General features: G+C 44.5%; 36 protein-coding genes, 1 tRNA gene, 1 other RNA gene and 1 pseudogene. 7 read left to right on the plus strand and 32 right to left on the minus strand.

Annotation, left to right across the window (positions count from 1 at the left end; all coding sequences use genetic code 11):
• Window positions 1-192: 192 nt before the first annotated feature.
• The 13 genes and pseudogenes from L0M85_RS08105 to L0M85_RS08165 form a co-directional block, all read right to left on the minus strand.
• Window positions 193-996, minus strand: coding sequence for a hypothetical protein (locus L0M85_RS08105; RefSeq protein WP_061564456.1), 804 nt, complete (start codon window positions 994-996; stop codon window positions 193-195).
• Window positions 997-1,017: 21 nt separating this feature from the next.
• Window positions 1,018-2,190, minus strand: coding sequence for a hypothetical protein (locus tag L0M85_RS08110; RefSeq protein WP_061564457.1), 1,173 nt, complete (start codon window positions 2,188-2,190; stop codon window positions 1,018-1,020).
• Window positions 2,191-2,373: 183 nt separating this feature from the next.
• A pseudogene (gene pgi / locus L0M85_RS08115) lies at window positions 2,374-2,850 on the minus strand (glucose-6-phosphate isomerase); the annotation flags it as partial.
• A 196-nt stretch (window positions 2,851-3,046) separates the two neighbouring features.
• Entirely contained in the window at window positions 3,047-3,418 is a 372-nt protein-coding gene (locus tag L0M85_RS08120; protein WP_008808177.1) for a PTS glucitol/sorbitol transporter subunit IIA, read from the minus strand.
• A 98-nt stretch (window positions 3,419-3,516) separates the two neighbouring features.
• Window positions 3,517-4,497, minus strand: coding sequence for a PTS glucitol/sorbitol transporter subunit IIB (locus L0M85_RS08125; protein WP_038804194.1), 981 nt, complete (start codon window positions 4,495-4,497; stop codon window positions 3,517-3,519).
• A gap of 13 nt (window positions 4,498-4,510) precedes the next feature.
• On the minus strand, window positions 4,511-5,056 hold the full coding sequence (locus tag L0M85_RS08130; RefSeq protein WP_001015684.1) for a PTS glucitol/sorbitol transporter subunit IIC: 546 nt from the start codon (window positions 5,054-5,056) through the stop codon (window positions 4,511-4,513).
• Window positions 5,053-5,550 (minus strand): transcriptional regulator GutM, encoded by a 498-nt coding sequence (locus L0M85_RS08135; protein WP_153225703.1) that lies wholly within the window; start codon window positions 5,548-5,550, stop codon window positions 5,053-5,055. The genes L0M85_RS08130 and L0M85_RS08135 overlap by 4 nt, the downstream gene beginning before the upstream one ends.
• Window positions 5,550-7,376 (minus strand): PRD domain-containing protein, encoded by a 1,827-nt coding sequence (locus L0M85_RS08140; protein ID WP_080639548.1) that lies wholly within the window; start codon window positions 7,374-7,376, stop codon window positions 5,550-5,552. The genes L0M85_RS08135 and L0M85_RS08140 overlap by 1 nt, the downstream gene beginning before the upstream one ends.
• A gap of 62 nt (window positions 7,377-7,438) precedes the next feature.
• Window positions 7,439-8,239, minus strand: coding sequence for an SDR family oxidoreductase (locus tag L0M85_RS08145; RefSeq protein WP_001000837.1), 801 nt, complete (start codon window positions 8,237-8,239; stop codon window positions 7,439-7,441).
• A gap of 186 nt (window positions 8,240-8,425) precedes the next feature.
• The gene (locus tag L0M85_RS08150; protein ID WP_195423765.1) at window positions 8,426-9,775 is read right to left on the minus strand and encodes a glucose-6-phosphate isomerase; all 1,350 of its coding nucleotides are present in this window, start codon (window positions 9,773-9,775) and stop codon (window positions 8,426-8,428) included.
• 327 nt (window positions 9,776-10,102) lie between these two features.
• Window positions 10,103-10,188: signal recognition particle sRNA small type (gene ffs, locus L0M85_RS08155), an RNA gene on the minus strand.
• A gap of 41 nt (window positions 10,189-10,229) precedes the next feature.
• Entirely contained in the window at window positions 10,230-10,742 is a 513-nt protein-coding gene (gene tadA / locus L0M85_RS08160) for a tRNA adenosine(34) deaminase TadA (protein ID WP_238656821.1), read from the minus strand.
• Between the two features lie 219 nt (window positions 10,743-10,961).
• Window positions 10,962-12,254, minus strand: a complete 1,293-nt coding sequence (locus tag L0M85_RS08165) for an adenylosuccinate synthase (RefSeq protein ID WP_061564460.1) — start codon at window positions 12,252-12,254, stop codon at window positions 10,962-10,964.
• 375 nt (window positions 12,255-12,629) lie between these two features.
• On the opposite strand from L0M85_RS08165, the gene hslO reads away from it, so the two are divergent.
• Both hslO and dusB read left to right on the plus strand, forming a co-directional pair.
• Window positions 12,630-13,502, plus strand: coding sequence for an Hsp33 family molecular chaperone HslO (gene hslO / locus L0M85_RS08170; protein ID WP_238656822.1), 873 nt, complete (start codon window positions 12,630-12,632; stop codon window positions 13,500-13,502).
• Window positions 13,489-14,469: a tRNA dihydrouridine synthase DusB gene (gene dusB / locus L0M85_RS08175; RefSeq protein ID WP_006595451.1), complete on the plus strand. Its 981-nt coding sequence runs from the start codon at window positions 13,489-13,491 to the stop codon at window positions 14,467-14,469. The genes hslO and dusB overlap by 14 nt, the downstream gene beginning before the upstream one ends.
• A 193-nt stretch (window positions 14,470-14,662) precedes the next feature.
• Here the strand turns inward: dusB and L0M85_RS08180 are convergent, their stop codons facing one another.
• The 10 genes from L0M85_RS08180 to L0M85_RS08225 all read right to left on the minus strand — a co-directional run bounded on the left by L0M85_RS08180 (window position 14,663) and on the right by L0M85_RS08225 (window position 33,002).
• On the minus strand, window positions 14,663-15,460 hold the full coding sequence (locus tag L0M85_RS08180; protein WP_125335053.1) for an NUDIX domain-containing protein: 798 nt from the start codon (window positions 15,458-15,460) through the stop codon (window positions 14,663-14,665).
• Window positions 15,461-16,243 carry a nicotinamide riboside transporter PnuC gene (gene pnuC / locus L0M85_RS08185; RefSeq protein WP_125335055.1) on the minus strand — a complete coding sequence of 261 codons (783 nt, stop codon included), beginning with the start codon at window positions 16,241-16,243 and terminating at the stop codon, window positions 15,461-15,463.
• A gap of 12 nt (window positions 16,244-16,255) precedes the next feature.
• On the minus strand, window positions 16,256-17,314 hold the full coding sequence (locus L0M85_RS08190; protein ID WP_238656823.1) for an AAA family ATPase: 1,059 nt from the start codon (window positions 17,312-17,314) through the stop codon (window positions 16,256-16,258).
• A 203-nt stretch (window positions 17,315-17,517) separates the two neighbouring features.
• Window positions 17,518-18,252 (minus strand): hypothetical protein, encoded by a 735-nt coding sequence (locus L0M85_RS08195; protein ID WP_238656824.1) that lies wholly within the window; start codon window positions 18,250-18,252, stop codon window positions 17,518-17,520.
• A 161-nt stretch (window positions 18,253-18,413) separates the two neighbouring features.
• Entirely contained in the window at window positions 18,414-18,818 is a 405-nt protein-coding gene (locus L0M85_RS08200; protein WP_048716674.1) for a DUF4430 domain-containing protein, read from the minus strand.
• On the minus strand, window positions 18,799-19,287 hold the full coding sequence (locus tag L0M85_RS08205; RefSeq protein WP_238656825.1) for an ECF transporter S component: 489 nt from the start codon (window positions 19,285-19,287) through the stop codon (window positions 18,799-18,801). The genes L0M85_RS08200 and L0M85_RS08205 overlap by 20 nt, the downstream gene beginning before the upstream one ends.
• An 11-nt stretch (window positions 19,288-19,298) precedes the next feature.
• Window positions 19,299-21,728: an ATP-dependent Clp protease ATP-binding subunit gene (locus L0M85_RS08210; protein WP_195347801.1), complete on the minus strand. Its 2,430-nt coding sequence runs from the start codon at window positions 21,726-21,728 to the stop codon at window positions 19,299-19,301.
• A 7-nt stretch (window positions 21,729-21,735) separates the two neighbouring features.
• Complete coding sequence (locus L0M85_RS08215; protein ID WP_125335067.1) at window positions 21,736-22,194, minus strand: CtsR family transcriptional regulator; 459 nt, start codon at window positions 22,192-22,194, stop codon at window positions 21,736-21,738.
• A 230-nt stretch (window positions 22,195-22,424) separates the two neighbouring features.
• Window positions 22,425-26,114 (minus strand): alpha-L-fucosidase, encoded by a 3,690-nt coding sequence (locus L0M85_RS08220; protein WP_125335069.1) that lies wholly within the window; start codon window positions 26,112-26,114, stop codon window positions 22,425-22,427.
• A gap of 105 nt (window positions 26,115-26,219) precedes the next feature.
• A complete protein-coding gene (locus L0M85_RS08225) occupies window positions 26,220-33,002 on the minus strand; it encodes an Ig-like domain-containing protein (protein WP_238656826.1) in 6,783 nt (2,260 codons plus the stop codon).
• 271 nt (window positions 33,003-33,273) lie between these two features.
• On the opposite strand from L0M85_RS08225, the gene L0M85_RS08230 reads away from it, so the two are divergent.
• The gene (locus L0M85_RS08230) at window positions 33,274-33,744 is read left to right on the plus strand and encodes a small multi-drug export protein (protein WP_125335073.1); all 471 of its coding nucleotides are present in this window, start codon (window positions 33,274-33,276) and stop codon (window positions 33,742-33,744) included.
• A gap of 129 nt (window positions 33,745-33,873) precedes the next feature.
• Here the strand turns inward: L0M85_RS08230 and tsf are convergent, their stop codons facing one another.
• Complete coding sequence (tsf, locus tag L0M85_RS08235; RefSeq protein WP_125335075.1) at window positions 33,874-34,914, minus strand: translation elongation factor Ts; 1,041 nt, start codon at window positions 34,912-34,914, stop codon at window positions 33,874-33,876.
• Window positions 34,915-34,990: 76 nt separating this feature from the next.
• Entirely contained in the window at window positions 34,991-35,773 is a 783-nt protein-coding gene (gene rpsB, locus L0M85_RS08240; protein ID WP_042507486.1) for a 30S ribosomal protein S2, read from the minus strand.
• Window positions 35,774-36,086: 313 nt separating this feature from the next.
• On the opposite strand from rpsB, the gene L0M85_RS08245 reads away from it, so the two are divergent.
• Window positions 36,087-36,157, plus strand: a tRNA-Cys gene (locus L0M85_RS08245).
• Window positions 36,158-36,278: 121 nt separating this feature from the next.
• Complete coding sequence (locus L0M85_RS08250; protein ID WP_238656827.1) at window positions 36,279-36,998, plus strand: hypothetical protein; 720 nt, start codon at window positions 36,279-36,281, stop codon at window positions 36,996-36,998.
• A 370-nt stretch (window positions 36,999-37,368) separates the two neighbouring features.
• Here the strand turns inward: L0M85_RS08250 and nusG are convergent, their stop codons facing one another.
• The 3 genes from nusG to rpmG form a co-directional block, all read right to left on the minus strand.
• Complete coding sequence (gene nusG / locus L0M85_RS08255) at window positions 37,369-37,905, minus strand: transcription termination/antitermination protein NusG (protein WP_006595435.1); 537 nt, start codon at window positions 37,903-37,905, stop codon at window positions 37,369-37,371.
• 185 nt (window positions 37,906-38,090) lie between these two features.
• Window positions 38,091-38,267 (minus strand): preprotein translocase subunit SecE, encoded by a 177-nt coding sequence (gene secE / locus L0M85_RS08260; RefSeq protein WP_023024653.1) that lies wholly within the window; start codon window positions 38,265-38,267, stop codon window positions 38,091-38,093.
• A 9-nt stretch (window positions 38,268-38,276) separates the two neighbouring features.
• Entirely contained in the window at window positions 38,277-38,429 is a 153-nt protein-coding gene (gene rpmG / locus L0M85_RS08265; protein WP_006595433.1) for a 50S ribosomal protein L33, read from the minus strand.
• A 126-nt stretch (window positions 38,430-38,555) separates the two neighbouring features.
• Here rpmG and L0M85_RS08270 point away from each other — a divergent pair, with 126 nt between their 5' ends.
• Window positions 38,556-39,476 (plus strand): neutral zinc metallopeptidase, encoded by a 921-nt coding sequence (locus tag L0M85_RS08270; RefSeq protein WP_023024655.1) that lies wholly within the window; start codon window positions 38,556-38,558, stop codon window positions 39,474-39,476.
• A 648-nt stretch (window positions 39,477-40,124) separates the two neighbouring features.
• Here L0M85_RS08270 and pbp2a read toward each other — a convergent pair.
• A complete protein-coding gene (pbp2a, locus tag L0M85_RS08275) occupies window positions 40,125-42,356 on the minus strand; it encodes a penicillin-binding protein PBP2A (RefSeq protein ID WP_238656828.1) in 2,232 nt (743 codons plus the stop codon).
• Window positions 42,357-42,539: 183 nt separating this feature from the next.
• Here pbp2a and L0M85_RS08280 point away from each other — a divergent pair, with 183 nt between their 5' ends.
• A complete protein-coding gene (locus L0M85_RS08280; protein ID WP_238656829.1) occupies window positions 42,540-43,463 on the plus strand; it encodes an RluA family pseudouridine synthase in 924 nt (307 codons plus the stop codon).
• Window positions 43,464-43,591: 128 nt separating this feature from the next.
• Here L0M85_RS08280 and L0M85_RS08285 read toward each other — a convergent pair whose 3' ends face one another.
• From L0M85_RS08285 to L0M85_RS08295, 3 genes are all read right to left on the minus strand, one after another.
• Complete coding sequence (locus tag L0M85_RS08285; RefSeq protein WP_238656830.1) at window positions 43,592-46,792, minus strand: pneumococcal-type histidine triad protein; 3,201 nt, start codon at window positions 46,790-46,792, stop codon at window positions 43,592-43,594.
• Window positions 46,793-46,801: 9 nt separating this feature from the next.
• Window positions 46,802-47,737, minus strand: coding sequence for a zinc ABC transporter substrate-binding protein (locus L0M85_RS08290; protein WP_195611531.1), 936 nt, complete (start codon window positions 47,735-47,737; stop codon window positions 46,802-46,804).
• A gap of 381 nt (window positions 47,738-48,118) precedes the next feature.
• Window positions 48,119-49,074, minus strand: a 956-nt coding sequence (locus tag L0M85_RS08295; protein ID WP_195611535.1) for a GBS Bsp-like repeat-containing protein, incomplete at its 5' end; no start/stop codon positions are given.

The raw sequence follows: 49,074 nt of genomic DNA on the forward strand, positions 1-49,074 counted from the left end.
CAGTTGAGTAGGGCTGTAAAAGCTGATGAAATCAGCGTAGTAGAGCCCATTCAACTACTGCGTCTTGCTCGACAATCCAAAAAAAATTGAGAGGCTAGGACTTTTGTCCCAGCCTCTTTTTTCTAGCTTTAGGAAAGTTGAGTTTCTTCCTTTCTTTTCCCTACCATTGTGAAGTGGGAAAGTGACCTAACCTTAGTCGTCACCTTTTTTAGCAAGAAGGAAATCTCCATCTGATTGTTTCACAAACGTCAACTTATATTGATCTGTCGTTGAGGATTTAAAACGGATCGTCATAGTAGTGACAATATCATGAGTTTTGTAGTCTTCATCTGCAGACAAAGAGAGAGAATAAATGGTATTATCTTTCAAAACTTCCTTGTAAGAAACGCCATCCTTACCAGTTTTGGAATCTCCGACTTTGAGGTTGTCATAGTAAGATGAGGTCATAAAATCGTCCTCAGCTTCGTTATAATTTCCTGAATAATAGAGATCCTGTAAATAATAGGTATCTCCCTCTTTCTTAAAGGTCAGTCTCATATCACGAACGGTATGGAATTGACTATAGGTATCATCCTGATCTTCTTTTAACTCGCCCCACTCTAAATCAATGAGATCTCTTCTAAACGAACCTTGCAAAGCTTTTCCGTGCTCATCCACAACATCTTCAATGGATGTTCCCAAATTTGAAGTTGAGTATGTGCCAAGCTCGAGGTTAGCCAAATCTGTAATGTTCCAAGAAAAATCAGTATCGTCTGGATCAATATATTTTCCAGCCTGATCACGTTTTGATTCCCCTGCATCAGCTTTCGGATGAAGGACAGGCGAGGAACTTTTAGCACTATTTGCCGCACCCATAGAATGGCCAAAGAATAGACCGATAATGACTCCTAAGACCGCAAAGCCACTAATACAAGCAATTAACAGACCTTTCCCTGGCTTCTTTTGATCACCAGTTTCTGGCACACCAAATGGTGCCTGTGATTGATTCGTATTCATCTTTCATATATCTCCTCTATATTAAAAACGTTCTGGACCAATGTATAAGAAGTCCCCATCTGGTTGTGCTAAGAAGCGTAATGTCTTATAATCGTCTCCCACTTTAAGGTTGATCTTTGCAACCACTCGAGTAGAGTCATACTCTTCTCCATCAGCAGTGATTTTTGTCTCTGTACCTATTTGAACATTTTGTTTATGTTTCTTCAAAACTTCCAATAAGGAGGTTCCACCTTTACCAGTTTTCTTATCTCCTTTTTTCAGATCTTTGAATTCTTTCGTGCTCATCTCACGATCTGTAGAAGTATCTTCATCTTCATCGTCTTCACTCGCATAGACTTCTTCCAAGTTAAAGGCTTCTACAGATTTCAAATAATAGTTGCCATCCACTTTTTCAAATTTGAAATAAATATTTTGGTGAGAGGCGTTCTTTGCACGATCCCAAGTAAGAATCATGCCTTTCTTTTCATATTCGACACTGGTAGCCAAGCCATAAGTTTCAACAATCTGATCAGCAGTCAAGCCATAACCGTCCTTGTTGCTATAACTTAATGCAGCAAGGTCTTTTAGGGTCCAAGTATAGATTACCTCATCCTTTTCTGTAATAAAGCCTGTCTTTGTTTTCTTAGCTTCTTCACTAGCACGGTCTAATCGTTTGGTACGTTTGGCATCTGCTTGAGGCTTAGATGAATGCCCCCAGAAATAGCCAGCTCCGCCACCGATCAAGCCACCAAGAAAGAGGGCAAGAATAGAAAAGACGATAAAGTTAGTCCATCCACTCTTCGGTTTTGGTTGAACATTCCATTGTGATTGAAAGGCTTGAGGGTTCCCTTGTTGGTAGAAAGGATTATTTTCTACCTGTGGCGCTTGATTTTGGAAAAATTGTTCCTGTCCTCCAGTTTGTGGTCCTTCTACTGGAGAAGACTGTTGGAAGCCTTGCGCTCCTGGTGCACCAAATGGCTCATAAGCTGTTTGGCCATTTTGTACTCCAAAAGTGTCTTGGAAGTTTTGGCCCATTGAATCTTCAAGAGGTTCTTGAGCAGCCTGCCCCCCTTGTGCTCCAAAAGGCTCTTGGACGGTTTGACCCGTTTGGGCTTCAAGAGGTGGTTGAACAGTTTGTTCGTTTTGTGCTCCAAAAGGTTCTTGAACAGTTTGTCCCTCTTGTGTTCCAAAAGGTGTCTTGTCTTCTGTTGTCATAATCTCTCCTTTACTAACAACCTTCGCTCATCGTTCTTTCTACTTTTTTGTGATCATAGTTTGACGTGCAAAGTATAAATATAGTAGTTCTACTATATCATAAAACAGTCTATTTTTCCACCTCATTCTGAGATATTGAAAGCGATTAAAAAACGACCTCTTGCGAGATCGTTTTGTTGTCTATTATAGACGAGCGTTGAGTTCTTTGCTCAATTCTTCAAATCCTGGTTTACCAAGAAGGGCAAACATGTTACGTTTGTAAGCTTCAACACCTGGTTGGTCAAATGGGTTGATCGCGTTCAAGTAACCTGAAAGGGCGATGGCCAATTCGAAGAAGTAGATGGCATAACCAAGAGTGAAGGCATCTTGCTCAGGAAGAGTTACGTACATGTTTGGCACGTCACCGTCAGTGTGGGCAAGAAGAACACCGTCAGTTGCTTTTTTGTTTACGAAGTCAACGTCTTTTCCTTGGAGGTAACCAAGTCCATCAAGGTCTTCTTCCAATGTAGGGATGATCACGTTCTTACGTGGTTTGTCCACACGGACAACTGTTTCAAACATGATACGAGTTCCTTCTTGGATAAACTGACCCAATGAGTGCAAGTCTGTTGAGAAGTTAGCTGAAGTTGGGTAGATCCCTTTTTGGTCTTTTCCTTCTGTTCAGGCACCCCTTGTGGATCCATCTGCTGGGAATTCCCTTGCACTGACTGGCTAGTTTGATTGACTTGCCAATCAACCACTGCGTCATCTATTTTTTCTAATTTAGACCCAGAAGCCTGGACTTTTTGTCCAAGCTCTGAATCAATTTTTTAGACTTTTATTTTTCTAAATTGCTTGATTTTAAATTTTGTTATGGTCAAGCAGTTTCGAAAATCTGAATGGTAGAGTCCTTTTCAATTACTACTGCTTGGTCTGCTGCAACATGGAGAGTCCCCGGCAGGCTGCCCTCTTTTGAACCATCAAAAGAAATCGTGATATGGCCCAGTCCAGTTAAATTTTTTTCTACTACATTTCCTACGGCAGTAATCGAATATTCCTGACTATCTACCACCAGCTTTCCACCTTCTAGTATTGCACCTAGAAGATTTTTGTTATCGATTTTAAAACAATACTCTGCTAAGTCTTCCGGAGCTTCTTCTCCAAACAAAATGAGCATATTGGCATCTTGAATCATATTCTGAGCTTCAGGCCCCACTTGAATTACTTTAGCTTCAAAAATTTTCTTCATCTAATTCCTATTCATCCTTTCTCAAATCTGTCATAAACTTATGCTTATAGATAAGTTTAACATAATAGTTGCTATGTTTACGTGCATCTATCAAAAGTTTACTGATAAAGGCCAATACTAGCTATCCAAGCTACTAGCACCCGCGGAACACCATTGAGAAAGCGTGAATAAAGCACAGAAGGGACACCAACCTCAACTGTTTCAGCCTTGGCTTCAGATAGACCGAGTGCTACAGGAATGAAATCACAACCGTTTTGAGTGTTGATAGCAAATATAGCTGGCAGAGCCATTTGGGGCGGAATAGTCCCTTTGCCGATTTCAACTCCAATTAAGGTTCCAATAATCTGACTGATAACAGCTCCGGGGCCTAACAAAGGAGATAGGAATGGCAAGGAACAGATAAAGCCAATCAAAATGAGTCCCCAGATGTTCCCAGCTAGGGGAACCATTAATTTTGCCAGCCAATTTCCAACACCTGAACCTTGAATAACCCCAATCAGCAAGGAAACAAAGGCCATGAAAGGAATGATCGTGTTGAGCATTGTTTGGATGGCTTCACGAGCAGCCTGGTTGAAAGTCGCAACGACCTTCCCAGCGCCCATCCCAATTCTTGCTACAATACTTGTTTCAGCTTTTTGCTCTGTAATTTTTTTACTAGTATCGTAAGTTGGCTTTTCTGTTACCACAGTTGTCGCTTTTTCGTCTTCATTAGCAGCAGAAATTTGATTAAGGCCAACTGCTGACACATAGATTTCCTCGGTTATATATTGAGCTAGAGGCCCACTTTTCCCTGTAGCGACAATATTTATTGTAGGGATCCCCTTTTTAGGATAAATACCACAGCGAAGAGTACCGCCACAATCCACGATTGCTAAAGCAATTTCCTCATCTGGGATAGAAGTTTTAAACCCATTAACAGCTTCCATACCGGTCAAATCAGCAATTTTATCTACAATATCTGGCTTTTCTCCTCCGCCAGTGATATAGATGAATTTATGCTTAGCTTCACTAGGTGTAATGACCAAAGGTCCTCCGAAACCGCCATTTCCTTTAACAACTTTTATACTCTTATATGACATAATTTCACTCTTTCTATAAATCAAATGTTTTACTCAAGGTAACACCTTGCTGTTTTGCTACATAAGCAGTTGTAAAATCGGTCACCCAACCGCCTACAAAGTTCATGACAAGCCCAACAAGCATGTAACGAATGGCTAAGTCCATTTGACTTAAACCTAAAGTTTGAATTCCTGTTGCAATTCCCATCCATACAAACAATTCCCCAGGATTGATATGCGGAAATACACCATTTGAAGTGTGGCAGAACTGCATCTGAGCTGCTACAAAACTAGGTTTATAATATTCTGGTAAGAAACGTCCCATACTGATTGCCATCGGATTCCCCAGCATAAAGGCTGAAATGAAAGGTAAAATCATATACCGGCTAACAGGATTTTTGGCAGAAATCTTAGCCAGGGAATTGACCTTCTCTTCTCCCAAGAAAGCGATAAGGGTATTCATTGCAATCAATAGCATTAAGACAAGCGGTACAATATTTGTCATCCAGCTAATAAAGGTTTCTCCACCTAATTGGAAGAGTTTCATAAAACTCTCTGCAAAATTTGTAATGTGATTCATAAGGAACTCCCTTTCTTATTTTTTTTAAATAACTGTTTAATAGATAATTGTAAGTAATTCGCATAAAAGCCGAATCCCAGAAAAGAATCAGATGAACTTGTCTCTTTCTCAATACCTGCCTCATGCCAAAGATAGACTTTTCTAGCATCTTCTATGGCTGATTGCATCAACTTATTTTCTTTTCTCACAAGAGGATTATACTTGTCAAAATAATGGATGTCTTCTCCAACATAATCGTCCATATTTTGAAAACGTGCTAAGATTGTGACTCCTTGCATTTTGCTAGCTTTAAGAACCCGACCGTTTTCATCAACCGCGAACATGACAATCGTACCGGATTTGATTCTTCCGGACTTCCTGCCAATCGCTACGCGCCCCAGTCTTCGGAGCATCGTATAGGTCTTATTGAAGTCTTTGAGTTGCTGCCAGCCGAGGAACATTTGAAATATATAAGCTGCCATGATAAATACAGCGAAAATTATTAGCGAATTCATTAAAATACTCCTTTGCTCTTAGAAAATGATAGAAACTCTGTCTCTGTTTCTACAGCCCTCAATGCTTCTTTTAGAGAAGGCTCTCCTGCAATTCGAAAAATGTCGTCATACAATTCCAGCAATTCACTCTCCATTTTGCTTTCAATTTCTGAGGGAATGGCGACTAGAAAGATAAATTCAATCCAATCATCTCCTTTTTGATAGGGCTCTTCTAGCTTTCCAAACATTAAAATAGTCTTTGCATAACCCTGGTTAATTGTATGGGGGAAGGCAATTCCTCCACCAAAAATGGTTGATTGTTTTTTATCCCTATCAATTATCCGATTTCTAAAACCTTCATCAATCATCTGAAGTTTCTCTAACTCTGCAACCATATTTAGCAAGTATTGCTGATAGGTTTTTTGGGGAGTCAAACGAAGAAAACGTAAGCTGACTGTTTCTAGATTTTTTTGATGAAAAGCATTGGCCCTCTGCCATTCTTCCTGCAGCCATTGATCATCAAAAAGATGATTAACTTGAATGACTGGAGATTTAGAATCTTTATATTTTAGAGGAACTGTCGTAAAAATCGCGAAATAGTCCTGATTCAAATCCAGATTAAAATCCTCTTCAGAATACTGAGTAATGTCTACATCATTTCCAAGAATTCGTCTGAGTTGCTGAATAATCATCGCAGCAGTTCCTCTTCCTGTTGTGCAAACTACAGCTATCTGCTTGCGAGAACCATTTACAACAGAGTTTTGCTTTCTTAAAATCATTTCAAAATACAAAGCCAGATATCCGATTTCAGATAATTCCAATTCAGAACCAAAAATTGCAGATAGTTCTTCTCCAGCAATTTTCGCCATTTCAAAAGCAAAAGGATATTGAGTTTGAACCTCGCCATGGAATATATCATTAGCTTGCACATGGAAAATCAGTCGATTGATTAAGGAGCCTAGATGAGACTTGATTTCTTCAAATAATTCTTCATCATCAAAGTTAACCAACATTGTTTCTTTGACTTTCTTGACAATCCCTTGAAAAATGTTTGCAAGCTGTTCAGATTGATAAGACGGCTTGCTTAAAGTGTCAATAAAACGGATATTAAACGGAAAACACAAAAAGTCTATCTCAAACTGACTGAGGGAAATCTTATAAGTCATCTCAATATGATAGATTAATTTTTCAACCAAAGGTGTCTCTGTTAAATCATTCCTATAGTAAGGAATAGGGCAACTCAACACCCTAGATGCATGAATACGCTCCACCATAATTGAAATTGTCTTTCGAAGGAGTTCCTTTGTTTCTTTCGGGATTTTATACTCCTGGAGTAGCGTCTCCAGAAAAGAAGATGTTGCCTCGGTGAGTGTCTTTCCTTCAAAGTAAGGGGCCACTTGGTGAATATAGAGCAAGCGCAAATTCAGCTCGGACCCCAAGACCTCCAGCCCACGGTTGGGCTTTCCTGAAATAGTGATAGAGTAACTCTCTGCCAAAGATTTTACTTGTTTTAAATCCTTATTAAGGGTACTTCTACTAACACCTGCTTCCTCAGCCAAGTCGTCAATAAGAAGAGGGGAGGTTGACTCAATTAAACGTTTTAGTAAATAGGCAATTCTTTTACTGGAAGAATTGAAGTCACTCTCCCGTTTTAAACTACCAGATAAAATCCTTTCCAACTCAGTATAGTCATACACCTCTAACATTAACTGATCATCTTGTGAGATAATCTGGATACTCGGAGCCAAAACATCATTTAATTGTTGGATACTCTTTTGCAAGGTTTGCATACTAATATCCAGCTCTGAGCGCATATCTACCAAGGAATAAGTTGGCTGTGAGACCATTTTTTCTAAAATATTATACCATCGATTTACTATGGTCAACTCTCTTCCTCACCTTCATTTTTTTAACCGCGAGTTTTCCCTCCGGCAATATTTGTAGTGACTCCAGTTATATAGCTAGAACGGTCTGAAATATAGAATGCTACAAGGTCAGCTACTTCCCGTAGTTTACCACTTCGTCCCAAAGGAGTTGTTGAAGTTGAAGCATAACCAGCTCGAATATCTTCTACCGTCTTTCCACGGGTATAAGCAAGAGCTTCCTCATAAGAAAGAGTTCGAAGTCCCGTAGCTTCCATAATTCCTGGAGCAATTCCAACCACACGTACACCATGCTTACCCAGCTCTTTTGCCCATGAACGAGTGTAACTATAGACTGCTGCTTTTGTGGCAGCATAGGCACTTTGTCCTTCAGAACCTTCCAAGCCTGCTTCTGAAGCCATGTTCACAATTACACCTTTTCCATTTTTCACTAAAATACGTCCCACTGCCTGACTAACCAGATACAAACCTTTTTGATTAATCATCGTTACTTTTTCGAACGTCTCATCGTCCAATTCGTAAGGACCTTTAGGATTTTCTGCATCGATTAATAATCTAGGGATATTAATCCCTGCATTATTGACCACTGCATCAATATTGCCAAATCTTTCAACTATTTTGGCAACACCCTCTTCTACTTCAGAGCGAGAAGTTACATCAACTTTTACAAATAATAGATTTGGATGACGCAAATCGTTGTCGCTAAGATCGAAATTCGCTACGTTGACACCTAATTCCAGCAATTCTTCAACGATTGCCTTACCGATCCCAGATGACGCGCCAGTCACAAGAACTGTTTTGCCTTTTATGTTTAACCAATCATTCATTTTGATACCTCTCAAATTTTATTTACAAGGTAATTATACAGCGCTTTCATAAATGAATTAAGACACTCTTTTTTACACAGTTCAAAAAAATAATAAACTAATTAAGAGGCTTGTACTAAAAAATCCACAAGAAATGAACTTGTGGATCTCTTTTTATACTCTAAATGAACTCAAGGCATATAAGAATCAAAGGCGTGCATTCAACTCAGCACCCAGCTCTTCAAAGCCTGGTTTTCCAAGAAGGGCAAACATGTTTTTCTTATAAGCCTCAACTCCAGGCTGGTCAAATGGATTGATACCATTCAGGTAGCCAGAAAGAGCAATAGCCAACTCAAAGAAGTAAATAGTGTAGCCCAAAGTGAACTCATCTTGCTCAGGCAGTGTCACAAACATATTTGGAACTCCACCATCAGTGTGTGCTAACAGCACTCCATCTGTAGCTTTTTTATTGACAAAGTCAACATCTTTTCCTTGCAAGTAGCCAAGACCGTCCAAGTCTTCTGCCAATTCAGGAATCAGCACATTTTTGCGAGGTTTATCTACACGTACAACTGTTTCAAAGAGGATACGGGTACCTTCCTGGATAAATTGTCCCAGAGAGTGCAAGTCTGTTGAGAAGTTGGCTGAAGTTGGGTAAATCCCTTTTTGGTCTTTCCCTTCTGACTCACCAGCCAGTTGCTTCCACCACTCAGAGAAGTATTGTAGAGATGGTTCATAGTTAGCTAAAACTTCTGTCAGATAACCTTTACGGTACAAGATATTGCGTACAACTGCATATTGATATGCTTCATTTTCAGCCAACTTATCAGAAGCATAAGCCTTGCGAGCAGCATTTGCTCCTTCCATTAACTTGCTGATATCAGTCCCTGCAGCTGCGATTGGCAAGAGTCCCACTGCTGTCAATACTGTAAAACGACCACCTACACTATCAGGCACTACAAAAGTATCCCAGCCATTAGCATCTGCTTCAACCTTAACTGCACCTTTAGCGCGGTCTGTAGTTGCATAAATCCGTTTATTTGCTTCTTCCTGACCATACTTCTTAACCAAGAGTTCTTTGAAGACACGGAAAGCAATAGCAGGCTCTGTAGTCGTTCCTGACTTAGAAATAACGTTGACAGAGAAATCTTTGTCTGATACATAGTCTACCAAATCAGCCAAATAGCTTGAAGAAATAGAATTTCCAGCATAGAGGATTTGAGGTGCCTTGCGTTCTTCCTTGCTTTGTAGATTTACAAAAGAATTATTCAAGAAATCAATAGCTGCACGAGCTCCTAAATAGGAACCACCAATACCGATTACGATCAATACCTCACTATCAGATTGGATTTTAGCAGCAGCCTTTTGAATACGAGCAAATTCATCTTTGTCATATTCTTCAGGCAAGTTCAACCAGCCAGTCATTTCTGCCCCAGGACCTGTACCATTTCGCAGAGCAGAATCTGCAGCAGTCACTTGAGGCTGCATATAATCTAGTTCATGTGGTGCTACAAATTTATCTAACACCTTTGAGTAGTCAAATTTAATATGTGACATGTTTATCCTCCAATTGTTCTTTTCTTTTATGATAACGCTTTAAGAAAAAATAAGCAAGTGCTTTCGCTATTTTAAAACGTTTACATTTGTATTCTATACTATTTTTCTAAATAAGCTAACCTTAGGACATAACCGAGAGCAATCGTTTGCGTAAGTCAACAAATTTTAGGCCTATTTAGGCCTATTGAGAAGAACAATTTTGATTGACAAGAAAACAAATATGCTTCTTAAGATTGGATGTCAGCTGAATTCATTTCAGGTCCGTTCAAACTAGATTCGCTGCTCCAATATTCATCTGCACCTTTTAGGCTTGACTCATCAAGAGCAATAGAAAAAGAGCACACAGCTCACTTCGCTTAGGGCTGCTGGATTCCTCCCCTGACCCGCTTCACGCAGAACTGTTGCTCCGATAGGTATTATATCATAAATTGTGGATTTTGCAAAGGTCTGGTTTTTATTCTTGTGTTTCGGCCTTAGCTGCGAGCTTGGCTTGTTTTTTTCGTTCTCGACCTTGGCGGAAGAAGGTCTGCATGATGGCTGCACATTCTGCTTCCAAGATTCCTGTTTCCACTTCCACCCGGTGATTGAGGCGCTCATCTGTCAAAATGTCGTAGAGACTTCCTGCTCCGCCAAACTTCTGATTGGTCGCCCCGTAAATCACCTGGGGAATCCGAGCTAGACCAATGGCACCACTACACATGACACAGGGTTCAATGGTCACAAACAGAGTCGTATCCAGCAAACGCCAGCTCTCTTCATGCTGATTGGCTTCCTCGATCGCCATGATTTCCGCATGCATGACCGCCCGCTGCAGCTCCTCACGCGCATTATGTCCACGCCCGATAATCTGACCATCCTTGACCAAGACACAGCCAATCGGTATTTCATCATGGGCCAAGGCAATCTCCGCCTCTTTTAAAGCCTCTCGCATAAAAGCTTCTTTCTCTTCTAGGGTATAGTCTCTCACTTGTACACTCTCTTACTTTTTATGTTCTTGTTCTATTATATGATGAAGCTACAAAAAAAGCCACCAATGGGTGACTTCTTATAGGGAGATATTATGAAAAAAAGTTTGGATTCTAAACAAAGTTGGGAGGTCTTTGTTTATGGTCTTAGTATAAACCACGTGTCTTAAAGTAAGCTTAAGACTCAAAAAAGTTGAGAGAGTCTCCCAACTTTTATTGAATTATTTACTTGACCAGACACTTTCAAGGATATTGGTTTGGTCACGATCTGGTCCGACTGAGAAGGTTGAAATGCGCACACCAACCAACTCACCGATCCGGCGGACATAGTTGCGGGCATTTTCTGGAAGCTCATCCAAGTGACGCACACCGGTGATGTCTTCTGACCAACCTGGTAATTCTTCATAGATTGGTTTGCAACGTTTGAGTTGCTCCAAGCTTGCTGGATAGTGATCAATGCGTTCTCCATCCAAGTCGTAAGCCACACAGATTTTCACTATATCCAAGCCTGACAGAACGTCGATCGAGTTCAAGCTAAGGTTGGTGATCCCTGAAACGCGACGGCTATGGCGCATAACAACTGAGTCAAACCAACCGACACGACGAGGACGACCGGTTGTTGTCCCATACTCATGGCCAACTTCACGGATCCGGTCACCCACTTCATCAAAGAGTTCTGTAGGGAATGGGCCATCTCCAACACGGCTGGTATAGGCTTTACATACACCGACAACCTTATCAATCTTGCTTGGGCCAACACCTGATCCGATGGTCACCCCACCTGCGACTGGGTTTGAAGAGGTTACAAATGGATAGGTTCCTTGGTCGATATCCAACATAACCCCTTGGGCTCCTTCAAAGAGCACGCGCTTGCCATTGTCCAAAGCATCGTTCAAGATGACAGAAGTATCGGTTACATATTGCTTGATTTGTTGACCATATTCATAGTATTCTTCGAAGATATCGTCAAATGAAAGAGCCTCTGCATCATAGAGTTTGGTAAATTGACGGTTCTTTTCTTCCAAATTGATGCGAAGGCGTTCCGCAAAGACGTCACGGTCCAAAAGATCCGCGATCCGGATTCCCACACGCGCAGCCTTGTCCATGTAGGCTGGTCCAATCCCTTTGATGGTCGTTCCGATTTTGTTTTCGCCTTTAGACTCTTCTTGGAGACGGTCCAATTCGATGTGGTAAGGAAGGATGACATGGGCACGGTCAGAGATGCGAAGGCTGTCCGTTGATACCCCTTCTTCATGGAGATAAGCCAACTCCTTGACTAATGACTTAGGATTGACTACCACGCCGTTTCCGATGACAGAGATCTTTTCAGGGAAGAAGATACCAGAAGGAATCAAGTGCAACTTGAACTTTTTGCCGTCGATCACGATGGTGTGACCAGCATTGTCCCCACCTTGGTAGCGAGCAATGACTTCTGCATTGGCTGATAGGAAGTCTGTAATCTTTCCTTTTCCTTCATCACCCCATTGGGTTCCTACTACAACAACTGATGTCATAATTCTTTTTCATATACCATAGATAGTTCCCTATCTATGCCTTTCTTCAAACTAGGGGCAGGAGTCTCACCTGCAAGTTTGTCTTACACCTTATTATAAGAAATTTCCTTATTTTTTTCAAGGTCAGCTATTTCTTTACATGGTTTTTTGCCCTTAAAATCTGCTTCTCATTTTCCGAACATCCATCTTTTGACCTGCATTTCCAACGTTAAAAAATGATCGTTCGGCTTTTACCCTCTTTTCTCCCTGAAACAGATCCCATTCTATTCAATTTCTAAGCGAAGCTCTCCTCAGAAAGATTTTCTTCCTTCACCGTCTAAATAAATCAAGTTACTCCCTTCACCTCTTTTCTTTTTTTATGCTAAAATAGAAGCTATGGACAAAATTATCAAAACTATCTCAGAAAGTGGCTCTTTCCGTGCCTTTGTACTAGACAGTACAGAGACCGTGCGAGCAGCCCAAGAATACCATCAGACACAAGCAAGCTCAACTGTGGCCCTCGGTCGGACCCTGATCGCAAGTCAAATTCTCGCAGCCAATGAAAAGGGAAACACCAAGATAACAGTGAAAATCCTGGGCACTAGCTCACTTGGTGCTATCATCACTGTGGCAGATACTCAAGGAAACGTCAAAGGCTACGTGCAAAATCCTGGTGTGGATATCAAGAAAACAGCGACCGGTGAAGTCGTGGTCGGACCATTTGTCGGAAACGGGGAATTCCTAGTGATTACCGACTACGGCACAGGCAATCCTTATCATTCCATGACACCTCTCGTCACTGGAGAAATCGGTGAAGACCTAGCTTATTACTTGACTGAAAGCCAACAAACGCCATCTGCGGTTGGGCTCAATGTCCTCCTTGATGAAGAAGACAAGGTCAAGATTGCCGGTGGTTTCTTGGTGCAGGTCTTGCCAAATGCCAAGGAAGAAGAAATTGCCAGCTTTGAAAAACGGATCCAAGAAATGCCGGCCATTTCTACCCTTTTAGCCTCTGACGACCATATTGAAGCCCTTCTTACTGCCATCTATGGTGACGAACCATACAAGCGTCTCTCAGAAGAAGAGATCCGCTTCCAGTGTGACTGTAGCAAGGAACGCTTCATGAATGCCTTGGCAAGCTTACCAGCCAAAGACCTTCAAGAAATGAAGGACGAAGACCATGGCGCGGAAATCGCTTGCCAATTCTGTCAGACAACTTACCACTTTGATGAAAACGACTTGGAGGAACTCATTCGTGACAAATCTTAATACACCTTTTATGATTGGGAACGTCGAGATCCCAAACCGGACGGTCCTAGCCCCCATGGCCGGTGTGACCAACTCAGCTTTCCGGACCATTGCGAAAGAACTCGGAGCTGGCCTTGTGGTCATGGAAATGGTCTCTGATAAAGGGATCCAATACAACAACGAAAAGACCCTGCATATGCTCCATATCGATGAGGGAGAAAATCCAGTATCAATCCAGCTCTTTGGGAGCGACGAAGATAGCCTCGCACGCGCGGCAGAATTCATCCAAGAAAACACCAAGACTGATATCGTGGATATCAACATGGGCTGCCCCGTCAATAAAATCGTGAAAAACGAAGCGGGTGCGATGTGGCTCAAGGACCCAGACAAGATCTACTCTATTATCAACAAGGTCCAATCTGTCCTTGATATCCCCCTCACTGTCAAAATGCGGACAGGTTGGTCGGACCCTTCTCTAGCAGTTGAGAATGCCCTTGCTGCAGAAGCTGCAGGTGTTTCTGCCCTTGCTATGCACGGACGGACCCGGGAGCAAATGTACACTGGTCATGCAGACCTTGAGACCCTTCATAAGGTTGCACAAGCTCTGACCAAGATCCCATTCATCGCCAACGGAGATATCCGGACGGTGCAAGACGCCAAACAACGGATCGAAGAAGTTGGTGCAGATGCAGTCATGATCGGCCGTGCTGCTATGGGGAATCCTTACCTCTTCAATCAAATCAATCACTACTTTGAAACAGGAGAAATTCTGCCTGATTTGACCTTCGAAGACAAGATGAAGATTGCTTATGAGCACTTGAAGCGCTTGATCAATCTCAAGGGTGAGCACATTGCCGTTCGCGAATTCCGCGGCTTAGCCCCTCACTACCTTCGTGGAACATCTGGCGCAGCCAAACTCCGCGGAGCCATCTCGCAAGCTAGCACTCTAGCTGAGATTGAAGAACTTTTACAATTAGAAAAAGCTTAATGACAAAAAGAGAGTGGGACAGAAATCGGTCATTCGTTAGAATTCGATTTCGTCGTCCCACCTCCGCACAGTTGAGTAGGGCTGTAAAAGCTGATGAAATCAGCGTAGTAGAGCCCACTCAACCACTGCGTCTTGCTCGACAATCCAAAAACAATTGAGAGGCTAGGACTTTTGTCCCAGCCTCTTTTGTATCTTATTGATCCGCTTGAGATTCACTTTCTTTCCAGCGATAGGTCTTGCGCGGTTTTTTCTTAGGCACCCGCTTAACCCCTACTTCTTCAACGTAAGAGCCATAGGTCACGAGGAAGTTGTTGGTCAAAATTTCCTTATCTGGATGGATTAGGTTCACCAATTCGGTTGCTTCGTATACAGTAAAAGGCTCTTCTAAGAGATGGAGGAAAGTCGGATTCCAAGTTAAGCGCCCTTGGATCCGCTTGATGGATTCTTGCACAATCTCATAGTGGTCAAAGGCAAAATCTTCAGCTGCCAAGACACGACCATCTAGGGAACATTCCCCTTGTTTGAAGTCCACATCGAGGAAGAGAACTTCTTTGGCATCATCTCCAGCTCGGACCAGATTGACGGCCTCCGCAGGCAAATAGACCAGGTGGGCGATGGTGATGACCCAGCCCCGTGGGTCCCGACCAGGAGTCGAAACTGTCATTAACTGCTCGACCTTTTGATGGGTCAACTCTAGTCCAACTTCTTCTTGAACTTCGCGGATACAAGCCTGGATAGCATCCTCGTGCTTTTGCAAGAATCCTCCAACCAAGGCAACCCGATGCTGACAAGGGTGGGTTTTTCGGCGAATCACCAAGAGCTTCAAACGCCCCTCCACAAAGCAGTAGGCCACCATATCGGTAGTTACACTTGGATTTTCATAGGTGGGATGATCTTGCTCCTTATACCAACGGAGGAATTCTTCCTCGCTGACGACCGTCTCGTAGTATTCCTTTTCGTTCATCCCTTCCGGAATGCTGCTTGTTGCCATCTAAATAGCCTCCTTTTTCACAGCTTTGCTCCATTGGTACCAACCAACCAAGCTATTGAGGGTGTAGACCCAATACATTCCCTGAATATGGATGCTTTCTCCCCACCAGAGGTAGATACTGAAGAGGTTGGTCGCAATCCAGAAAATCCACTGTTCGCGATAAAGACCAGTCATGAGAAGTTGACCGACTCCATTGGTCGCATCTGTCACACTATCACGGAAAGGCCGAGCACTGTGGATGCTTTTATAGGCGTAGCCCATCCCGATCCAAATCAGAGCTGTTAGGACCAAATACTTGATCCATTCCATTAGCGTTAATTTCTTGGCCTCAAAGTGAGATTCTTCTGCATCCCCCTGATCATTGATCCGATTCGACAACCAGACATAGAGACCAATTGGTTGCATCACGAAGAAGTACAGGGTCGTCAAAACTTCTCCATAAAAGTTTTTGTTCAAGGCTAGGATGAGGTAAATTGCTGAGTTTACTGCTCCAAAGAGATAGTTACTAGCCCGACCTTCTGCTACTAGTATCACACAAACGATTCCTGTCCAGGAGGCAAAGAGCCCTAACCAATCGTGACTTGCTTCCTGATTGGTAAACTCTAGGACAAAGGGCACGCTAGATAAAGCAAGCAAATAGAGCCATTGTGTCAAAGTGCGACCAGCGAATAGGTCTTTCCAAAGGAGTTTCATAATCCCTACGAAGCCAAGTTTGCCAGCTTCTCGATGGACATTTTTTAAATGCTCCCCAAATGTTTGAATTTTTTCTTGTAGTCGTTTCATGCTGCTTCTCCTTTAATCAGCTTGATAAATCGTATCGATGACACGCTTCGCTTCTTCGTAATTCCCCAAGTAGTCTTGCCCGAGATAAGCTGTAGGGATATCCGAGAGGTATTGGTGGCGGAGGTGATCCAGGTGATTTGAAAAACTGTTGCGAATTTCATCATCTGCCATGGTCATATCACGGAAGCCATCATTGACATAGGATCCAATGGGTTGAACAAATAAAATCAGATCCCATTTTTCCTTAGCTAGGATACTGACGAAGAGGTTGTCAAAAGTATCCGTCATACTGGTCTCTGGGCCTTCTACTTCCATATAGTAGTCGTAATAGCCCTTCGTCACCAGAGAATTCGTATCCGCAATCACTAGCCCTCGATTGGCACTACTATCGATTAATTTTGAGGTTTGATCGTATTGTCCGAGTAGGAGATAATAATAGTCCTTGGGGGTCAACTCATCATCCCGTACATTGTTTCTAATCTGGTACTCGCGAGCATATTCTAAGCTCACTGGTGCATCATAGAAGCGGGCCAAATCTTTTGCCAAGGTCGTCTTCCCGTTGCTAGCACTCCCCATAATGAGGACTTTCTTGGTGAACTGACGGCGGAAGGGTTGGGCAATGTATTTCCAATACTTGCTCGGGTTCTCTCTGATGAGGGTCCCTGAAATGCCAAATTGACGTTCCTGCAGGCGAGCTTCAAAACCTCGCGCTTCAAGTTCTTCTTGGTAAGTCTTCTCTCCAACAAAGAAGACTAAATCTTCTCTCTTAGAATCATATTGAATCGTTTCTAAGGCGGTTTTCAACCAAGGTTCCCATCCCAAGGGATAGCGAGGAAGTTCTGTCTCATCGAGTTTATAAATCTGAGTGAGTTCATCATTTGAAAAACCTTCTCGAATATAGCGAAAACGTTTTTGCAAAGGAAGGCCAACTTCTTCTCCTCGGTCACCTTTGTAACCAGAGACAATCACACAAACGCGGTCGCATTGGCGTTTTGCCCGTTGAATTAAATCAATATGACCTTGATGAAGGGGGGCAAACGTTCCAAATACTACTGCCACTTTTTCTTTCATCTAACTGGCTCCTTTATCATAATGTCAAAACATGTTTTGCTTATGATTTTATTATAAACTATAATTTCAATCTGTCAATACTTTTTTATAAAAAAATATATTTTTATAAAACAAAAATTAAAAAAGATTCAACTCTGTATGTTATTATACAGAATTGAATCTCTGATTTCAATCATTTTTTTAATTTTCTCAGTGGCGAGCCATTATTCCCTAACCAAGGCATGCGCATGGCCATTTTCTGTCACTTGAACACTTGCCACTTGACCATCTTGACCGACAACTATATCCAGGCTAGCTGCAGATCCATCTTGGGTGGAAATCAAGCCAGCATGGTAATGGCCTTGATCCAAGTTGTATTCATAGCTTCCAATTGTATAGCCCACTGCATCGCCACCAGGAGTTTGAATGGTTACTTGTCCACCTTGTCCGATGCTTACGCCTGTATCGCGACCGTCGGTCCAACTACCTGCTACTCCTGAATAATCCCCTGAGGCATAGCTCAAGACACCTTTATAGCGTGGGTTCTCTGTCTTAGAGGCTTGTTCTTTGGCAGTCGTGCGACCTTCTTCCAAGCTAGGACGTTTTTGTTTTTCTGGTGCTGAGTTCACTGCTGGTTTTGTTTCTTTGGAAGGAGTTGGAACCAGGCCTTGACTGGCTTCTGGAACTCTTGGTGTCACTGGAGTTGATGGATTTTCTTGGCTCGCTTGTGTTTCGCTCGAAGCGATGGCAGGTGATTGTGCAACTTCTGTGCTTTGTGTGGTTTTGCTTGCGGTCTTTTTCTCTTCTTTTTTACTAGTAGAGCTTTGTTTCACTTGCGCAATTTTACTAGTTGAAGATGGACTGGTTTCCTTTTTCTTTTCTGATCCACATCCGCTTAAGAGAAGAGCAGCTGTTAGAGCAAGGGTAGATAGACTAAAGAAGGTTCCTTTCATTTTCATGGCAATACCTCTCTTTTGTAACATTTGTTACATTTTGTAATATAATTGTAACATTCATCTATAGGGAAGTCAAGAGGATTTGCAAGTCTTATAAAAAATAGAAACTAGTTTCAAAAAAGAGTGAACAAATGGAGCCCTACTCCAAGCATTCACTCTTTTTCTTATTGATAAACTTCTTGATAAAATTCGATGGTATCTCCATCTTGGACAGTCGTTTCTGCTGCCCCTTTTGGTGCCATCTCTCCATTGATCTTGTACATCCAATAAAGTCCCTTACTTTCGTCCTGGGCTACGCCATCGATCGAGGTTATGAGGCCACTCTTTTCCTCAATCTTGTAGTTAGCTTTCAGGACTTCCATCAGGTTGGCTTTTTCAGCAACCTTCAAGGTCTTGCTATGAGCTTCTTTCCCTTCAGGGGCGATACTGACCGTAATGGTAATTTGTTTTTCTTTCGCTACTTGTGAGCTAGAAGCTGAGCTTTCCGTAGTCGATGGTGTGCTTTGTCCGCAACTGACCAATACAAGAGCTGCTAGGACAGCAAAGAAACTATAAAGTGTTTTTTTCATGATACAATCTCCTAAATACTACATAAAGTAGAGGGTAAAAACAGGCGGTGGAAAGGGCGTGGGCCAGGTTAAAGCTAAAGCCATTCACCAGAGCATAGGTCCACCAGGGCATGTGGTAGAGGACCGCATAAAGACTGTCAATCACTATCCCGTAGAGAAAGGAAAAGATGCCGGCCACCAGGGTTTGAACTTGCAAAGACAAGTGGCGGTAAAGCCCCCGCCAAAGAGTCAAGAGGAGGCCAAAGGCCAGTATCTGAGCGAGCACCACTGGGCTCATCCCCAAGAGAAAAGCCGAGGTAAACATGGTGACCGCCATCACCAAACAGGCAAATTGCCAGTCTTCAAATAGCACCAGTAAAAAGAAAATGGCACTAATGGGTTGGACATTGGGCAAGAAGGCAAAGGCTTGTCTCAGTACCACACAGAGGGCTGCTAAGAGGGTGATTCGGGTCAAGCGTTTGAGAGGCACTGCATATCCTCCTAGTCAATCGTGAAGTTAAGCTGACCAGACTTAACACCTACCTTGAGGGTTTGCCCTTCAGCCACTTCTCCTCTCAAGAGGATCTCTGCCAAGTAGTCTTCCACCTGGGTCTGGATGGTCCGGCGCAAAGGACGTGCTCCCATCTCTGGATCATATCCGTGAGTCGCCAGCCATTTAAGAGCAGACGCTTGGAATTTCAGAGTAATGCCCTTCTCTGCTAGAGATTGAACCAGCGGTTTCACCATAATCTTGACAATCTCATGCATTTGGTCACTGGTCAAGCTATGGAAGACAACCTTCTCATCGATCCGATTGATAAACTCTGGTCGATAAGTCTTCTTCAACTCTTCAAAGATACGTTTCTCCATATTGGCTTGGTCAAAGCGAATATCCTTAGCTCCAAAGCCAACCGTCTTATCATCTCGTAAAGCGGTAGCTCCCAAGTTTGAGGTCATGATAATAATGGTATTGGAGAAATCTACCTTGCGTCCCTTGCTGTCGGTCAAGACACCGTCATCCAAGACTTGCAAGAGAACGTTAAAGATATCTGGATGGGCTTTTTCCACCTCATCAAACAAGAGGACTGAATAAGGTTTGTTGCGGACTTTTTCCGTCAACTCGCCCCCTTCTTCATAACCGACATAGCCTGGAGGGGCACCGTTGAGACGACTGGCCGCAAATTTCTCCATATATTCACTCATGTCAAAGCGGATCAAAGCAGACTCATCATCAAAGAGGACTTCAGCCAGCGCCTTCGCGAGCTCGGTTTTTCCGACCCCAGTCGGACCGAGGAAGAGGAAGGAGCCAATTGGCCGTTTGTGAGACCGAATTCCCGACTGATTGCGACGAATCGCTCGGCTGATACTTGAGACAGCCTGATCCTGACCGATCACGCGCTTATGAAGTTCTGCTTCTAATTCAAGGTATTTCTTAGCTGCTGTTTGGGTTAGTTTCTCCACAGGAATGCCTGACAATTGACTGAGCGTCTTCAGGATATCCTCTTCCTTAACTTCTAGCTGGTAGCCTTTTGGACTGGCATCTTCTTTTAGCAACTGAGCAACTTTTTTCCACTGCCCCTTGAGTAAGGCTTGATCAGCAGCTGTCAAGTCGGACTGAAGACCGGCTTGAGGCCCCTTGTTTTGCACGGTCGCTGCCGCCTCATCTAAGAGGTCAATGGCGGAGTCAGGCAAGAGGCGACTGGTCAAATAACGATTGGCATAGACAACAGCTGTCTCGATGGCCTCATCCGTAATATGGACACGGTGGTGACGTTCATAGGTCTTCTTGAGCCCTTGCAAAATCGCGATGCTATCTGCAACAGAGGGTTGCTCAATCAAGACCTTAGCAAAGCGGCGTGAAAGAGCGGCATCTTTTTCAATGTGTTTTTGGTATTCTTCTTGCGTAGTGGCTCCTACGGTCCGTAGGGTCCCGCGAGCCAAGGCTGGCTTCAAGATATTGGCCGCATCCAAGGTGGAGTCAATCCCAGAGCCAGAGCCCATAATGGTATGGAGCTCATCAATGAAGAGGATGACATGGCCGTCTTCTTCGATATCATTGATGATGTTGTTCATCCGCTCTTCAAAATCTCCACGGAACCGCGTCCCTGCGACAACATTCATCAAGTCCAATTCTAGGACCCGCATTTTAGCCAGTTCCGTCGGGACATCTCCGCTGGCAATCCGTTGAGCCAAGCCCAAGGCTAGAGCGGTCTTTCCGACACCGGCATCCCCGACCAGAACTGGGTTATTTTTTGTTTTACGGCTTAAAATCTGAATCATCCGCGAGATTTCTTGACCCCGACCAATCACCGGTTCCAAACTGCCATTGCGAGCCATTTCTGTCAAATCTCGGGTGTAGTCTTCCAAACCACCGCTGGTAGAGGCTGGCATGCCCATCATATTTCCCATGGTTTGACGATTGGGTTGCTGGGCTCGATAGAGCGAACGAATGGCCTTGACAGCTTCCTTGTCCCAACCTGCTCGTTGCTCCAAGCTCTTCCGAAGCTCGACGATTTTAATGCCCTCTTCCTGATCATCATAGCGGAAGCCGACATACTCCAATACTTGAGAAGCCAAGGTCCCCCTCTCTAATAGAAGCGCCAAGAGGACATGCTCTGTTCCAAGACTTTTGGCATGGACTGCCTGGGCAATCTCTTGGGAACGTTTCATGATTTCTTCGACACGGAAAGAAAAAGGAAACACCTCATAGCGGCCATCCCTCTGGTAGACTTGACCCGTAATGTGCTCCGCCGCATCTTGAAAATCATCAATCTGCATAGGATAGTCACTTAAGACAGAACCAGCTACACTATAAGGATTATTGGCTAAGGCTACTAGGATATGCCAGGTATCTAGCGTTTGGGACTCAAAATGACCCGCCAAGATTTGAGCGGCTTCAATCGTTTCTAATAGGGCTTTTGAATAGTTCATAAGGAGATTACATTCCCTTTCTATCGACTTGTTGGATAATTTTTCGTAGGATATTGGCTCGTAAGCGATGGGCTTCACTTCCCAGAACCTCGTCTGTCGTCGTCACTGACAAGAGCTCTGCCTCTCTCTTTGTAAGGAGTTTTTCTTCAAATAGCATTTGAAGGATATCGCCAAAAACAGTCTGACTGATTTGTTCCCCGATGCTTGCGCCAAGCTCTTCTAGCATCTGGTGTTGATCTGAAAATTGGACCTTGCCAATCCGGATGTAACCACCACCTCCACGCTTGCTCTCTACGATATAGCCTCGACTTTCGGTAAAGCGGGTCTTGATCACATAATTGATTTGACTAGGAACAACTTGGAAGACATCCGCTAATTCGCTTCTCTTGAGCTCTGCGATGCCTGCTTGGGCCAGTAGCGACTTGATATAGGCCTCAATGCTATCTGATGTATTTTTACTTGCCATGATGCTCCTTTCTGACGTTTTCATTCTAGATAAGCTCTCTGCTTTTCAGAGAATCAAAAATGGTCTCACCATCCATGATGTTATTCTTGACCTTATCTGACTATTATACAATTTTTACGCCTGTAAATAAAGCAAAGACTACGTCGAGATGGAATCGGAGGGCCCTTGTTGGTAGCCAGAAGGAGGCCAAAAAAGAGGCTAGCTATTGCTAACCTCTTGTAGAAGGGACTTTAGGATTTCCGACGAGCGTATTTCACTCTTCCGCCTAGGAAGCCTAAGCCGAGTAGTCCGATCCAAGCTAAGAAACTTGCCTTCTCTGATCCTGTCTGCGGCAGTTTTTCTTGGGACTGCACAGGGTCCGGAGTTACGGCTTCTACCACAGGAGAAAGAGGAGTCTCTTTCGAAGCCGTTGGTTTCAAAATTGGAGCAATTCCACTTTCTTTTTTGTCTTCTGGAGGAAGGAGCGGTTTCGTTTCTTGTGAGTCTTCACTTTGTTTTGTTGGTAGCGCCACATCCGGAATCATAGGAGCTTCTTCTACTTCCTTCGTCCCGACTTCCGTAATCTGGTCCTGGGCATCCACTTCGACAAAGGCATCGACTTCTGTCCGAGTTTCTTTGCCTTCTTCTTGTCGAACCTCGATCAATTTCAATCGGCGTCCGACCTTCCCAGATTGAAGGATCCGGCTTTCGCCCTTGGCCAAGTCCTTGTTCTCACGCGTTTGACTCTCAAATGGAATCTCCTCCGCTTCGATGAGTAGTTCTGGTTTTTCAAGAATCAAATCCCGAACACCTTCTTCTGGTCGTGTCTGCGTCAGCGGTTCATAATTGTGAACATCTCCTAAGATGGTTTCAAGGGCTTCGACTTGATTGGCTGCAGCAACCAAATCTGGTTGCTCTTGATCCAACAACTGAGTCAAGTCCGTCAATTGTCCTTGAACCGTCGGTTTGAGGTCTGCTTTCAAACGATCGAGAGAAGTAGCCTTGATCTTTTCTACTCCTTCTCTGATGATCTGTTGCAGCTCTTCTTGACTGAGCAACTGGCTATCTTTCCCTGATAGGATAAATCGGTCTACCTGGATGGCTCTGGATGATTGAGGGTCATTGAGAGACGGATCCAGATGCAGACGTAGCTGGTGATAACCTTTGGCTAGGCCTTGCAGATTGACCAAACTCTGGTCGAGCTTGCGTTGATCTCCGTAGCCACTGAAATAATGATCGCCTTCGATCTCATAATCATGGCCACGACCTTCTTCGAAGGCTATTTCTTTTCCGTCTAGAGTGACGCTGTAGAGACCATGGCTTGGATCGACCACTCCTCGGACCTCCACGCCGGTGCCCTTAAAGGTAATGGTCACTTCAATGTGTTTCTTGCCTTCCTCATCGGTCACTTGGTTAAAGCTCGACCAAGATTCTGTGCCATTTGAAAAGTCTTTGTTGTCCGTCTCATGGTGCCAACTCTCACTGTAATGCAGTTTTGGATCTTGGTCATCCACTTCTTTGCGATTTTCTGGAAGCAGATCCTCGTTCATCACTTGGACTGTCAGTTCCGGAATAAAGCCGACCAAGCTTCCTTGATCCGGATGGAGCAATTTGACCTTAAAGTCATAGACGTCGGTCGCTTTCCCTGCAAAATCAAGGGTTGGAACTTGGACTGTTTTTTCTGTCTCGCCATCTGCGAACTCAAGGGTGACGTTGGTATCTTTGTAGACCTTGCCATGAACCCCTGTTCCTGGTTCTGTGATTAATTTAAGACTGGCACTTCCTTTAGAGCCACCTTTTCTCTTGACGACGACTTGCGCTGGGTCGCCTTTCTTAACAGCTAGGGTTGGCTGAGCAAACTCAAAGAGCCCCTTTTCTTGGTTATTGAGGGCATAAATCCCTTCCGTTGCGATCGCATCTCCCTTGCTATTGACCAAGGTCAAGGTATGAGATCCTGCTGCCAAGTCCGGTGTTTCATAGACCTTTTGGCTCCGTTTGCGGCTTGGACTTTGGGTATTGACGGTCGCTAGCTTTTGGCCATCGACATAGACATCCATTTCCCCATGACCAGGGTCGACAGTTGCGACCACATAGGCCTTGGTGCCTTCAAATTGATAGGTCACCGAAGCTCCCTTTTCTTTGGTCCACATAGAGGTGCCTCGAACGCCTTCTCCCTCTTCATTCCACTGGCCATTGGCCCGCTCTGCTGTCCGGTCGGAATGATAAGTCAAACCAAGCGGATAGCCATCGGTTTCTTCAATGCTGGCTGGTGTCTTATAGACAGAGACACCGTTCAAGATTGGAGTGGCTTGGGCATCAGTGATGGACACCCGGATATAGCGACTATCAACTGGTTGCCCTTTGATTAATCGGCGGTATCCCACAGTTGAGCCAGCTCCATAAGGAACCCATTGCCCATTCACTGCCACATCAATGGTGAAGCCAGAAATCCGTTGGCCTTTCTCGATGGTTTCTTTGAGCTCGACTACATCAAAGTGTTGCTCTTTTCCAAGATCGAGAACAAAAGAGCCGGTTTTGGCATCATCTGCAGGAGCCCAACTGGTCTTTTCATCCCCATCTGTCAAATGGTTGGCTGAATAATGAGCATTGCGCCGTGTCGAGTCAGCTTCGACCAAAGCTCCTGCTGCATAGTCCACACTGTAGAGTTGGTCCAAAGTCTGGCGGAATTCTTTCAAGCGGGCTACATCGGCATCCGCAAATTTTCCATCTTGATTGGGTGGAATATTGAGCAAAAGCGGGGTTCCACGGCCGACCGATTTGAAGTAAATGTCCATCAATTCACGCAAGGACTTAGGCTCTTGGTTGTCATGGTAGAACCAGCCGGAGCGAATGGAAACATCCGCCTCTCCCACTGAGTATTGCTTCCCTTCTGGATCCCCGTGATTGAGGTAACTATTGGATGGATTGTTGCGGATCTTATCTGGATTGACCTTATGCCAAACTGGATCTCCAGCAATTCCCTTTTCATTTCCGATCCAACGAACATTGGTGGGCTCAGCTGAGAAGATGGCAATATCCCCTTGGGCCTTACGAATGGCATCAAACCACTTGTCGAAGGTATAGGTGACTTTTTGAGCCCCATCGCCACGCGCTCCATCCATCCAGACTTCTACGAACTTGCCCTTGTTTCCATATTTTGGATCTTCAAGGATTTCTTTGAGCTGGTTGAGATAGTATTCGTTGTATTGGTCCTCTGTATCCACATGGTAGAGCGGGCTGTGAGCATCCCAAGGCGAGAGGTAGACCCCCATATCCATGTCATACTTGCTAGCAGAAGCAGAAACCTCGGCTAGGATATCGCCTTTCCCTTCCTTCCAACCGCTTTTAGCAATGGTATGGTCCGTGTATTTGGATGGGTACAAGAGGAAGCCATCGTGGTGCTTGACGACCATGATGGTTCGTTTGAAGCCCGCGTCTTTCAGGGTTTTGATCCACTGATCGGTATCCAGATGCTCTGGATAGAAATAATAAGGGTCTTCTTGCCCATCTCCCCACTCACGATCGTAGTAAGTATTCATCCCAAAGTGGATGAAAGCTGCTAGTTCTTCGCGGTGGTATTGCATCTGAGCCTTGCTTGGAAGTGGTCCATAATCCGCAATCTCAGGCTCCTCATCTAGAGAAGGGGCTGGTTGGCTTGCTTCTGTCCCTTGGCTAACTGCATGATTTTCTTTCTCACTCGTTACGGGCGAGGAATGTTCTGATTCTTCTTGGTGCTCGTTCACAGTTTTCTCCTCCTTTCCTTGATCCCCTGCATTGCTCGTTTCAACCCGTTCTTCACGTGGTCCACTATTCTCAGCTTGTTCCTCTGCGTAACTGGTAGTCACTCCTAAAAAACAAGTCGCTACGACTACAGAGCAGACGCCTACTGAGAGCTTGCGAATGCCAAATCGATTTCTCTTATCAACTAATCTTTTTCCCATATTCCATTCCTTTATGTCATCAGGTAAAGAGGGTGGAGACTTTCCCCATCCTCTTCCTGTTACCTGTGAACTTTTCACCGTATAGTTGCTGGCTATCCAGCTATCTTACTTGGCCTTATCAGCTCTTTTTTTCTTATCATCCAGTACAGCACCGGCAAGGCCTGCCGCTAGGATTCCAGCAACGAGGCTTGTGACGCTTTCTTCCGTTCCTGTATTTGGTAATGTACCTTCGGAAACTGGAGCAACTGAAACTGCTGGTGTTTGAGCTGTTTTCTCGACTTCCTTCCCTGCTGCATCTGTCCCTTCCTGACGCACTGCTTTGACCTCAAGAGATGCTTGAGGAGTTGGGGTAGCTACTGGTCCTTCTGAGCCATGAGGACGTTCTGGGTTCGGAAGCGGTTCTGGCTGTGGCTCTGGTTGTGGAGTGTCTGGAAGCACTTCTTTCGTGCCCACCTCTGTGATTTCTGCCACTGGATCTAGCTCTACAAAGGCATCTAGTTGCTTCCGGCTTTCCACACCATTTTCTTGAGAGACTTCCACCAAGCTCAATTTGCGGCCTTTTTGACCTTCTTGAACCACACGTTTCTCACCTTTTGGAAGATCCGCATTTGGACGTTCTAAGCGTTCAAAGTCCATCTCTTCTGGCTCAATCACCAACTCTGGTTTGATATGGACCAAATTCTTCACACCATCTTCAGGAATAGCGGTTCCTGTAGGTGTTTTTGCGGATAGAGAAAGTTGATATACTTTTTCGAGCTTGCCATCTTCTGAGACAACCTTGACAAGAACCGGGGCATTGGCACTTTTAGCATCCACGACCGTAACGGCTGTTCCATTCTTGCCTTGTGCTGAAACGATTGGACGTTCTCCCTCATACTCTAGATGATAATCTGTCACATCTGGTTTAAAACCTTCTAGGTCTTTGCCATTCACTTGGATGGTGACGTCTGTTGTTGCCTGAGCATCTTCTGTTGGAGCATAGGCGCTCAATTCAATGATTCCGATTCCTTTAAGACTTTCATCACGGACCATTCTTAAACGGATGGCTTTGGTTCTGGTTTCGTTGAAGCTGAGGTTAGAGATATAACCAGGCTCAAAGGCATAATCCAAGCTATACGGGATTTCTTCCCAGTTTGAGGCTTGGTTAAATGGATGATCTGGAAGATTCTTCAGATTGCCATAATCATCCGGAACATCAAAGTCTGGACCAATATAGCGTTCAAGAACCGTTTTCGTTGGCAGACCTGTTTCCTGATCTGCAAAGAAGTCGACCGCTACTTTATTGACTAAGCGCTCTGTTACTTGACCATTTTTCTTGAAGATGAGACCAGCAAACACTTCGGTTTGATCCGGCTCTCTCTTCCAGTTGGTCCAACGGTAGTACTCGTTGTAGCCACCATCATTGATGTAATCGATATAGTCGATTTGATTTGGATCGAGATCGTTGGTTTCACTAGCAAATGCTCTGGTATCCTCTGCATTGTAGTCACGGTTCACAGACAGGATTTCTCCTGTCTTTTCGGACACCCGGACGGTCAGCTGAGCTGTCAGATCATAACCGAGGACCTTTCCTTCTAACGTAAAGATGCCTTCATGAGAAAGTGCATCAGCTGGGATAGCCTGCCAGTCCACCGTAAGTTCCTTGCGTTCGTAACCTGTGTCCCCTTTGAAGTAGACACCTACTGTAGATGCTAGAACCAGATCTTGACCGACTTTCACAAAACGTCTGCCTGCTTCTACTGCTACTGGAGCAGCTTGTTTCAGTTTTTCTGCATCACTTGTGAGATGGAGGCGGTATTCTTGTAAGATAGTACCATCTTCCGCTTTATGGACGACACGGATTGGCTCACCTTCATGGACGCTTGGCACAACCGTTGCAAGACCGTGATGGCTAGCTGTCGCTTCCACTTGTGGATAAGCCCGATCACGCGCATCGATGTAGTAATCGGTCACACTTGGATTAACTCCTGGTAAAACCTCACCGTTGACACGAATGGTCACCTGGCTCTTTTCTTCTGCCGCAACCTTATTGGCAAATACCTGAATCTCTGAAATAGAGCTTCCACGTTTGCCTTCTGGTGTCTTCATGCGGATACGAACAGCATAGGTGTCGACTTTATCAAAACTGAAATGATTCATCTTGCCAGCTGCTACCGGTTCTTCAACGGTTAGGTTGCTGACTTCTTTCCAGTTGGCTGGATTGTTAAATGGATGGTCTGTTTCGTCTTTGACGCGATTTGGATTGCTTGGAACTGTTGGGATTTGCTCCCCTGTATAGTACTCAATCACGTATTCACTTGGAGCCCCAACGCCGTGGTCTTCATGGAAACCAACATGGAGGTTGTCCACTGCACGCTTGGTCAAGATACCAGAGTCCCCAAACAAGATTCCAACCGAATCTTCCGCATTGTCACGGCCCCAGTTGGTCCAACGGTTAGCTGGAGCATCGGTAAAGGAGATGACCTTGTCATTGACCTTAGCAACTGGATCCGCATCGTTAGAGTCACTTGCAAAAGCGAGTGGCAAGACAGATCCTGTCCATTGCTCTGCTACATTGGCTCCCTTGACTGTGTTTGCGGAAACACGAATATGAAGACGGGTTGGAAGATCTGTTCCTTCTACACGACCGGAGAGGACAACTTCTCCTTCTTGGGCCAAGAGTTGCGGATCGACCGCATCCCAGGCCACTTTCGCAGCATAGGTCTTGCCATTGGAGTGATAGGTCCGTACGCTTTCTGGAAGGGCTGGTTTTTCACCGACTGGCGTTGTCGTGCTGACTTCTTCTACAGCGATAATGCCTTCAACGGTGACTTGAGCTTGGGCTTCTTTTTCCACACCCTCTACATGACCTGTGACTGTAAAGCTATGATAATCCTTGACTTGATCCGCTGTCACGGCATCCCAGGTCACACGTTTTTCTTTCGGGAATCCCTTGTCATACTCGACCAAGACGGTCTCTGGAAGAGCTGGCAAAACGTTTCGATCGGTGCTGATCCGTACAGGACGCACCTTGACAACTGTCTTTTCTTCTGGATTTGGCGTGATGGTAAAGGTTAATTCCCCTGTTTTTCCTTGGAAGCTAGCTTGTAAATGAACCAATCCTGCTTCTCGTAGTTCCAAACCTTTCTTGCTTGCGACCGCTTTTCCTTGACTACCAGCTCTTGTCTTCACATCGATTTGATCTGCTTGGAGACTTGCCTGGCTACCATCTTGGTAATGGGCAATGACTTCAAGTGGTACCGTTTGGTCTTCCTTGAGTTCCTGTCCTTCTGGCAGACGCAATTCTAGGCGCTGGATCTGTGGACTTTCTTCTTGGAATTGGACCACATAGGTCTGTACAGCTCCCGTATCCTTAGCAGTCACATAGATTTGAGCCTTCAAACCATTTTCACGATTAGCTTGTAGGACCGTCACTTGAGCATTTTCTGCACTTGCTGTGACTTGACCTGGCTCTTGCCCATAAGCGAGGGAACGGAAAATAGTATGGTTGCCACTACCAAATTTTGGAAGGGCTACTCCATCTAGTTGCACGGTTGGTTTCTTAGCCTTGCTGACTGTTCCACCTGCAACCACTAGAGTCGCTTGGACGGTTTCCCCATTGCCTAGGTGTCCTGTCGCTTTCAAGCGAGCACCTGGTGTGGACAACTGATCTTCTTGACCAGCTTCCAAGGTCCATTGATCAACTTCATAGCTAACTGTCCGGCCATCTGTGAAGACCAATTGCACAGTCTTATCCACTATCGCTAGGTCTGCTCCCTGTGGGATTTGTTTGATAACTGGAAGGACTTGCTCCACACCGATCACATCGACCAGAGCTTCGACCGTCCGTCCTTGAACATGACCTGTCACACGGACTTGGCCAGCACGACTATAGTCTGCTGCATCCCATTCAACGGCTTCTTCTTGGGCCTTGCCATCACTATAGACTACATTGACCTTACTTGGCAAGGTTGGATTTTCTCCTAGATAAGCACTTTGTCGAACAGGTTCCACACCTAATACAGTGCGTTCTGCTTGGTCCTTCTTACCTGTAAAGAGGCTGACTTGGTCTGACTGCAAGCGGTCTGAGTCTGCGTACAGGGTAAAGGCACCTGCTTGCTCAGTCGATTTGACAATGACAACCCCTTTGCCGTTAAAGGCCCGACGTTGCCATGAGCCATCTTCCTGCGCTTTGTAGCGTTCCCGGCTAGCTTGTTCCCCGTTGTCGACACCGACAATTTGGCCTTGGCCATGCAAATGGAAATGCACCAAGTTATTGGCAGTTGGTACGACACGGCCTGCTTCATCGACAATCTCATAGGTAATATAAGTCAAATCCTTGCCGTCTGCCGCAATGGCGTGTTCTTCTTTCAATAGACGAACACCGACTGGCTTCCCAGCTGTTTCGATCTGATCGCGGGCAATCACTTCTCCTGCTTCGTTGCGGGCAATAGCTTCCACCTTACCTGGCACATAAGGAACCAACCATTCTAGATAGAGTTCATCCGGATTTGCCCCTTCTTGGTAGGTCCGGCCATCTGCTGTGGTCTTCTTGGTAAAGGTCTTGACTCCTTGTGATTCCCCATTGACAATCAATTCCACACTGTGGGCATTGGAGAAGGCACGAACAGGAATCCGACCTTCTTCATCCATGACACGATTGGCTAATTCTGGATTGTCCCAGTTCCAATGTGGTAAGAGATGAACCATTGGATGTTTCTCAGCCGATATCCATTGACTTTGGTAAAGGTAAAAATCATTCTTTGGAAGGCCGGCAGTATCGACAATACCGAAATAAGAACTTTTCACAGGTGTGTCATTTTGGTTGTGCCATGGGGTTGGCTCGCCGATATAGTCCGTACCTGTCCAGATAAATTGTCCTGCATAGCCGGCATGATCGCGGTCAAAGGTCCAAGAGACTGTCGCTGTCCGACCCCAACCAACCCGGTCATTGCCATAGTCTGATTGTTCATAATGGCGGTCTTCTTGGTTGCTTCCGACCCACTCTCTTTCAGGATGGTAGTAAGAGCCCCGCGTCCGCGTTGCAGAAGAGGTTTCAGAACCATAAATGAGCCAGTTTGGATGTTTAGCGCGTAGGCTTTCATAGTTGGCCTCTGAGTAGTTAAATCCAACCGCATCGAGCTCTGCCGCTACCTTTTCATGCCCTCCTGATCCATCACCAAAGCGGAATTTATCAGCTCCCATGGTGACATAGCGAGTTGCATCCACTTCCTTGATGGTCTTGACCAGACGACGAACGGTTGCGACAGACTTATCAGATCCATCTGCTTCACCGACTTCGTTACCGATTGACCACATCACAATAGAAGGATTGTTCTTGCCTCGCTCTACCATGGTCCGAAGGTCATAGTCAGACCACTTATCCCCTTTTCGAGCTTCTGGATGCGTTGCATCCTTTTCAAAGAATCGACCGTAATCGTATTGTTTCTTGCCACCATACCAGGTATCAAAGGCTTCTTCTTGGACCATCAAGCCCAACTCAGCCGCAATTTGCAGGGTTTGTTCACTCGCTGGGTTGTGGGTCGTCCGGATCGCATTGACCCCCATGTCCTTCATCTGTTTGAGACGGCGGTATTCAGCCTTGTAATTTTCCTCAGCTCCGAGGGCCCCATGGTCATGGTGAAGGGAAACACCGTGGAATTTCGTAGCCACTCCGTTAAGGAAGAAGCCCCCTTCTGGTGTCCAGTTGAGATAGCGATAACCAAAACGTTCCTTTTGCACATCGACCAATTGCGAATCCCGATAGACCCGTGTATACAGAGTATAAAGGTCTGGGTTATTGGTTTTGACATCCCAGAGAGTTGGTTTTTCAACATGAAGGGTATGAGACAGGTTGATCTCTTGACCAGCCAAAACGGATTGCACTTCACTGCGCACCTTTTCACTGACCACTTGACCATTTTGATCGACGATTTCGTATTCCGCATACACACTGTGGGCTTGATCATCTTGGTTGACAATACGACTCTTCACAAGAGTATCGACTGCCCCATTCTGTTGTTCTTCTAACTTTGGACTAGTGATGGTGGTCCCATACTTAGCCACATGAACCTTATCCGTCACACTGAGTTTGACATCACGATAAATCCCACTTCCAGAATACCAACGACTACTTGGCTGTTGGTTGACCACATGAACCGCGATGGTGTTTTCACTTCCATCCGCATTCAAATAAGGGGTAATATCATAAGAAAAGGCATTGTAGCCATTTGGATAATGACCCACGAATTGTCCGTTTACATAGACTTTCGAATCCATGTAAACTCCACCAAATTCCAAGCGGACTTTCTTATCTAGATCTTTGTCATCCAAACGGAAGGTCTTGCGATACCAAGCATCCCCACCGTTTAATTGTCCCCCTTCATTTTGAGCCGGAGAATTGTGATCGAAGTCAAAGAAGATTGACCAATCATGTGGCAAATCTAATTTTTTCCAGTTTTTGACATCCACCTGGCGACCTTCTGCACCAGGAGCTGCATTTAACTTGAAATACCAGTCCTTGTTAAAATCTCGTTCGCGATCTTGCACCATGTCCTCCGCTACTTGTTTTTGATCCTTCGCAGCCTCTTCAATAGCCCCAGCAGAACGTTCACTTGTTTGAGGTTCCACCTGTGGCTTTTCGATTTCGCTCTCATTTCTTTCAGGAGTAATCACAGCAGGTGCCTCTACGGTTGTTGAAGCTTTATCACTTGTCCCAACTTCTCCATTCGTCACCTCTGACGCCTCCCTTGTGGCTGTCATCTCCTCTTCTGTTACAGCTCTTCCTTCTTCTTCAGCTAAGACAGATGGAGCTCCCAAAAAAGATACACCGATTAATACAGAACAAGCTCCAACCGCGAGCTTGCGAATACTAAATACACTGCGCTTTTCAAAAAAAGACTTTCCCATATTTAACCTCCATTTAAACAATTAATATAGTAAGCGCTTTCAATGCTTTTGAAAATTGTACCGAATCTCACATTATAACTATACCAAATAATAAAGGTTAAACAAGGGATGTAATGGACAGTCTTTAGTTTGATCAAAAAGAACTATAATTTGTAGAGAATAGATAATATTCTTCGTTTTTTAATTCTGAAATACTAGATTTTTAACTTGAATAGTTGTGAATTTATATAAGATAAGGTAGAATGGAAAGGATGAATTGAAAGGATAACACATGAACTACATTATTACTTTTTTAATCGCCATGATTCCTCTGGTAGAACTTCGTGGAGCCGTTCCCTACGCCATATCTAGTGGAATTCCTCTTTGGCAAGCTCTCCTGATTGGGGTCATTGGCAACATGCTTCCTGTCCCTATTATCTTCTTTTTCGCTCGCCATATCCTGGAATGGGGGAAAGATAAGCCTGTTATCGGGAATTTCTTTACCTGGTGTCTCAACAAAGGACATCGTGGAGGACAAAAACTAGAAGAAGCTGCAGGGGATAAGGGAATCTTTTGGGCCCTACTCCTATTCGTCGGTATTCCCTTACCAGGAACTGGAGCCTGGACTGGAACCCTCGCCGCCTCTATTCTAGACTGGGACTTCAAACGAAGCGTCCTTGCTGTTATGCTGGGAGTTGTCCTAGCAGGTCTCATCATGGGCTCTCTCTCGCTCCTCTTTGGACTAGATACCTTTGCGCATTAATCACAAAAAGGACTGAAACAGCTGTTTCAGTCCTTTTAGAATGTAGACAAACTATTTTTTATAAAAAATAGCTAGATGACTTTATCTTGCAAAAAAGAGGTTTCCATCGAAACCTCTTATTTTTTATTCTTAGTTGTTAAGAGCTGCTGCCATTGTAGCTGCAACTTCTGCTTCAAAGTCATTTGAAGCTTTCTCAATACCTTCACCAACTTCAAAGCGAACGAATTCAACAACTGAAGCATTTACTGATTCAAGGTAAGCTTCCACTGTCTTGCTGTCATCCATGATGTAAACTTGTGCAAGAAGAGTGTAGGCTTGGTCAACTTTTGTGTTGTCCAAGAAGAAGCGGTCCATTTTACCTGGGATGATTTTATCCCAGATTTTTTCTGGTTTACCTTCAGCTGCCAATTCAGCTTTGATATCTTCTTCAGCTTGAGCAACCACTTCGTCAGTCAATTGAGCTTTAGAACCATACTTCAAGTGTGGAAGAGCCGGTTTACCAACCATTGCACGGCTTTCGTTGTCTTGGTCGATCACGTGGTTCAATTGTGCCAACTCATCTTTCACGAATTGCTCATCCAATTCTTTGTATGAAAGAACAGTTGGTTTCATTGCAGCGATGTGCATTGAAATTTGTTTAGCAAGTGCTTCGTCTCCACCTTCGACAACAGAGATAACACCGATACGTCCACCGTTGTGTTGGTATGCACCGAAATGTTGTGCGTCTGTTTTTTCAAGCAAAGCAAAACGACGGAATGAGATTTTTTCTCCGATTGTAGCAGTTGCAGATACGTATGCTGCTTCAAGAGTTTCACCTGAAGGCATTGTCAAAGCAAGAGCTTCTTCGTTGTTAGCTGGTTTACCTTCAGCGATGACTTTCGCTGTTGCGTTTACCAACTCAACGAATTGAGCGTTTTTCGCAACGAAGTCAGTTTCAGCATTTACTTCAACTACTGCTGCAACGTTACCGTTCACATAAACACCAGTCAAACCTTCAGCGGCAACACGGTCAGCTTTCTTAGCTGCCTTAGCCATACCTTTTTCGCGAAGCAATTCGATTGCTTTTTCGATGTCACCTTCAACCTCAACCAAGGCTTTCTTAGCGTCCATGACACCAGCACCAGATTTTTCACGCAACTCTTTAACAAGTTTAGCTGTAATTTCTGCCATTTTGATTCTCCTATATTTTTTTAAAAATAGGAGAGCCGGGCTAAGCCCCGCCCTCCTAGGTAATTACGATTATGAATTAAGCGTTGTCGCCTTCTACAACTTCAACGATTTCTTCGATTGAATCTGCTTGAGTTTCAGTTGCTGCCAATTCAGCTTCAACTGATGCAACTGCATCTTCACCTTGACGTCCTTCGATAACAGCATCAGCCATTTTCGCAGTGATCAATTTAACAGCGCGGATAGCATCATCGTTAGCTGGGATGATTACATCGATATCGTCTGGGTCAGTGTTTGTGTCGACCATCGCTACAACTGGGATACCCAATTTCTTAGCTTCTTTAACAGCGATTTGCTCTTTGTGTGGATCCACAACATACATTACGTCTGGGATACGAGGCATATCTTCGATACCACCCAAGAATTTTTCAAGACGAGCGCGTTGTTTGTTAAGAAGTGCAACTTCTTTCTTAGGAAGAACGTCGAAGATTCCTTCTTCTTCCATGCGTTTGATTTCTTTCAAACGAGCGATACGTTTTTGGATTGTTCCCCAGTTAGTAAGGGTTCCACCCAACCAACGGTGGTTGATGTAGTATTGACCTGAACGAACAGCTTCTTCAGCAACAGCTTCAGCAGCTTGTTTCTTAGTACCAACAAACAATACAACTGCGTCGTTTGCAGCAGCATCACGCATAAAGTCATATGCTTGGTCAGCGTATTTTACAGTTTGTTGCAAGTCGATAACGTGGATTCCGTTACGCTCAGTGAAGATGTACTTAGCCATCTTAGGGTTCCAGCGACGAGTTTGGTGACCAAAGTGTACACCAGCCTCAAGAAGTTGTTTCATTGAAATTACTGCCATGAGTAAATTCTCCTTTTTGTTTTTTCTCCTCTCCCAGACGTCAGCTTGCAACACGACCACAAGGGCAACGGTGCCACAATGGTTCCGGGATGAGTATTTATTGCTTTACGCAACTTTATCAGTATAGCAGATTTAGAAGCATTTTGCAAGTCATTTGAGAGAAATTCCTAGACTTTCCTGCTTTTCTTCAGGTCTTTTTTCTCCTTTCTTTATGTTTTTCTGCACGATTCTCATTCTTTCCCTTTCATAAGCCTTTTGTCCGAAATTTTTTCTTGACCTTATCTGATTTTTAAGATAAAATAGAATATGTTGTGGCGGTATAGCCAAGTGGTAAGGCACGGCTCTGCAAAAGCTTGATCGTCGGTTCAAATCCGTCTACCGCCTTCACAAACAAATATCAATGAGCCCAACAATGGGCTTTTTTTAATACCATCACTTGATTGGACTGCACCATCGCTCCTTTGCGAGCGATTCTGTTATCCACTCATGAAAGGAAAAGATGATTATGAAAAAAGTTACCCTATATGCTCTCAGCATCCTCTCTTTGGCCATACTGGCTGCTTGCCAACCAGCACAGAAAGAGACCCAAGAAAGAAAACCTCTTGTTAGCAGCTCTAAAAAAACCTCTAAAAGCTCTAAGAGTTCTAGAAGTTCTTCCTCTAAAAAGTCAACCAGCAAAAAGAATTTTTCATCAGGCTTCAATGACGATGATTCTCATAGCTCTTCAGATTCTAACACGCGCGAGGATCCTAACTATACAATGAGCTTGATGGACCAAGGAGAATCACTGGAAGCTATCGGGGATATCCCTGAAATGCCAAAATGGGCTGCCTTCAAAGAAATTAAGGTGGAAATCCTTGTTGGAAATGAAGCCCTTGCTCCTACTTCAAAGGACGAAGCCATCAATAAGTTAGGTCCTATTGATTCCACTTATGGTGATAATGGTTACTGGCATGGAGAGGGCTATGCTATCTTGATTGATTTTAATGAAAAAGGTCAAGCCACTAACAAAATTGCAAACTTGCCTAACTCTAAAAAGGTGACGAATCTCAAGGATATTCAACCTGGAATGACGGCTAAAGAAGTCATTGAAAAACACGGCCGTCCAGAAACTGTTTTCGTCTTTGGCTACGCGACGATCTTTACTTGGAAAGGTGAAGACGGGAAGGACTACTCTGTCGGTTTTGACAAAGAAACAGTCTTCCAAGTCTCTGAACCTGCATAAAATTCCCTTTTTCGGGATTCTTTTCTGATCCTATTCAAGAGCACTCAGTTGCTTTTCTCACCGATGGGATAGAAGCCCTTCTCATAACGCACAAACCCTCCAAGACGCTAGTCTTGGAGGGTTTGTTTGAATAAGAGGCTGGGACAAAAGTCCTAGCCTCTCAATTGCCTTTGAATTGTCGAGCAAGACGCAGTGGTTGCTTGGTATCTTTGTTCGCTTTTAAGCTCCAAATATGACCTAATGAGGGAAACAAAGTTTCCTTTATCTGCAACCTTCAACAGTCTCCCAGACTGTTGAAGCTGTGCGGAGGTGGGACGACGAAATCGAATTCTAACGAAGGACCGATTTCTGTCCCACTCTCTTTCATTCCTTACAATTCTGCAATTTGATTGAGGTTGACTTCTGCCACAGTGTCATTTCCAAACATGGTGATAATCATTTTCACCTTGTTGTTATCGATTTCTGTGATCTTACCAGTGTAATCTGCAAAAGCTCCATCGATGATGCGTACAGTATCTCCTACCTTCACATCAATGTTGAAATCTTGAACGGTTTGTCCCATCGAAATCAAGATGTTACGGATTTCGTCTTCCAAAAGTGGAGTTGGTTTTGAACGGTTCCCGTGTGATCCAACAAATCCAGTTACGTTTGGTGTATTCCGAACGACAAACCAAGCTTCATCCGTCATGACCATTTCTACCAAGACATAACCAGGGAAGCGATTTTCTTCGATTTCTTTTGTCTTCCCGTTTTTCTCGATTTGCACAGTTTGAGTAGGGATTTCTACACGCAAGATGTTTTCCAACATGTTATAGGTTTGTGCGCGTTGAAGAAGGTTTTCCTTCACTTTGTTTTCATATCCTGAGTAGGTCTGTAGGACAAACCAGCCTTTGTCAAAACTATCCATTTTTATTTCCTTTCTTATCTACCAGAAGGGGTTCGTTTCATCACGATACTAAAAAAAGCCTTCTGGCTCTTGTTTTCCTAGCTCCATTATAACATAAAACCGGAGAAAGCAAAGAAGTTTCTCTTGTTTTTCTTCAGCAAGACAAGAAAAAAAGCATCCACAGGGGACGCAGATTTGTTCTTTTTTTAGAACATATCGATGATCTTCAAAATACCTTTAGCCACTACTTGGTCAAACAAATAAATCAAAGCTACAAAGAAAGCGGTGTACTCAATTACTGAGATAAAATTTTTCCATCTTTCCTTGCGATTTGGCCAAGTCGTGTTTTTCAGCAAGACAAAAATATCTTTAAAAAATTTCACAACATTCTCCTATCTGGTTTCTTTATGAATTGTATATTTGCTACAATGTTTACAAAATTTGTTAACTTCTAGACGTTTTGGTTTTGGCGTCGCACTCAACTTGATTGAGTAGTTGCGTGACCCACAAACCGTACACGCTAGACTTGCTTTTTTTAATGCCATAACGCCTCCATTCACACCATTATAGCAAGTTTTCTACTATTTGACAAGTTCTTCTGCTCTCTGGAAGCGCATTTTGTTTGGCTTTTCTCTACGATTTGGTACAATATAGGAGATAAAGGAGAAATTATGAAAAGCGATCATCTGAAAGAAAGTAAAAACATTGAAGACCGTCGCGGGCAAAGTGGCGGAAGCTACTCATCTGGCCGCTCTGGTGGGAATTTAGGGGGTGGTATTTTACAAATCCTCCTCTCACCTGGAAGCTTCAAGAGCAAACTAATCTTGATCCTGGTCCTCATCTTTTTGAGTGGCGGGGCTGGATTGAGCGGGCTCTTTGACCAGGGCCAAACCACGCAGAACTATAACTCAGGCCAAGTCACTCGCCAAAGCAATACCCAGGTGAGTGATGGAGATAGCAAATTCGTCAGTCAAGTCCTTGGAACGACTGAGGATTTCTGGGGGCAAACCTTCCAAAATGAAGGGCGGACCTATCACAAACCAACCTTGGTTTTCTATACAGGTCAAACTCGAACTGGCTGTGGTGTAGGCCAAGCATCTGCCGGTCCCTTCTACTGTCCGACAGACCAAAAGATCTATTTGGATATCAGCTTCTACAAAGAGCTAACCACCAAATACAAGGCTAGCGGAGATTTTGCCATGGCTTATGTCATCGCTCACGAAGTCGGCCACCACATCCAAAACGAATTGGGGACTCTTCAGAGTTATCAGAAAGCCATCCGAGGAAAAAGTGAGACAGAAAAAAATGCCTTAAATGTCCGTTTAGAACTTCAAGCTGACTATTATGCGGGTATGTGGGCTCGTTACATTGAAGAGCAAGGCCTCATGGAGACGGGAGATATCGAAGAAGCGCTCAATGCTGCCCACGCCGTGGGAGATGACACCCTTCAAGAACAAGCCTATGGCTACTCCGTTCCTGATAGCTTCACCCACGGGACTTCTGAACAACGTATGCGCTGGTTCAAACGTGGTTACCAATACGGTGACTTTGAACACGGAGATACCTTCAGCGTCTCTGATAAAGACTTGTAACAAACCTAAAACCAAAAGCCTTTCAGATTATCTGAAGGCTTTTTTAGCACCCTATCGATAGCTAGCTAAGCAAGGAAAATGATTTAAAAAATCCTTTCCATTCAAAATCTTCTCAGAAACTTTCCTTAGGTGAGTACGGACGTCAGCGAACTTCGAAGAAGTTCCATGACTTAGTTTTGAATCTAGGGTTTCAAAACTCCCGAGTGCTTGAAACAATCGTGTTTCAAGCACTTTTCTCACGGCGGAAAGTTTCGAGATTGAGTTGAATAATTTCATAAAATAGAAATCATCTTTTTTATTGAAGGATCTCCCAGTTATTTTATGTAAATATAGTTCCTATACAATCTAAAAGAGAGTGGGACAGAAATCGGTCATTCGTAAGAATTCGATTTCGTCGTCCCACCTCCGCACAGCTTCAACAGTCTGGGAGACTGTTGAAGGTTGCAGATAAAGGAAACATAGTTTCCGTCAACATAGGGCATCTTTGAAGCTTAAAAAGCGAACAAAGACTTAGGATACTTGCTTCGCAAGTTCTATCCACCACCTCAAAGCAGTGCTTTGAGCACTCAACCACTGCGCCTTGCTCGACAATCCAAAGACAATTTAGAGGCTAGGACTTTTGTCCCAGCCTCTTTTAAGCGTCTATTTTTAGAATCCAAACCAACCTTTGAAAGTATCCCAGGCATTTTGTGCTTTTCCAGGAATATCTGCTTCATCGATGGCTTTTTTGGCATCGTCTACGATACCTGCAGCGCGTTCTTTGACCGTATCAAAGAAGCCCTTGTCCTCTTCTGGACTCTCTGTTTCTGTTTCTTGACCGACAGGGGCAATGCCATTTTCCTGGTAAGAATTTTTCTCATTGTCAAAGCTAGTTCCTTCTGTATAAGGAAGGACGCTATTGGCTACATTTCGGAAGATCACTGAGGCTGTCTCTGCACTGGTCCCTGTCAAATAGTGGGTTTCATCCGTCTTAGGGAAGCCTAGCCACTGACTAATGACCACATCTGGCGTGTATCCGATGACCCACTGGTCTCCGGAAAGATCGGGGTTGAAGTCCGTTTCAGTCGTTCCTGTTTTACCAGCCATGGTATAGCCATATGGTGCTGCGTTGACACCCGTTCCGTTGGTAAAGGTTCCTAGCATCATATTGGTCATCTTCTTATTGGCTGAACTGCTGAGCACTCGTTTCGATTTCTGGCTGTGACTTTTCACCACCTGACCACTAGCATTTTCAATCTTCGTAATGAGATGGGCATCGTTCATCACTCCATCGTTGGCAAAGGTTCCATAGGCCTGAGCCATCTGAAGCGGATTGGTCGTCACTCCAGATCCGAGGGCTACTCCGAGGGATCTGTCCACCTTGTCCATATCGAGACCAAATTTTTTCCCGTAATCAAAGACAGTATTGAGCCCCAACTCATTGGCTGTCGCTACAGCTGGAAGGTTGAGAGATTCTGCCAAGGCTTGGTACATGGGAACGGTCGGGCTACCTTGAATGCCACCGTAGTTATCGACTGTATAACTGCCGTAGACCTTGGTCGTATTGTCCAATTCTTTGTTGGTCGACCAACCGTTGGCAACAGCTGGACTATAAACGACGAGAGGTTTAATGGTAGAGCCAGGACTTCTCGCAGATTGAGTCGCATAGTTATAGCTTCTGAAACCAGCATTTTGGTCACTAGCCACGCGTCCGACGATCGCCCGCACTCCTCCAGTCTTAGGATCCAGAGCTACGCTACCAGATTCTGCCCGTGTGCCATCTTCAGCAACTGGGAAGAGATCTACATTGTCGTAGATGACCTGCATGCTGGCTTGGTAATTCTGGTCCATCTCTGTGTAGATCCGGTAACCATTCTTGATGATATCTTCTTCTGTCAGACCATATTCGTTGACAGCCTCGTTGATAACTGCATCGAAATAGGACGGGTAGCGATAATCTTCTGACTTGCCTTCATAGGCATCCACCAGCTGTCCATGAATGTCGACTGCAGCGGATTGATCTGCTGTGGCTTGGTCGATATAACCAGCTGCCACCATATTTTGTAGGACCGTATTGCGACGATTGGTGGCGTTCTCGACTGAATAAAGGGGATTATAAATTTCTGGCCCCTTGAGCATACCGGCAAGGACAGCTGACTGATCCAAAGTCAACTCACTAGCGGAGACACCAAAATACTTCTTAGAAGCATCTTCAATCCCCCAAACCCCATTTCCAAAATAGGCATTGTTGAGGTACATGGTCAGGATTTCTTTCTTACTATATTTTTTGTTAATCTCGAGGGCTAGGAAGAACTCCTTGGCCTTCCGCTCAACCGTCTGATCCTGAGAAAGATAGGCATTTTTGGCCAACTGCTGGGTTATCGTTGATCCCCCACCTGAACGACCGGCAGTCAAAATCGCCAGGAAGAAACGACCGTAGTTAATCCCACTATTTTTGTAGAAGCTCCGGTCTTCCGTCGCAACAACCGCATTTTGTAGGTTTTCGCTAATGGCATCTAACTCAACGTAGGTCCCTTTTTGCCCCGTTAGGCTACCTGCTTGATTCCCGTCTTTATCATAGATGATTGTGGTCGCCTTGAGGGCGTTTTGCAGATCTGCTACATTGGTCGTCTTGGCTATGTAAAAAAGATAACCTCCGACGACGAGACTAAAGGTCAAGCCAATCAATAAGAAGATCTTGGTCAAGTGATACTTGCGCCAAAAGCGTCTGATTGGATGTTGGGAGTGAGATTTTCTCCGTGACTTATCCGACCGGCTATAGGTTGGAGCTTGCTCCTCCCCGTCCGTTGATAACTCAACCTCTTCCGCAATCTTCCTAGGTTCTTTCTCTCGTTGGAAATGACGAATCATTCCCTCCATTAATTCTTTTAATTTGTTCATAGTCCCTATTTTATCACCTTCCTAACGTCTAGACAAGAAAGACCTTCGCAGAAACGGATGCTTTTAGTTTTCTTTAAGGTTGCCATCCAGTCCACTCTAGAGCGGGTATCAGCCACTTCTTTCCCCTCTCCTTTTCCTCCTTCTCATCTTTTCTTTCCCCTTGCTTTCTGATACAATAACACTATGCATTATACTATAACGATACCAAGCGCCTTGCCCGCTATGACGGTCAAAGAGGCCCTGGAAGATTATTTTCTCATCCCACGAAAGATTCGTCATTTTTTGCGGACCAAAAAACATGTCCAAGTCAATGGGGAGACCGTCCACTGGCAATCGATGCTTCAGGCTGGTGACCAACTTACCCTTACCTTTGATCCGGAAGATTATGAAGAAAAGGAGCTCTTAACAGGGGATGCTAGCCTGGTCGAAAGCCTCTATGAAGATGAGCACCTCATCATCGTAAACAAACCAGAAGGCATGAAAACACACGCCAATCAACCAGATGAAATCGCCCTTCTAAATCATGTCTCCACTTATGTTGGGAAGTCCTGTTACGTCGTTCATCGCTTGGACAAGGAGACCAGTGGGGCTCTTGTCTTTGCCAAGAATCCCTTTGTATTACCCGTCCTAAATCGACTGCTAGAAGACAAGAAAATCCAACGAGACTATTGGGCCCTAATCCTAGGCAGCTTACCCAAAAAGCAGCTGGTTTATAAGGACAAATTGGGCCGTGATCGCCACGATCGGCGCAAGCGTATTGTCGATCCTCGAAAGGGCCTCTATGCGGAAACCCATGTGACTAGCTTAAAGACTTTCAAGCGCACCAGCTTAGTCAACTGTCAGCTCCAGACAGGTCGCACCCACCAGATCCGAGTCCACCTCTCTCATCATGGCCATCCGATCGTGGGTGACCCTCTCTATAACCCAGAAAGAGCGCCTCGTCTCATGCTCCATGCCCACCGCTTGCGGCTTACCCACCCCTTCACCTTAGAGAAAATTCAAGTTGAGGCCCCTTCTCCAAGTTTTGAGAAAGGCTTAAAAGAGAGTGGGACAGAAATCGGTCATTCGTTAGAATTCGATTTCGTCGTCCCACCTCCGCACAGTTGAGTAGGGCTGTAAAAGCTGATGAAATCAGCCTAGTAGAGCCCACTCAACCACTGCGTCTTGCTCGACAATCCAAAGACAATTAAGAGGCTAGGACTTTTGTCCCAGCCTCTTTTATTTCTGCACAGGTCCTATTCCGTCGTTTCTTCACTTGCGACTGGACTGGCTTCTGTTTTTTCTGACTCTGGTGATGGAGTCTGAGCAGGATCTGAAGCCTCTTCCTTATTTAGGCTAGGATCGCTTGTGGCAGGACTTTGAGGTTCTGGGGCTGCTTTGTCTGCTTCCGCCACTGCTGTCGATGGAGCTGCTAGCAATTCATCTCGAAGAGCTTGGATCGCTTGTAGCAAGGCTTTCTTGTCGCTCTTTGGATCAGCTAGTTGATCAAAGAGAGCTTCTAAGCGTTCAAACTGAGCATCACCGGCCCCCTTTTCGACCAATTGTTGGTGGAGAGCGATCAACTGGTTATAAATCTCTTGATAGAGGGCCACGTCTCCAAGTTTTGGTTCTTCTGTTTTCTTTTGCTTTTGTTGTTCAATCGTTTCACCAACTTCACGCAAAAGAGTTTTTCCAGCAGTCAAGGCCTTGTCAGCATCGGGCTCTTGGCGTACCTGTTCTAAACGTTCTTCAAAAGCAGGACGCTTGCTTTCTTCTACTTGTGGCAAAAGAGAGTTGATTTGTTCCAAAAGGGTTGTCAAGATACTAGAGCGTTGACGGGACTCTGTCTTTTCATCCAAGTCACCATAGACCCCTTTGAGGAAGTCGTAAACAGCTAGGTTATAGGACGGAGCATCTCCTCCCTTTTGATCCAGAACTGTTTTTTCGATTGGATAGGTTGGAGCATTTTCCTGGGACAGTAGCTGGTCAATCGCTTGCTTAGCTTGGTAGAGTTCCATGAAATGGGCTTTTGAGTCCCAAGCTTCTTCAAAGGCCTGAGCCCGGTAAAGCTTCAAAGCAAGGTCTGATGCTTTCGCACGCAATTCTGGTGTCAAACGCGCATCGCTTAAACTTTGGTAGAAATACTTGAGGTAGTCCACCGAAGTCACACCAGTCCGATCTTGCATCTCCTGAATAGCTTGCAACAATTTTCCTTGCTGATCCAAGCCTTGGCTATCTTTAGCTGTATAGGCTTCCTGCAACTGAGAAACAAGGCTTTCTTTCTTGAGTTGGAAGGCTTCGGTATCAAGCAAGCGAACCTGTTCCAATAATTCCTGGTAGCGACGGTCCAAGGCCGTTTCTTCTTTCGGCTTGATGTCCTGAGTCGCATGGATATATTCTTTATCAACTTGTTCGAGACTTGCCAAGTAGCCTGCTGTCGAATTGCTTGGGAAGTTTTTAACTGTTTCTAAGAATTGACCCAAGTTTAACTCAATCCGTCTTTGTTGCAGAGGGTCTGATGCGTACAAAGTCCGACTTTCTGCTAGGAGTTGGTTGACCTTGTCCTCTACAGCTTTCTGGTCCAAGTCACCTTTCTGGTAAGTTGCTTGGATGGTCGGTAGACGGTGAGCCAAGTAGTCTGCCAATCCTGCTGAGCGTACCTTGATGTAGTGGTTATGGTCTCCATGCGGAATGACAAACTGGCCGTTCTCGATTTGCATCGTATATGGTGAAATACCGGAGCGAAGTGCTGTTGCATAAAGCTCGTTGATAAAGTCTAGCTCAGGATTCCCTGTTTCAAGCGGAATCCGAACATGTTCCTTCCGTACTGCATAAGGGTGGATATGGGTTGGATCGTATTCTTGGTCTGGATTGTTAAAGACAAAGAAACCATTGGAAATCTTGATAGCTTCCCGAGGGACGCCGTAGGTCTGGCTAATGTATTGGATTTTTTCTTCATCCGAAGCATCGCGCGAATAGGTCGCCACATCATCTGTCAGTGGTTGCCCCTTGTCCTCTTCCTTCTTACCAGCTAATACTGCCTCTGCAGCAGCGATTTCTTGAGGTGAGAGATCCTTCTTGTAGAAGTAATGGGCATGGTCCCCGTGAGCGACCATATAACCCTCATCATCCTTGCTGATGACCTGATCTGCATGGAAACCATGATCATGTTCGCCTTCATGATGATGGTCATGATCGGCCTCATGGTCATGCTTGTGATGAGGATCCTTCTTCTCGTGGTCTTGGTCATGATCAACTGGTTTTGTGTCTGGGCTTGAAGGTTGAGTTGGCTTTTCTTCTGTCGCTACAGTCCCAGTTTGAGACCGGAGGACTTGATACTGGCGTGCCAATTCCCGCTCTAAAGGCGAAAGCACACTATAAGGGATAAAATGGAAGTGATCCCCATGCGGATACACCACTCCTTGCTCTGTCCATTTGGTAATTTTGCTTGGATCAAAGACAGAACCATCCGACTCAACATGGCGCTCTGAAAGCGGGGTATGCTGCAACTCTTTCTGTAGGCTTTCCAGACTTCGCCCTTCTGTCGTCACTGTTGGATGGGGAAGAGGAGTGGAGAGCGCTGGAGTGACAGGTGCTGGAATCGGTTGATTCGGATTAACCGGTGCAGTTAACTGGATAGAAGGGGGCAATACAGGTTTTACCTCATTTTTCCCCCCTCTACCATTTAAGATAGATAAGGCAGCAGCTAATTCTCCAGCTGATAAGGCGCTCTTTGGAATAAAGTGGTAATGGCCACCATGAGGCACTATGAAGCCATCCCCGGTATCAGAAATCACATCTCCAGGATGGAAGACATAGCCATCATCTGTCCGGTAGCCACCTTGACTTGGCTTGGCACCTGCTGTTAGACTGTCTACTGTTTTCCCTTCACGTAGGGCCTGACTCGGCTGACTGAAATCACGAGTTTGCCCAGATTTTTGGGCATTCTCTTTCGAACCTGAAACCAGCTCTCCTTTTTTCTGTTGGGCAATTTCCTCCACTGAACGAACATTCAGCGTATGTTGCGGATCGGTTAGATAAAGGTAGTAGGTCCCATCCTTCTTGATAATATAGCCATCTCGTACCTGTGTGACAATATCTGATTGTTTCAGTTGGTAAGTAGGGTCCCGTAAAATCAACTCCTCACTAAAAATCGCATCGTAAGGGACCTTGCCATTGTAGTAATGGAAATGATCTCCGTGGGAAGTCACAAAGCCCTCGTCAGTAATCTTGACAACAATCTGCTCAGCTTGGGTCTTCTCTTTAGAGTTGACGGTTTCAATGCTTTCTTCCTGTTTGTTTGAGCTACTAGCTGATTTTTTCTTATCTCCTTGTAAATACTGCACCTGATTCTGATTCTTTTTATCTTCCTTGACAGGTGCTTGTTGGCTTAAGGCATAGGCACATAAGCCCAAACCTAATGTTGCTACTAATCCAATTGTTCCTTTTTTCTTCATTCTTTCTACTTACTCCTGTAATTCTTTCGCTAGACTAGCCATATTTTCTTCTAGGTTCTCCAAGAAATCTTTGTTATTTTCTGGATCTGCTTCGAGAGGATCCAAAACCTTCACTTTTGCTCCTGTCGCCTTGGCAATGCTATCGGCCACCTTAGACGAGGTATGCTTCTCAACAAAGATGGTTTGAACTTGATAGTCCTTGACAAACTGCTGAATCTCAGCCAATTGACGGGCTGTTGGTTCCTGCTCAGGCGAGATTCCTGCGATTCCTAATTGTTTCAAGCCAAAGCGCTTAGCTAGATAAGAGAAGGCTGTATGCTGGGTTACGAAGGTCTTTTGTGTCGCTTTTTCAAAGAGAGGCTGGTATTTAGCCACCAAGGCCTCACAGCGTTTTTCAAGCTTTTGGGCATTGGCCTCATAATAACTTCTATTTTCTGGATCGATGTCTCCCAACTCTTTGGCGATGATCTTCCCTTCTTCGGCAATTTTCAGTGGATCCATCCAGGTATGAGGGTCATACAAGTGTTTAGCATCCTTCCCTTCCGTATCCTCGATGTCTTCTAAGCCAGCGACCTTATCCAATTCCATTCCCTTGCTGGCTTCGATGACCCGCAGTTTCGAGTCTTGCAAGCTAGGATCTAGACGTCCAGCCCAAGATTCGAGTGTTTGAGAATGGTAGACGAAGACATCCGCATCATATATCTGGGCTGTCTCCTTGGCCGAAGGTTCGTAATCATGAATCCCAGCGCCAGACTGAACCATCCAGACCTCGTTGCGATCGCCTGAAATTTCCTTAACTAGAGAATAGACAGGATAAAAACTCGTCACAATTTTGAGACCCTTTTTAGTTGAGCCAGCTCCCGAACTTCTCTGGCTTCCACAAGCTACTAGCAAGAAGAGACAGATGAATCCAATTCCTACGGCTCTTAGTTTCCTCCCCAACATGTATAAATCCTTTCTTTTTCTTAATTGGTTTATTAAACAGTTAATTAACTAGTTAATGATAACGCTAATTTTTTAGTTTGTCAAGGATTTTTTGTATTTTTTATCACACAAAAAAGAGGCCCCTAGGTGCCTCTTCTATACTCTCGATTAGTTAGACAAGATTAATCAAGCCTTGCGCTTATTTTTTCTTCTTTTTAAGGAGATAAGCTCCACCGCTTGTAGTACAAAGGCTAATACCAAGCTAATCAAGGAGATGGGGATACCAGTACTTAGCACTCTTGTCAAGTCCGCAAAGAATACAAAAAACCAGCCCTCTTTCAGAGCTGGTTATCTTTCTATTATAGAAAAGTACTTAGGCAAAAATGCCGAGATACTTGCTTGTTATCTATAACGTGGTGTAGCAAAGCCTCGGATATTCCCGTGTCCGATACGGTAAACATTGCGTTTTACGGTTCCAACATAACCGGAATTTCCTTCAATTGTATGAATCAGTCCATTTTCAACGTATTCAACAATTCCAATATGATCCGCAAATCCATTATTCGGTTGAGAGTCTTGGTCCCAGTTAAAGGTAATGATATCACCTGACTTCGGTGTAGAAGTCCCATTCTCATTCCAAATACCTAGATGTTTAAAGATTTGGATATGGCGTTCCACCCCACACTCACGACCAATCAAATGACTAAGCCCTTCGCGTTGGAAGACAGTTGTGACAAACACATCGCACCAATCATCTGTATTTTTCACAGGATAACCTACTGGCAACGGATGAACACTATTGTAATCTCTGACCAATTTAAGGTGCTCTGGAGATCCAGTCTCAACGCCAATCAAGCTTGATGCCGCCTTTAGAACTCGACCTAACTGACCATCTGCATCTTTTGCAGAAATATGCTTCAGATAGAGCTGATTTCTAGTTACAAAGTTCCGGTTCTCTACCTGCACCGTCGTGCCACCAACACCAACCTGACTACCATCACCCTGGATATAGTACAAATGGACATGGTAAGTACCTGTCGAAAACTTATGGTCAGAAGCCTTCACGCTTACCTTGTAAGTCCCATCGGATTGACGAGTCGCTTCATACCAAGTCAAATCATCCTGACCATTTACCTCAGACCAAGTTGGTACTTGAACAGTACGTACACCTTTAGGACTATAGACATTACTGATAATGACATCGAAAGTGCCATTATCCTTGTTATTATTTTGGATCGTAATCGTAGCAGTCGGAGTTGATTTCTGAACTTCTACAACAGTCTCTGTAACATAACGGCGCTTGTTTTCTTGATCAATATAATGAACGTGAACTTGGTACTGTCCAACTGAGTTCTTGT

This window comes from Streptococcus sp. DFI.7.26, assembly GCF_022240605.1.
Taxonomy (GTDB): Bacteria; Bacillota; Bacilli; order Lactobacillales; family Streptococcaceae; genus Streptococcus; species Streptococcus xiaochunlingii.

What these genes read in the sequence shown, in the direction of transcription:
- L0M85_RS08200 (WP_048716674.1), bottom strand. Translation starts at nt 18,818, where the DNA reads ATGAAAAAAACACTTTATAGTTTCTTTGCTGTCCTAGCAGCTCTTGTA.
- L0M85_RS08105 (WP_061564456.1), bottom strand. Translation starts at nt 996, where the DNA reads ATGAATACGAATCAATCACAGGCACCATTTGGTGTGCCAGAAACTGGT.
- tsf (WP_125335075.1), bottom strand. Translation starts at nt 34,914, where the DNA reads ATGGCAGAAATTACAGCTAAACTTGTTAAAGAGTTGCGTGAAAAATCT.
- L0M85_RS08270 (WP_023024655.1), top strand. Translation starts at nt 38,556, where the DNA reads ATGAAAAGCGATCATCTGAAAGAAAGTAAAAACATTGAAGACCGTCGC.
- L0M85_RS08250 (WP_238656827.1), top strand. Translation starts at nt 36,279, where the DNA reads ATGAAAAAAGTTACCCTATATGCTCTCAGCATCCTCTCTTTGGCCATA.
- hslO (WP_238656822.1), top strand. Translation starts at nt 12,630, where the DNA reads ATGGACAAAATTATCAAAACTATCTCAGAAAGTGGCTCTTTCCGTGCC.
- L0M85_RS08280 (WP_238656829.1), top strand. Translation starts at nt 42,540, where the DNA reads ATGCATTATACTATAACGATACCAAGCGCCTTGCCCGCTATGACGGTC.
- L0M85_RS08145 (WP_001000837.1), bottom strand. Translation starts at nt 8,239, where the DNA reads ATGAATGATTGGTTAAACATAAAAGGCAAAACAGTTCTTGTGACTGGC.
- rpsB (WP_042507486.1), bottom strand. Translation starts at nt 35,773, where the DNA reads ATGGCAGTAATTTCAATGAAACAACTTCTTGAGGCTGGTGTACACTTT.
- pnuC (WP_125335055.1), bottom strand. Translation starts at nt 16,243, where the DNA reads ATGAAACGACTACAAGAAAAAATTCAAACATTTGGGGAGCATTTAAAA.
- L0M85_RS08150 (WP_195423765.1), bottom strand. Translation starts at nt 9,775, where the DNA reads ATGTCACATATTAAATTTGACTACTCAAAGGTGTTAGATAAATTTGTA.
- L0M85_RS08210 (WP_195347801.1), bottom strand. Translation starts at nt 21,728, where the DNA reads ATGAACTATTCAAAAGCCCTATTAGAAACGATTGAAGCCGCTCAAATC.
- L0M85_RS08165 (WP_061564460.1), bottom strand. Translation starts at nt 12,254, where the DNA reads ATGACATCAGTTGTTGTAGTAGGAACCCAATGGGGTGATGAAGGAAAA.
- L0M85_RS08180 (WP_125335053.1), bottom strand. Translation starts at nt 15,460, where the DNA reads ATGGCAACAAGCAGCATTCCGGAAGGGATGAACGAAAAGGAATACTAC.
- L0M85_RS08220 (WP_125335069.1), bottom strand. Translation starts at nt 26,114, where the DNA reads ATGGGAAAAAGATTAGTTGATAAGAGAAATCGATTTGGCATTCGCAAG.
- L0M85_RS08230 (WP_125335073.1), top strand. Translation starts at nt 33,274, where the DNA reads ATGAACTACATTATTACTTTTTTAATCGCCATGATTCCTCTGGTAGAA.
- L0M85_RS08110 (WP_061564457.1), bottom strand. Translation starts at nt 2,190, where the DNA reads ATGACAACAGAAGACAAGACACCTTTTGGAACACAAGAGGGACAAACT.
- L0M85_RS08140 (WP_080639548.1), bottom strand. Translation starts at nt 7,376, where the DNA reads ATGGTCTCACAGCCAACTTATTCCTTGGTAGATATGCGCTCAGAGCTG.
- L0M85_RS08125 (WP_038804194.1), bottom strand. Translation starts at nt 4,497, where the DNA reads ATGTCATATAAGAGTATAAAAGTTGTTAAAGGAAATGGCGGTTTCGGA.
- L0M85_RS08215 (WP_125335067.1), bottom strand. Translation starts at nt 22,194, where the DNA reads ATGGCAAGTAAAAATACATCAGATAGCATTGAGGCCTATATCAAGTCG.
- pbp2a (WP_238656828.1), bottom strand. Translation starts at nt 42,356, where the DNA reads ATGAACAAATTAAAAGAATTAATGGAGGGAATGATTCGTCATTTCCAA.
- L0M85_RS08120 (WP_008808177.1), bottom strand. Translation starts at nt 3,418, where the DNA reads ATGAAGAAAATTTTTGAAGCTAAAGTAATTCAAGTGGGGCCTGAAGCT.
- L0M85_RS08190 (WP_238656823.1), bottom strand. Translation starts at nt 17,314, where the DNA reads ATGAAAGAAAAAGTGGCAGTAGTATTTGGAACGTTTGCCCCCCTTCAT.
- L0M85_RS08195 (WP_238656824.1), bottom strand. Translation starts at nt 18,252, where the DNA reads ATGAAAATGAAAGGAACCTTCTTTAGTCTATCTACCCTTGCTCTAACA.
- L0M85_RS08285 (WP_238656830.1), bottom strand. Translation starts at nt 46,792, where the DNA reads ATGAAGAAAAAAGGAACAATTGGATTAGTAGCAACATTAGGTTTGGGC.
- L0M85_RS08225 (WP_238656826.1), bottom strand. Translation starts at nt 33,002, where the DNA reads ATGGGAAAGTCTTTTTTTGAAAAGCGCAGTGTATTTAGTATTCGCAAG.
- nusG (WP_006595435.1), bottom strand. Translation starts at nt 37,905, where the DNA reads ATGGATAGTTTTGACAAAGGCTGGTTTGTCCTACAGACCTACTCAGGA.
- L0M85_RS08130 (WP_001015684.1), bottom strand. Translation starts at nt 5,056, where the DNA reads ATGAATCACATTACAAATTTTGCAGAGAGTTTTATGAAACTCTTCCAA.
- L0M85_RS08290 (WP_195611531.1), bottom strand. Translation starts at nt 47,737, where the DNA reads ATGTTGGGGAGGAAACTAAGAGCCGTAGGAATTGGATTCATCTGTCTC.
- rpmG (WP_006595433.1), bottom strand. Translation starts at nt 38,429, where the DNA reads ATGGCATTAAAAAAAGCAAGTCTAGCGTGTACGGTTTGTGGGTCACGC.
- L0M85_RS08135 (WP_153225703.1), bottom strand. Translation starts at nt 5,550, where the DNA reads ATGAATTCGCTAATAATTTTCGCTGTATTTATCATGGCAGCTTATATA.